The 41,647-nt window shown below is 46.6% G+C and carries 37 protein-coding genes; 18 read left to right on the top strand and 19 right to left on the bottom strand.

Translation table 11 applies throughout. From position 1 onward, the window contains the following. The 7 genes from PF479_RS05640 to PF479_RS05610 all read left to right on the top strand — a co-directional run. The coding region (locus PF479_RS05640) for an RsmD family RNA methyltransferase (RefSeq protein WP_298003332.1) at positions 1 to 202 on the top strand (202 nt) is incomplete at its 5' end. Positions 203 to 260: 58 nt separating this feature from the next. Next, entirely contained in the window at positions 261 to 1,886 is a 1,626-nt protein-coding gene (locus PF479_RS05635; protein WP_298003329.1) for a LysM peptidoglycan-binding domain-containing protein, read from the top strand. Between the two features lie 88 nt (positions 1,887 to 1,974). Next, the gene (locus PF479_RS05630) at positions 1,975 to 3,048 is read left to right on the top strand and encodes an ATP phosphoribosyltransferase regulatory subunit (RefSeq protein ID WP_298003326.1); all 1,074 of its coding nucleotides are present in this window, start codon (positions 1,975 to 1,977) and stop codon (positions 3,046 to 3,048) included. Positions 3,049 to 3,086: 38 nt separating this feature from the next. Beyond that, entirely contained in the window at positions 3,087 to 3,704 is a 618-nt protein-coding gene (gene hisG, locus PF479_RS05625) for an ATP phosphoribosyltransferase (protein ID WP_298003324.1), read from the top strand. 2 nt (positions 3,705 to 3,706) lie between these two features. After that, the gene (locus PF479_RS05620) at positions 3,707 to 4,285 is read left to right on the top strand and encodes an imidazoleglycerol-phosphate dehydratase (protein ID WP_298003320.1); all 579 of its coding nucleotides are present in this window, start codon (positions 3,707 to 3,709) and stop codon (positions 4,283 to 4,285) included. A 68-nt stretch (positions 4,286 to 4,353) separates the two neighbouring features. Then, positions 4,354 to 4,686: a hypothetical protein gene (locus tag PF479_RS05615; RefSeq protein ID WP_298003318.1), complete on the top strand. Its 333-nt coding sequence runs from the start codon at positions 4,354 to 4,356 to the stop codon at positions 4,684 to 4,686. 23 nt (positions 4,687 to 4,709) lie between these two features. Beyond that, on the top strand, positions 4,710 to 5,861 hold the full coding sequence (locus PF479_RS05610) for a tetratricopeptide repeat protein (protein ID WP_298003315.1): 1,152 nt from the start codon (positions 4,710 to 4,712) through the stop codon (positions 5,859 to 5,861). On the opposite strand, the gene PF479_RS05605 is transcribed toward PF479_RS05610, so the two are convergent. The 4 genes from PF479_RS05605 to PF479_RS05590 form a co-directional block, all read right to left on the bottom strand. Beyond that, positions 5,830 to 6,651 carry a mechanosensitive ion channel family protein gene (locus PF479_RS05605; RefSeq protein ID WP_298003313.1) on the bottom strand — a complete coding sequence of 274 codons (822 nt, stop codon included), beginning with the start codon at positions 6,649 to 6,651 and terminating at the stop codon, positions 5,830 to 5,832. The genes PF479_RS05610 and PF479_RS05605 overlap by 32 nt on opposite strands. A gap of 3 nt (positions 6,652 to 6,654) precedes the next feature. Continuing rightward, the gene (locus tag PF479_RS05600; RefSeq protein ID WP_298003310.1) at positions 6,655 to 7,395 is read right to left on the bottom strand and encodes a DUF432 domain-containing protein; all 741 of its coding nucleotides are present in this window, start codon (positions 7,393 to 7,395) and stop codon (positions 6,655 to 6,657) included. Positions 7,396 to 7,493: 98 nt separating this feature from the next. After that, entirely contained in the window at positions 7,494 to 9,281 is a 1,788-nt protein-coding gene (locus PF479_RS05595) for an alanine--tRNA ligase (protein WP_298003307.1), read from the bottom strand. A 63-nt stretch (positions 9,282 to 9,344) separates the two neighbouring features. After that, positions 9,345 to 10,493 (bottom strand): FliG C-terminal domain-containing protein, encoded by a 1,149-nt coding sequence (locus PF479_RS05590; protein WP_298003305.1) that lies wholly within the window; start codon positions 10,491 to 10,493, stop codon positions 9,345 to 9,347. Positions 10,494 to 10,591: 98 nt separating this feature from the next. Here PF479_RS05590 and PF479_RS05585 point away from each other — a divergent pair, with 98 nt between their 5' ends. After that, a complete protein-coding gene (locus PF479_RS05585) occupies positions 10,592 to 11,851 on the top strand; it encodes a hypothetical protein (RefSeq protein WP_298003302.1) in 1,260 nt (419 codons plus the stop codon). Positions 11,852 to 11,901: 50 nt separating this feature from the next. On the opposite strand, the gene PF479_RS05580 is transcribed toward PF479_RS05585, so the two are convergent. Genes PF479_RS05580 through PF479_RS05545 form a run of 8 tightly spaced genes read right to left on the bottom strand, consistent with a single transcriptional unit; the run spans position 11,902 to position 20,387 of the window. Then, a complete protein-coding gene (locus PF479_RS05580; RefSeq protein WP_298003299.1) occupies positions 11,902 to 13,896 on the bottom strand; it encodes an alpha-amylase/4-alpha-glucanotransferase domain-containing protein in 1,995 nt (664 codons plus the stop codon). Positions 13,897 to 13,927: 31 nt separating this feature from the next. Continuing rightward, the gene (locus PF479_RS05575) at positions 13,928 to 14,773 is read right to left on the bottom strand and encodes an RnfABCDGE type electron transport complex subunit B (protein WP_298003297.1); all 846 of its coding nucleotides are present in this window, start codon (positions 14,771 to 14,773) and stop codon (positions 13,928 to 13,930) included. A gap of 4 nt (positions 14,774 to 14,777) precedes the next feature. Continuing rightward, positions 14,778 to 15,368, bottom strand: coding sequence for an RnfABCDGE type electron transport complex subunit A (locus PF479_RS05570; protein WP_298003294.1), 591 nt, complete (start codon positions 15,366 to 15,368; stop codon positions 14,778 to 14,780). Between the two features lie 3 nt (positions 15,369 to 15,371). Beyond that, positions 15,372 to 15,995: an electron transport complex subunit RsxE gene (gene rsxE, locus PF479_RS05565; RefSeq protein ID WP_298003290.1), complete on the bottom strand. Its 624-nt coding sequence runs from the start codon at positions 15,993 to 15,995 to the stop codon at positions 15,372 to 15,374. Further along, positions 15,996 to 16,535: an FMN-binding protein gene (locus tag PF479_RS05560; RefSeq protein WP_298003287.1), complete on the bottom strand. Its 540-nt coding sequence runs from the start codon at positions 16,533 to 16,535 to the stop codon at positions 15,996 to 15,998. Further along, on the bottom strand, positions 16,532 to 17,554 hold the full coding sequence (locus PF479_RS05555; RefSeq protein WP_298003284.1) for an RnfABCDGE type electron transport complex subunit D: 1,023 nt from the start codon (positions 17,552 to 17,554) through the stop codon (positions 16,532 to 16,534). The genes PF479_RS05560 and PF479_RS05555 overlap by 4 nt, the downstream gene beginning before the upstream one ends. Further along, on the bottom strand, positions 17,551 to 18,891 hold the full coding sequence (gene rsxC / locus PF479_RS05550) for an electron transport complex subunit RsxC (RefSeq protein ID WP_298003281.1): 1,341 nt from the start codon (positions 18,889 to 18,891) through the stop codon (positions 17,551 to 17,553). The genes PF479_RS05555 and rsxC overlap by 4 nt, the downstream gene beginning before the upstream one ends. Beyond that, the gene (locus tag PF479_RS05545) at positions 18,888 to 20,387 is read right to left on the bottom strand and encodes a hypothetical protein (protein ID WP_298003278.1); all 1,500 of its coding nucleotides are present in this window, start codon (positions 20,385 to 20,387) and stop codon (positions 18,888 to 18,890) included. Before PF479_RS05545 ends, rsxC begins: the two co-directional genes overlap by 4 nt. A gap of 157 nt (positions 20,388 to 20,544) precedes the next feature. Here PF479_RS05545 and PF479_RS05540 point away from each other — a divergent pair, with 157 nt between their 5' ends. After that, positions 20,545 to 21,465, top strand: a complete 921-nt coding sequence (locus PF479_RS05540) for a hypothetical protein (protein WP_298003335.1) — start codon at positions 20,545 to 20,547, stop codon at positions 21,463 to 21,465. Here PF479_RS05540 and pcnB read toward each other — a convergent pair. Next, the gene (pcnB, locus tag PF479_RS05535) at positions 21,446 to 22,606 is read right to left on the bottom strand and encodes a polynucleotide adenylyltransferase PcnB (RefSeq protein WP_298003274.1); all 1,161 of its coding nucleotides are present in this window, start codon (positions 22,604 to 22,606) and stop codon (positions 21,446 to 21,448) included. The two genes, PF479_RS05540 and pcnB, sit on opposite strands and share 20 nt — an antisense overlap. Positions 22,607 to 23,091: 485 nt before the next feature. Here pcnB and PF479_RS05530 point away from each other — a divergent pair, with 485 nt between their 5' ends. From PF479_RS05530 to PF479_RS05510, 5 genes are read left to right on the top strand one after another with little or no spacing between them, the layout of a single operon-like run. After that, complete coding sequence (locus tag PF479_RS05530; RefSeq protein WP_298003271.1) at positions 23,092 to 24,279, top strand: pyridoxal-phosphate dependent enzyme; 1,188 nt, start codon at positions 23,092 to 23,094, stop codon at positions 24,277 to 24,279. A gap of 2 nt (positions 24,280 to 24,281) precedes the next feature. Beyond that, on the top strand, positions 24,282 to 25,742 hold the full coding sequence (locus PF479_RS05525; RefSeq protein ID WP_298003269.1) for a pyridoxal-phosphate dependent enzyme: 1,461 nt from the start codon (positions 24,282 to 24,284) through the stop codon (positions 25,740 to 25,742). Between the two features lie 19 nt (positions 25,743 to 25,761). Beyond that, the gene (ygfK, locus tag PF479_RS05520; RefSeq protein WP_298003266.1) at positions 25,762 to 28,866 is read left to right on the top strand and encodes a putative selenate reductase subunit YgfK; all 3,105 of its coding nucleotides are present in this window, start codon (positions 25,762 to 25,764) and stop codon (positions 28,864 to 28,866) included. 13 nt (positions 28,867 to 28,879) lie between these two features. Then, entirely contained in the window at positions 28,880 to 30,214 is a 1,335-nt protein-coding gene (ssnA, locus tag PF479_RS05515) for a putative aminohydrolase SsnA (protein ID WP_298003263.1), read from the top strand. A gap of 58 nt (positions 30,215 to 30,272) precedes the next feature. After that, entirely contained in the window at positions 30,273 to 31,478 is a 1,206-nt protein-coding gene (locus PF479_RS05510; RefSeq protein WP_298003260.1) for a YgeY family selenium metabolism-linked hydrolase, read from the top strand. 40 nt (positions 31,479 to 31,518) lie between these two features. On the opposite strand, the gene PF479_RS05505 is transcribed toward PF479_RS05510, so the two are convergent. Next, a complete protein-coding gene (locus tag PF479_RS05505; RefSeq protein WP_298003257.1) occupies positions 31,519 to 33,396 on the bottom strand; it encodes a diguanylate cyclase in 1,878 nt (625 codons plus the stop codon). A gap of 50 nt (positions 33,397 to 33,446) precedes the next feature. Then, on the bottom strand, positions 33,447 to 34,085 hold the full coding sequence (locus PF479_RS05500) for a PAS domain-containing protein (protein ID WP_298003254.1): 639 nt from the start codon (positions 34,083 to 34,085) through the stop codon (positions 33,447 to 33,449). A 174-nt stretch (positions 34,086 to 34,259) separates the two neighbouring features. On the opposite strand from PF479_RS05500, the gene arcC reads away from it, so the two are divergent. Together arcC and ygeW are read left to right on the top strand one after the other, a co-directional pair. Then, positions 34,260 to 35,216 carry a carbamate kinase gene (gene arcC, locus PF479_RS05495; RefSeq protein ID WP_298003252.1) on the top strand — a complete coding sequence of 319 codons (957 nt, stop codon included), beginning with the start codon at positions 34,260 to 34,262 and terminating at the stop codon, positions 35,214 to 35,216. A 24-nt stretch (positions 35,217 to 35,240) separates the two neighbouring features. Next, the gene (ygeW, locus tag PF479_RS05490; protein WP_298003249.1) at positions 35,241 to 36,437 is read left to right on the top strand and encodes a knotted carbamoyltransferase YgeW; all 1,197 of its coding nucleotides are present in this window, start codon (positions 35,241 to 35,243) and stop codon (positions 36,435 to 36,437) included. An 89-nt stretch (positions 36,438 to 36,526) separates the two neighbouring features. Here the strand turns inward: ygeW and PF479_RS05485 are convergent, their stop codons facing one another. Beyond that, positions 36,527 to 36,982, bottom strand: coding sequence for a DUF1456 family protein (locus tag PF479_RS05485; RefSeq protein ID WP_298003247.1), 456 nt, complete (start codon positions 36,980 to 36,982; stop codon positions 36,527 to 36,529). Positions 36,983 to 37,073: 91 nt separating this feature from the next. On the opposite strand from PF479_RS05485, the gene PF479_RS05480 reads away from it, so the two are divergent. Then, on the top strand, positions 37,074 to 37,736 hold the full coding sequence (locus PF479_RS05480; RefSeq protein ID WP_298003244.1) for a class I SAM-dependent methyltransferase: 663 nt from the start codon (positions 37,074 to 37,076) through the stop codon (positions 37,734 to 37,736). Positions 37,737 to 37,797: 61 nt separating this feature from the next. Then, complete coding sequence (locus tag PF479_RS05475; protein WP_298003241.1) at positions 37,798 to 38,250, top strand: hypothetical protein; 453 nt, start codon at positions 37,798 to 37,800, stop codon at positions 38,248 to 38,250. 45 nt (positions 38,251 to 38,295) lie between these two features. Here PF479_RS05475 and rnmV read toward each other — a convergent pair whose 3' ends face one another. The 3 genes from rnmV to PF479_RS05460 are packed head-to-tail and all read right to left on the bottom strand — an operon-like array spanning position 38,296 to position 41,335. Next, positions 38,296 to 38,841, bottom strand: a complete 546-nt coding sequence (gene rnmV, locus PF479_RS05470) for a ribonuclease M5 (RefSeq protein WP_298003238.1) — start codon at positions 38,839 to 38,841, stop codon at positions 38,296 to 38,298. Further along, positions 38,838 to 39,656, bottom strand: a complete 819-nt coding sequence (locus PF479_RS05465; protein ID WP_298003235.1) for a hypothetical protein — start codon at positions 39,654 to 39,656, stop codon at positions 38,838 to 38,840. The genes rnmV and PF479_RS05465 overlap by 4 nt, the downstream gene beginning before the upstream one ends. Next, positions 39,656 to 41,335 carry a long-chain fatty acid--CoA ligase gene (locus tag PF479_RS05460; RefSeq protein WP_298003232.1) on the bottom strand — a complete coding sequence of 560 codons (1,680 nt, stop codon included), beginning with the start codon at positions 41,333 to 41,335 and terminating at the stop codon, positions 39,656 to 39,658. The genes PF479_RS05465 and PF479_RS05460 overlap by 1 nt, the downstream gene beginning before the upstream one ends. Positions 41,336 to 41,647: the final 312 nt, after the last annotated feature.

Genomic DNA, 41,647 nt, shown 5'->3' with positions numbered 1-41,647 from the left:
TCACCTGGACCCGCCCTTCCCGTTTAAACAAAAACTGGAAGTACTGGAACTGGCTGAATCTTCAGGGGTGGTAAAAAAAGGGGGAACCCTGACAATGCATTACCCCGGAGAGGAGAGCTTTCCCGAAAAGTTGGGCAGTTTACGCCAGTATGACCTGCGGGAATACGGCCGGTCCAAGCTTATTTTCTACACCAGGGACTGAATCTCCCTTAAGACTACATTTCCCTAAGATCCTTCTGTCTTTTTTACGATAAAAGAATATGAGCTTTAATTTTCGGACCCCTCCCAGCCCGGCCCATTTGATCCTCCCGTTGATCCTCATGGGAATCGGGCTACTATCAGCATCGGAACATTTAAATCATCAGGTACAGCCTGGTGAGAGCCTCTTCGCCCTGGCCCTGAGGTACGAATGTTCCGTCGAAGAGCTGAAAACCCTGAACAGTCTAAACCGGGATGTCCTCTATAGCGGTGAAGAACTCAAAATTCCCCTCAAATACCCGGACAGTCACAAGGTGCAATCCGGAGAGACTCTGTCCGGAATAGCCTTGAAATATGGGATTCCCCAGGAAAAACTGATATCCCTGAATAGACTGAACGGCACTAACCTGAATTCCCTGAAGGAACTGGAATTGATAAGACCGCCCCTGGAAGGAGAGGTATGGACCGTCAGAAAAGGAGACAGCCTCAGCTGGCTCTCTCTGAAATTTAATATCTCCCTGGAGAGGCTGATGCAGATCAACCTCCTCGACTCCTCGGGATTGAAGGAAGGACAGCTGCTGGAACTGACCCCTCCCCGTCCCCAGGTCATCACTCTTGAAAAAGGCGATTCCCTGTGGAAGATTTCCACCCTTTACAATGTCGAATTAAGTGAACTTATGCGCTGGAACCAACTGGAGAGTGACAGAGTCTTTGAGGGGATGCAGCTTCAGATGTACTCGGTGGTCCTGAACCTGGAAGAAGAAGATAAAAAAGAACGGAGTGAAGAAAAGAAGGGATTTCCCGCCGATCCGGAAATTCTGATGGCTCAGGTGGAGCTCACCCCGTCTCTCTACTATTCTACACCGACAGAAAGAAAGACACAGCCTGACCGTAACTACTCAGAAACCGATCTGGATGACCCCATGAACAACTACCTGCAGGCATCCAGGCTGCTGGAAGACTTTGAACAGGCCTCCAGAGCCCTCCCTCCTCTGAGCCGGAAACTCAGGGACTTCACAGTCATCATCGATCCCGGGCACGGTGGACTGGACCCGGGGGCCATAGTGGCCAGCAGCGACGGTAACGGCAACACCGTCTATGTGGTGGAAGATGAATACTGTTACGATATCAGTCTCCGGGTTTACCGGGATCTGATACGTCATGGAGCGGATGTAGTCCTCACGGTGATCAGCCCGAATCAGGTCATCAGAACAACCGAAGATGCCTCCCTGACCTTCGTAAACGAAAAGAATGAAGTCTACAACGACAGCAAAGTCAACAGATTCGTCGATGCCTGGCCGGTGGGAAACGCCTGGGGTCTGGATCAGAGGAAAGAGGTTGCCCGGCTGGCTCTGAGGGAGAGCCCCGGAAACAAGTCAGTCTTTATAAGCATCCATGCCGATAATAATACGGGAGATGGTAAGGGAACCCGCGTTCTCTTTCATCCCGATGAAAAAGACACATCATCGGAAGATCTGGCCCGTCAGATTCAAGGATTCATGGGTGCCGACTCCCTGAGTAGAGCTCAGGAACTCCGAGTCCTGGAAGCCAATCCGGCGGATGCCGCCGTTCTGGTGGAAGTGAGAAACCTGGCCTTTAAAAGCAATGCCTGGGCCATTCGCAACGAGGAACTGCGCCAGGACGATGCCGACAGGATTGTCAAAGGAATTGTGAGCTACTTTAAATAAACAGACAGGGGAAGGAAATCAGTTTCCGGGGTTTTTTCATACCAGTCTTTTGTACTATACTTGTCCAATATCAATCAGGAGTGTTTAAATGAAAAATAATTTGCTGCGCCTTCCCCAGGGAACCGAATCACTCTACCTGGAAGAGACTTTCCGACACAGGAAGATTCTGCGGCATATGGAAGACCTGACTGAACGTTGGGGGTATATGCCGGTTCAAACCCCGGTATTTGATTTCTATGACAACTATCGGACACTCCTGGACAGCAAGCTGGACGATCAAACCTATAAACTCATCGACCGCGAAGGTGACCTGCTCATGCTCCGATCGGATATCACCCTCTTTCTTGCCCGTCAGATGGGCATGATTCTCCAGGAGGAAGAACTTCCGGTGAGAGTCTATTACTCCGATTCGATCCTCCGTTATCAGGATCATGAAGACATAAGCAGCCATGAGTTTTTCCAGACCGGCTGCGAACTCATTGGGAAACCAGGCCTGGAAGGAGATCTGGAAATACTCTTTCTTCTGGCAGAGCTTCTTGAGAATTTCAAGCTGCCCATGAGCCGTATCCATGTAGGTTCCACCCTGGTTTTCCATACCATTGCCGGTGTGTTAAATGAAGAAGACAGTCGACTCCTGGCCCAATATCTGCAGACCAGAGAAGAAAGAGAAATCAGAAAGACCCTGGGTAGGAACTTTAAGAAAGAGGATGCATCGGCTCTGACAAGGCTGCTTCTTTTTATCGGATCAGGGGAAGAGTTTACAAAAGAGAAGGTCAACTGGGATTCCCTTCTGGAAGGAACCCTGAAAGACTCCCTGGATCATCTGCAGGCTATCAGCGACAGCTGGTCCCGGGTGAATGGTTTTAAGGATCTCTTCAACATTGATTTCTCTGAAACAGGAAATCAGGCCTACTATTCGGGTATCGTATTCAATGCCTATACAGAAGGATGCGGAACATCCGTAGCCTCAGGGGGGCGTTATGACGGCCTCCTGGATCACTTTGGCTACACGGGGGACAAGCCTGCTTCCTCCATCGGATTTTCGATGTTTCTGAGAAAACTTGAAAAAATAAGCGCCATGGATCTTCCTGAATCCACAGTCTCTAAAAAAATGGAAGAAACCATGACGGCTGCCGAGAAACTGGCAGAAACAAGAAAATAACCCCTGACAGGGATTTCATAAATGAGAGGAGAAACAACATGAGTACCCCCCTGACCATAGCCCTGCCAAAGGGCAGACTCTATGACAGAGTGCAGAAGCACTTCGAAACAAAAGGTATTTTTTTCGAATTTGAAAAAAGAAAACTCGTCGCCTTTGACAAAGAGGAAAATCTTAAGATATATCTTGTGAAGAACAGTGACCTTCCCACCTATGTGGCTCATGGAATTGCGGGTCTTGGGATTTGCGGTGAGGATGTCATCATTGAATCGGGACAGCAATTTCACAAACTGCTGCCCTTCTCTTTTGGAGGCACCTCACTGAGTCTGGCGGGTCTTAAGGGTTTTTCTCTGGAAAACCAGGCTGGTCCCCTCACCATTGCCACAAGCTATACAGAGATGACCAGAAAATATTTCCATAATCAGGGTATTCCTGTCAAGATCATCCGCCTCAACGGCAGTGTAGAACTGGCACCAGTTCTGGGTCTGGCTCCCTGTATTGTCGACCTGGTTGAAACCGGCAGTACATTAAAGGCCAATAATCTGGAAATTATTCAAAGACTTCAGGATATTCAGGTCTACCTTATTGCCAATCCCGCCTACTATAAAATTCACTATAAAGGGATTAATAAATTCATTCAGCAGATCAGGGAGGACTGATCATGGTTATTATAAACAGAGAAACAAAAGAGACAAAGATTCACCTTGAACTGGACATGCATTCGGGACCCTCAGTCTCAACCAATACGGGACTTCCCTTTTTTGATCATATGCTGAACGCCATGGCTTTTCATGGAGGATTTACACTGAATGTGGAAGCCCGCGGAGATATTGAAGTTGATCCCCACCATCTGATAGAAGATACAGGTTTGGTTCTGGGGGACGCACTGTTGAAAACCTTTGAACAAACGGGAGCCCTGGTTCGCTATGGTCACGCCGTAATCCCCATGGATGATGCCCTGTCTGAAGTGACCATCGATGTCTGCCGGCGTCCCTTCCTGGTTCTTAACGCAGACTGGCCTCAGATGAGTGCCGGAAATTTTGATTTTTTCCTCATAAAGGAATTTCTCCAGGCCCTTGCCAACAGAGGGGGCTTAAACATTCACGCCAGCTGCCGCTATGGTGAAAATAGTCACCATATGTCTGAAGCCCTTTTCAAGGCCCTGGGCCGTGGCCTCTACACAGCGTTTCGCCCGTTATCAGGAGACTCCAGAGAAATGTCTACTAAGGGATTAATCTAATTAAAAAACTTTATTGTTCACTTTTTATTGAAAACAATATTTTTTGATCTTATAATGGTGGTATCGAAATGAAACGAGAAGAGATTCTTAAACTTATTCCGGAAGAAGGCTTTATTAAGGTCCCGGAGTCGGGTGGAGTTCCTCTCTCTCCTGAGAGAAAAGTGATTCTGATGCGTAAGGGCAATCAGCTTTTCAATGATGGAGACATTGAGACAGCCGGAAGAATTTTTATTACCATCGGCTACACAGACGGTTTGATCAGAGTGGGAGATTATTATTATAGCCATAACAAAACACTGGAAGCACTCCGGATGTATAAGGCGGCTCCCTCTCAGCATAAAGCAGATATGATTGTGGAAAAGATGGCAACGATTGTACGAGGCTGGTTGGGTACTAATTAATAAAAATATTTAAGGATTATAAAATGTTAAAAGACAAGCTGAGTTTTGATGAACTCGCAGAGGGTTTGTCAGAAGAAACCGGAGAAGAGGCTCTGAACGAGATTTCAGAACTATCTAAACAGGGCTATCAGCTTCTCAAAGAAAATCTGACAGAACGAGGCAGAGAATTATTTGACAAGATCCTGTCTCTGGATAAATTCAATAATTATGCCCTGGTTGGTATGGGAGACTGCTTTAGAAAAGAGCGGAATTTCAGAGAAGCCGTGACCTATTATCAGCGATGTCTTTCGTCTCACCCTGGAAATAACTATGCCCTCTTTGGCCTGGCAGACTGCTACAAAGCCATGAATCAATTCAACCGTGCCATAGATATCTGGGAAGAATACCTTCTTCATGATGACAAGAACATCACGGTACTCACCAGGATTGCCGATGCCTACAGAAAAGTTCGGAACTTCAAACGCTCCTTCGAGTTATATCAGAAAGTACTCTCTATGGAAGAAAACAACTCCTATGCCATCATCGGTCTGGGCCACCTCTACTATGATTTTAAAGAGTATAAAGACGCCCTTCATTACTGGCAGAGAATGCTGGAGGTCAACAGGGGTCATGTGGATATCAGGGTTCTCACATCTTTGGGAAACTGCCACAGAAAACTGAAGACCTTTGACGATGGTGTGCCTTTTTTCCAGAAAGCCCTCAAATTACAACCCAATAACTTTTATGCCCTCTTCGGCCTGGCTGACTGTTATAGAGGCCTCAATCAGCAGGAAAAGTCTCTGATCTACTGGAATAGAATTCTGGATCTGGATCGGAAAAACAAGGTCATCCTTACAAGAGCCGGTGATGCCTACCGCTGTATGGGAGACCTGGAAAATGCTGAGGAATATTACAAAAAAGCACTGAATATCGAATTTGACACCTATGCGATCCTCGGTCTGGCCATGATCAACAAGAAAAAGGGTCACTATCAGGATGCTTTAACCTCTCTGAAAGATCTCATCAGTAACGATCCCCGAAACTACCGCCTCTATCTGGAAGCAGCTGATTGCTACGAAGGAATGAAAGATCCGGAAGAGGCGATTGAAATCCTCGCCCATTTCCTTGAAACAGGAATTCGGAACAACAAGGTCATTGACAGGATCATGACGTTGAAGGAAAAGATTCAGTCTTGACGGTGATGTGGGGATAGGGAATGACAATCCCGGATTTCCTGAACTCTCCCAAGAGATCCTGCATGATGGAATTACGGGTTTCGACATAATCAGTTTTTTCAAACCAGATGCCGTATTGTATGCTGATTCCCGAATCTTCAAAAGATTTTATGAGAATAAAGGGGTTGGGTTCATCCAGACAGTGAGAATTATTCCTTGCCGTTTTCTGCAGGACATCCATAACCAGTCCCAGATCAGAGTCATATGAGACAGAAAGGAACAGGTCCATTCTTCTGATGGGAAATCTTGTGATATTGACCACATCTGTTGAAATCAGTGTCTCATTAGGAATCCTGATCAGCAGGTTGTCAAATGTCTTCAACATGATAGACAGAAGCTCTACTGAGTAAACGACGCCTGTTTTATCACCTACTGTGATCACATCTCCGATTTCAAAACTTTTTTCCGTCACCATGAAAAAACCGCTGATGATATTCCCCAGGCTTTTTTGAGAGGCCACACCGACGGCAATACCGATCACACCGGCTGCTCCCAGTAAGGCACTCAATTTAAGTCCCAATTCAGACAGGATAATAATGAGGAGGATCAGGAAACCTATGTAATTTACCAGTTTGTTGATGAGCATCTTGTTCTGAAGATTGGATTTTTTAAAGAAAGTGCGGTTCAAAACAAAACGTACAATACGGATCAATACAATGCCGGCGATCAGCAGGAGAGCAATACTGAAAACCTGACTATAGGAAATACTTTTAAAAAAATCTTTTATGCTTTCTAGAGGGAGTATATTCATAAATCATCCTGTATAAAGTGTTTTAAAGTAATAAAAGCTCTTTTTGATAATGCTGTTGTCTTCAATGAGCCGGGGGGGAGAGGCAGGTTTGATGTGTTCTCCCTCAGGGAGAGATTTTCGATACACAACCTGACTCAATTGGTCCATACCCTTGAATGTGATATTCACAGGACTGGCGAGGATCGTATCATCACTATAATACAAGGATAGATAAGGGACCCTCAGAATCATTCTTTCAAAGACCAGATTTTGGGAAGATTTATTGCGGATTGACAGGAGACAGTAGACACTGGAATCCCTCTTTTTGTATTCCCGAATACCCCGAAACAGGGAACTCTCCAGAAAATAAGCGATTTCACCATTGTCCATATTCCCTAAAAAACTCTTGGATAAGGGACACAGAGCCGATTCACAGAGCAGAGATTTATTATTTTGAGAACCGAAAAGCAGTCTTACAACCAGAGGAACTTCAACATAAACATCAATTTTTTTACCCGGCAGTATTGATAAACTTTCAACAGGTTTGAGAATCATCGGTAAATCCGGCAGACCAGGTTCTAAATACAGGGAGAGATCATCCCCGGTAATAAACCTGTTTGAACTAGAGACCCCTGAAATCATTCGTTTAACATAGATTTCATTTCCGTTCCGCTCAATATCAAAGGATTGATTGTAGGGAAGCTTAATGTGCTTCCTGGAATTCTGTAATGTCAGTTTTCCCCAGGGAATTAATTCATCCTCCATACTCTCCCCCTCTGGTTCAATATACAAAATGTTGCAAGAACCTGCTTTCCAGACTAATCATTCAATTGAGAAAGCAGGTTGACTCCCGGAAGTGAAACTTATTTCAGTACCGCTTTTATCCGGCGGACACCGCGGGAAGAAGACTGTTCTTTTTGAATCACAAAAGTACCCAGCTCTGATGTATTCTCAATATGAGGCCCCCCGCAGACTTCGACAGAGTAGTCTCCGATAAAGTAAACCTTGACCTGCTCTCCGTACTTGGATGAAAACAGAGCCCTGGCCCCTTGTTCTTTTGCTTCTTCCACAGTCATGGTCTTCATTGTCACAGGAAGATTTCTGGAAATTTCGGTATTGACCAGGTCTTCAACCTGTTTCAACTCCTCGGGAGTCATCTTTTCATGATGAGCAAAGTCAAAACGCAACCGCTCTTCGGTGATATTGCTCCCCTTCTGTTCTACATGATCTCCCAGAACTCGCTTGAGTGCTTCATGAAGCATATGAGTGACCGTATGGTAGCGTGTCGTCATTTCGGAATGATCCGCCAGGCCGCCCTTAAAGATCTTGTCAGCCCCTTTTTTAGAGGCTTCCTGATGCTTTTCAAAGGCTGCATCGAATCCGGCCCGGTCTACGGTCATGCCGTGTTCTCCCGCCAGTTCTTCCGTGAGTTCCAGAGGGAACCCGAAGGTATCGTACAGTTTAAAAGCCAGGCGTCCTGGAATTTCCATTTTGGGATTTTTCAATAGGTTCGGCAGAATTTTCTCGAACTCATGCTCCCCTTTTTTCAGGGTCACACTAAACTGTTTTTCTTCCAGTTCCAGTTCATTCAGAATCATTTCAGCCTTGTCTGAAAGCTCGGTATACACATGCTTATACATATCGAGAACCACCTGACTGACCTGACCCAGAAAGTTCTCGGTAATGCCCAGCTTCCGTCCATGACGAACGGCTCTTCTGATGAGTCGGCGCAGGATATAACCCTGACCCAGATTTGAAGGCTTGACTCCCCGGGGATCACCGATGATCATGGTAGCCGACTTGCAGTGATCGCTGATAATTCTAATGGAAACATCGTCCTCTTCATTGTCGCCGTATGTCTTAGATGTCAGCTCTTCCAGCTTGGCTATAATGGGCTGAAAAAGTTCTGTCTGATAAACAGATTTTTTGCCCTGCAGCATGGTGACAGTCCGCTCGATCCCCATTCCGGTATCAACGCAAGGTGAATCCAGTTTTACATAATGACCGTCTTCAGTCTTATTGTACTGCATGAACACATCATTCCAGATTTCAAAGTATTTTCCACAGTGACAACCCGGTTTGCAGTCTTCCCCGCAGCCTTCTTTACCAGTGTCGTAGAACATTTCACTATCGGGACCGCAGGGTCCTGTCTTTCCGGCGGGTCCCCACCAGTTATCTTCACGGGGGAGAAAATAGATTTTGTTTTCCGGTACACCCAGACTTCTCCAGATATTTGCTGCTTCATCATCCCGGGGGACCTCTTCATCACCGCCGAAAACGGTCACTGATAATCGGTCTTTATCCAGGCCCAGGTAGTCCCTGGAAGTCAGGAATTCCCAGCTCATTGAGAGGGATTCTTCCTTGAAATAGTCACCAAGAGACCAGTTTCCCAGCATTTCAAAAAAAGTCAGGTGCGAAGGATCTCCGACGACCTCGATATCTCCGGTTCGGATACACTTCTGATAGTTGGTCAGTCTTTTCCCTGCGGGATGAGGTTGTCCCTGAAGATAAGGTACCAGAGGATGCATCCCCGCCGTTGTGAAGAGAACCGTAGGATCGTTCTCGGGAATCAGGGACTGCCCTGATATTTCTTTATGATTTTTTAATACAAAAAAATCGATGTATTTTTTTCTTAGTTCGTTGCCTGTCATAGAGATGATAATAGTATAAGGAGGCAGACAAAGACAAGAGTCTCCGGACATTTTACCAAAGGGCTATATCAGATCTTCTTCATCCTCAGAGAGAAGTATATAACTCCCTTCTTCTTCCCTTTTTTTGATGATATTCAGAAATTCACGGGTCTCTTTATCCACATCTTTCCTGGATACCCGGGGTGAGATGATCATGGTTTCCTCAACAATTAATTTCCGCTGGGAAGAGAGATGACTGAGGATGTGCTCTTTGATCTTATCCTCTTTTCCTCTCAGGATAAAAGCAAGTTTATCATTATTCATTTCCAGAAGAAGATTCTGAAGATCTTTGGGGCGCAACTGAAAAATACAATTGATAGTATGGATCTGTTCTTTAATCTTCCGGCTCAATTCAGGATTTCCCTCTTCCAGGTCTCCCAGAATCCTTTTTTCTGAGCCGCTGTCCATATGTTTCAGAATTTCCGCCAGCCTGTCCTCTCCATCGATGACGATCTCTTCGAGCCGGCCGATACGGTGAGCCTTCTCCTGGAGAACTATATTCATTCTGCTGAGTATTTCAGGATTTAGTTCCCGCTTCAAAGCCATATTCCTGATCAGTTGGACCTGAATATCTTTCTCACAGGTTTTTAAATAGGAGGAAACTTTATTAGGATTCATAAAAGAAAGGATGATAGAGCAGGTTTCTACGGGTTCTTCTTTTAGAACCTGAAGCATCTGAGGGAGAGAGAGGACATTCATAAAGGAAAAGTGATGAGGATTTGATTCGGGAACCGCTTTGGAGAGAATTTGTCTGGCTTTATCCTCTCCGAAGGCCCCGATGAGAAAATCACGAGCCGTATCAAGTCCACCGACACCTTCACCCTTCAAATTAATTTTATGTCCGAACTTCTGAAGTATCTCGAGGGCTTCATCCCGACGAATCTCTTTGATCCGGGCAATCTCGGCAGTTACCTGCTCGATTTCTGCTTCAGACATGTTCCGGAGGACATGTCCTCCTTCTTCTTTTCCCAGAAGCAGCAGGAATCGGGCCGCTTGAGCAGCGCCACCTTTGCTGATGTTCCCGGTTTTTATCAAACCGGGAGCCTGGGGAAGACTCTTGTTTTCTTCTCCCTGGAGAGCTTTCAGTGCCGCATTTTCCGAACTGTCCAGTTTGCTGTCGGATTTATTGCTTTCTGCCTTATAGGCATCAATACCTTTTTGTATGAACTTCATGGAATCATATTAAAGGCAGCTCCCCGGTGGGTCAACGGCGGAGTTCTTTTTTTGTTCTGATTATGAGGGAACCTGCCGATTATGAAGATGAGAATACTATGAAAAAAATAAAACAGCTTCCCATCATCCTTCTGTTGTGCCTTATGACACTCCAAGCGGCAGCTCAGACAGGCAATCCCGAAGAAAACAGGGTATTCGCGCCCTTTATATCCCGCTTGAATGCGGAGACGAAAGGAAGCGGAATACTGCTGACCTGGAAAGACGCCAGTAATCTTCGGTCACCCTTTTATAATATCTATGAATCTGAACAACCCTTTGATCCCGAACGTTTTATCTATACCCGAAAAATTGCAAGCCTGGGCAGCAGAATAGAAAGCTTTCTCTATGAGCCGGGTGATTCAAAGCCCCGCTATTTTCTGATACTGGCAGAGGAAGAGGGAGTGTTGTTTGATGTCTTCATTCCCTACCGGAATATGACCATGGAGAAGGTCAGTGCCGAAAGAGTGGTGATTCAGGAAGAAAAAGCAGCCCGGATCTCTTCTCTTAAAGTCCTTCCGGAGTCTCAGGCACTCCTGATAAGGGCTGATAGCAGTAATCCCGGGCGATCCTTGATCCTTTTCAGGAGCACGAACCCGCTTGAAAACAGAGAAGATCTGGCAGATGCCACCCAGGTGAGGGTTTTTGTCAATGAAACCATAGAATTAAGGGACCAGGTTGTACCGGGAATTTCATTTTATTATGCTCTGGTTGATCAATCTCTTTATGAGTCTGGAAGCCGAATTCTCCTCTATGATGGAAGTGTCACAGCCCGGCCTGTCATGATTCCTCTAGAAGAATGGAGCTCTGAGACAGCCCATTCCTTTCAGTTTGCCTCAAGACACAACCCCCTCCCCCTGCTCAATATAGAACTGGATATCGAAAGGGGAAAAAGACTGCCTGAGATGGGAATCCCCGATGTCCCAGTGGAGTTATCCCGTGAAACAAAACAGGCTCTGGCAGAACTCAATCTCGGAAAATCAGTTCATCCGTCGGTCTGGAGACAGCCCCGGCTGCTGAGCATTGAACGCACTGGCTCAGCTCCACCCGAAACATCCTGGGTCATAGAACTGATTGAAACGGGAGATTGGGAAAGCCTTCTCAGGCGCTCTGAAGAGCAGATTAAAACAAGCTTTGACCCTGAAGTACAAAGCCGCCTTCACTTTTACAAAGGACAGGCTCATTATTTCCTGGGAAATCTGGAGTTTGCTTTTATGGATTTTCTAATAGCCCGGTCGGTTTACTACGGTGAGTCAAATGCCTGGATGCTCAGCATTTTTGAACAGAGAAGGATATTGAGCAAGACACTGGATCTGGAATAATGAATGGTATCATAGCCCAGGGCAAGCGGTCCTCTCATTTCATTTGCAAATCAGGCGAAGGCCTTACCCCGGCTTTTACCAACTTTCAGGCTGATATCGACGGTCCAGCTTTCTCCGGGAAACAAGGTGATTTCCCAGTGGGGAACAAAGGTTGTTCCCTGGTATAAAAGCTCATTTTCACCATGACCGTTATAGGGAACTTCCAGAGGAAGACACCAGAAACGCCCGGGCAGAATTGAGAATTCAACCTGGATGGATGTGTTATTCATGATATCCTGTACCTGTAGTATCTTTAAATTCTTTAATTCGGCAACCTGATCTTCAATTTCAAGAAAATCATCCTGTCCGTTGATATAAAAGAATTTTGATTCACAGCTGGATGGTGCCGGCAGGGAGAGGTTCAGTTCACTGGCAAAATTATAGCTGACCTTTTCATACCCTGTATTCGTAAGCTCATACTGAAGCTCAACGCTGTTCCTTTTAAAATCGTACTGTTTTCTGATTCTAATCGGATGCTTTATGCCATTTTTGTCTACACTGCCATTTCTCATCAATACCAGAAGATGTTTTTCCCTGTTATGATTCTGGACATTATAATAACCACCTAGAAAATCCCCTTCTTCCTTATAGATGCCTTTCTTGAATGCCCTCAAATCGGGGGATTCAAAGAAATGATCATGAAAGGCTTTCCTGAGGTAGGTGTCTCTTTTACTGCCATTGGCGATTCCGTCCCGATGCCTGCTGAGTGTATTCAGGTAGTTCCAGCTTGAAGGCAGGTAGTCAAGCTCAATCAGAGCGCCTCCCTTCAGATGACAATAGGCATTCAGGATATGCCCCTGATAGAGGTACTCATTCAGTCCATCAAGATCAAAATCCATCGGCATGAGGGCAGGGATAAAAATTCCTTTTTCACGGGTGGTCTTCTCGGCTTCAATCAAAAACCGGTAGGCGTTATGGCGGAGCTGAATGTTATATATTCCCTTTCCCGGACCATGCCAGAATGGGCTATGATTCTGCCCCTTCCAGAGTTCTTCCTTGGAAGATTTTTTACGGTATCGATCACCCCGCACCTGATTGGATAGGATCTGGGCGTACATCATTTTTGAATAAAGAAGATTACTCTCGGGGTAAACTGAGAGGAAGTGACGGTAATTGCAGGAACCAGCCTGTTCATTCTCAGTAGCTGTATGGACGTCTTTCTTCCACTCCATAAGTTCCTCGAAACTGGATGTGGAAAAATACCTTTTATCCAGAGGAACCGTATCCCTGACAAATCGGCCGGGGAGGATGGATTCGACCCTGTCTTTATTTTCTGCCAGACATGTAAAGAACTCTTCCAGCCAGACTGTATCGCAGGGCATGAAATCATGACCTTTTTGTTGATTCAGCGACTCTCCCGGCAGGATCAGTGAAACAACTGCATCCCTACTGCTTTCCAATGGAAGTTTACAGATCTCTTCCACCAGGTCTGCGGGATTCTGTTGAAACATTTGATCCTGAATCCGCTTACAGATTGGAAAGATCTGAAGGGATTTACCCTGTTCTTCCGTCAGCACAGGATGAAACATCCTCGAATCGGGTATACCGGCTCCTTTAAAACGGGTTTCATCGAGAAAAGTGTACTCCATTCCGCAGCTTTTCAGAGTATGGGCCAACTGATTATCCCAGATCTGACGTGACAGCCAGAATCCCCGGGATCGGCGACCGAAATTTTTTCGAAGGTAGGTGGTCATCATCTCAATCTGCCCGACTCGGTCTGAGGCGGGGATAAGAGGAAGAATTGGTTCATAATATCCCCCGCCCAGGATTTCAACCTGTTTCCGCTCAACCATTTCACGCAGGACGGTAATAAACTCGGGATGCCTTCTCTCCAGCCAGGAGAGCAGAGGGCCCGAGTAGTGTAAAGTCAAAGCCAGATCCGGATAATTATACACAGCTGTCAGAAAGGGTTTATAGGCTTTCTGATACACATCTTCGTACAGATGATCAGGTAGATCGAGAGCTTGTGTACTTTGGGTTCCGAATACCAGCTTTATTCTTTTCATTTATGGAGTCAGCACACAGGAGCAGGTTGAATCAACCTGCATTGGATGCTTTTCTGACCTTCACTTCTTTATATGGAATGATACATTTAACCGGGCATTTTTCAACAGCGTCTGCTCTGCCCGGACCTCTATTATCATAACCCAGAATTGACAAATTATCTTGTATTTTATAACCGGCTTCTGGAAATTTTTTCTCACAGATTTTACAGGCTATGCACCCTACCTTACAATTACCTTTGGTTACTTTCCCTTTATCCCGGGAATTACAGGCAACAACAAAATCAGCATCTTCGGGGATCATACGCATGACGCCTGTAGGACAGATGTCAACACATTTCCCGCAGGAGATACAAAGATCGGCATGAACAACCACAAGTCCATCCCCGGTTTTACTGATGGCATTCGTCGGGCAGACATTGATACAGCTGCCCAGTCCCAAACACCCATACTTGCAATCCTTATCTCCGTTAAAGAGAACCGTGGCGGCATTACAGTCTTGCAATCCACTATAATTATAGCTGCGGGAAGCAATTCCTTCTTTTCCTATGCAGTGGACATAAGCAACCATTCTCACAGCATCAGTATCCACTTCAACACCCAGGATTTTACCGATCCCAGCCAGAGTATCGGCTCCGCCGGGTTTACATTTGGTCAGATCATCATCTTTACCGGCAGCCAGAGCTTCGGCATATCCGCCGCAGCCGGCATAACCGCAGGCACCGCAATTCAAGCCTGGGAGAGCCCCGTCCAGGGCCTCCACAGTCTCATCTTTTTCTACTTTCAGTTTCCGTGAGGCCACGGCCAGTCCCAGTCCGAGGAGTCCCCCGAAGAGTACAGTGGACAGAAAGCCCCAGAATATTCTTAAAATTACATCCATTTATTTATCCTACAAGATTGTTCAGAAGGGCATTGTCAAAGGCCATAAAGGCCATTGCCATGAGTCCACCACTGATAAAAGCAATGGGAGCCCCCTTTAGAAAGCGTGGAACCCGTTCGGTTTCCATCTGCACACGGATGGCCGACATCAACAAAATCGCCAGCAGGAATCCCAGTCCCGCAGCAAAACCAGCTGTGAAACTTTCCAGGACATTATAGCCGCTTTTTACATTGATCAGGGCGATCCCCATGACAGCACAGTTTGTTGTGATCAGGGGAAGATAAATTCCCAAAGCTTTATACAGTACAGGCGAATATTTCTGTACGACCATTTCCACCAACTGTACCAGAGAGGCAATTGTCAAAATAAAGACAATGGTCTGCAGGTAGTCCAGGCCCAGAGGCATAAGAATCAGATGATACAGTGCCCAGGTGACAAGGGAGGCGATGGACATGACAAAAGTAACGGCAAGCCCCATCCCCATGGCAGATTCAACATTTTTAGAAACACCGATGAAGGGACAGAGTCCCAGAAACTGGGTCAGAATCATGTTACTGATGAAGATATAGGTTACGACTATTCCAAAATAACTCATATTTTAATTTTCCTCCTTACCGGGGCGGGAGCTTATCCAGTTGAATACTGCTTTTAGATACCCGACAACAAATAGAGCGCCCGCTGACAGAGATATAATTCTGACAGGAGAACTGACCAGTCCGGGGACTTCAATGACTCCATCAAAGCTCCCCATAGGGAAAAGGGTAATCGTTCCGGCTCCCAGGACCTCTCTGATAAGAGCGATAAGGGTCAGCCCGAAAAAGAAGCCGAAGCCCATACTCAAAGCGTCCACAACAGAGTCTTTTACACTGTTTTTACTGGCAAAGGCCTCGGCTCGTCCCAGTATAATGCAGTTAACAACAATGAGCTGAACAAAAACACCCAGGCTCTTTGAAAGCCCCGGTGCATAAGCCTGCATCAACAGGTCAACAAGGGTAACAAAAGTTGCGATGATGACGATATAGGCAGGAATATGGATTTCTTCAGGAATGAAATCCTTCAATAAGGCAACCATAATGTTGGAACCCAGAAGAACAAAGACGGTACCGGCACTCATCCCCAGGGCATTTATCACCTGGGTAGAGACGGCCAATGCAGGACAGAGGCCCAGCATCAGTATAAAAATGGGGTTTTCTCTGATAAACCCTTTGCTAATATTACTCATTTATTTGTCTCCCAGAGATTGAACATAGACGGACCCCTCATGGAGAGGTGTGGCGATCCCGACAAAAGTAATGGTAGCCCCCGTCACAGCATCGGGGGACTCCAGGTCTTCTTTTGACGTTGGAACAGAAGAGCTTCCCCCTGTACCGCGGAATTTATCCATATATTCTGGTTTTTCCGCTTTCTTTCCCAGCCCCGGGGTTTCAGTATTATCCATCAGGACAACATCGATGATAGAGCCGTCGTCCCTGTAGGAAGCCAGAATCTTCATATCACCGCCGTAACCTTTGCCATTCATCTCCAGAATCCATCCTCCCATTCCCTCTATCGGATAGCGGGAAAGGATCGTGGAAGAGTCGTTAAGATCTTCCCGGGCTCCCGGAGATCCTTCTTCCAGAAGAGATGAAAGAGCGACCTTTAATTCCGCTGCTTTTCTTCTGGCTATGGCCGGTTCGGTTATTGTATTCACAAATCCCAGAATGAGGGCTGACAAAGCACAGATCAGGGCCAGTTTTCCGGCTTTTTCCATTGTTGCTGTCATCTGGCTGCCTCCTCTTTTACCAGGCCGAATTTTTCAGGCTGAAAGGCCCGATTGATAAGAGGTACGAAGATATTCATAAATATGATGGCCAGTGAGACTCCCTCTGGAACAGAGCCGAAAAAGCGCAGAAGGAAGGTCATAAAACCGCATCCTACTCCGTAAATCAGCATGCCCTTGGATGTAAGGGGTGAGGTAACCATATCGGTTGCCATGAAGAAGACACCCAGCATCAGACCTCCTGAGAGCAGATGAAACAGGACATCTCCTGAAAAGGCTCCCTGACCATATCTAAAGCCGCCGAAGACCCAGACAAGGAGGAGGAAACTTCCAAGATAGGAAGCAACGATCTCCCAATTGGCGATCTTTCGGATGAGGAGGAAGAGCCCCCCCAGAATCAGCAGCAGGGCGGAGACTTCTCCAATAGAACCCGGGATTTTACCCAGAAAGAGATCCATGTAAGAGACGGGAACTCCTTCGGCAGCCAGGAGATCAAGGGGACCGTGGATTGTATCGGCCATGGACATCAGTCCGGATTTCAACGATCCCAGGGGTGTTGGCCCGGTGATAACATCAGGCCCGCCGGGATGAGGGAGAGTCCATCTTGTCATCCCCCCGGTCCAGGAAAAGAATACAAAGACTCTTCCAGCAAGGGCAGGGTTCATCCAGTTGGCCCCCAGACCGCCGAATGTCCATTTGACAACGGCTATGGCAATGACGGAAGCAACAATCACAATATACAGAGGAACCGCAGGAGGCATATTATACCCGATGAGTAAACCTGTCAAAAAGGCACTGCCGTCAAAGACTGTGTTTTCCTTTTTGATCAGTCCTAAAAGAGCCTCCGTACCCACTGCTGCAATAATGGCAGACAGGGTGACCAGGAGGGCTCTCATTCCAAAAATATAGATACCCCAGATTCCGGCGGGGAGCAGACAGAGCGATACGGTCCACATGATGGATGCGGTGCTCTGAGAATGGTGAAACTGGGGTGAACTGGTAATTAAGAGTTTATCTTTCATTGACCCGCCTTTTTCATTGAATTTTTCCGGACGATTTTTTTGCCACCCCGGAATCCCTGTACCAGAGGAATATGGGCAGGACACATAAAGGAACAGGACCCGCATTCTACGCAGTCCATCAATCCGGCTTCAAGTGCCTGATCAGACATATTGAAATCAATAAACTTAAAGATCTTAGTCGGGTTGAGTCCCATGGGACAGGAGGAGACACAACGACCGCAGGAAAGACAGGACGTCGGTCTGGAGGCTTTTATCTCCCTTGCCGTGAGAGCCAGAATACCACTGGTCCCCTTGGTCACAGGAGTATCCAGGTCATAGACGGCAAAACCCATCATGGGCCCTCCGGCAATAACCTTCACTGGTTCTTCTGAAAAACCACCACAGTCTTCAATGAGACTCCGGAAGGATGTCCCCACTCGTGCCTTCAGGTTGGAAGGATTCTTGATTGCTCCACCGGAAACAGTAACAATCCGTTCAATGACGGGTTTATTCAGCACCAGGGCTTCATAAACGGAGAGACAGGTACCCACATTGGCATTGATAACCCCGACTTCCAGAGGAAGTTTCCCCGAAGGAACCTCATTCCCCGTGAGGGCTTTAATCAAGTTTTTTTCCGCACCCTGGGGGTATTTCACTTCCAGGGGAATGACTTCAATATCCAGCCCTTTTTCCGCTATTAATGATTGAAGGAGGGTCACTGCATCCATCTTGTTGGATTCAATACCAATAATAGTATTCAAGGGAGACAGAAGGCGCTGCATAATCTGGATACCTTCCAGAACTTCAGATCCCTTTTCAAGCATAACCCTGTGATCTGAAGTCAGATAGGGTTCACATTCTACGGCGTTGATTATAAAGGTCTCACAGCTTTTTCCCTTGGGAAGGGTAAGCTTGACATGGGTGGGGAATGTAGCCCCACCCTGACCGACGATACCCATTTCAGCTATTTTTGAACTGATTTCTTCATTAGTCATGACTCGCCAGTCATGAAGAAGACTTTCCTTACCCAGGCGTTTGAACTCACCCTTCACTTCAATAACGACAGCCTCTACGGCCATTCCGTTGGGAAGGAATATCTGCTTGATTTCAATCACTTCACCCGGTACGGGGGAATGAATATTGGCGGATACGAAACCACCTGATTTGCCAATTATCTGCTCTTCTTCGACCAGATCACCTTTTTTCACAAGACACTCACAAGGAGCTCCAATATGTTGAGAGAGGGGGACAATCGCTGTACTGGTCAAACTTGCATTCTGCACTTCTTTGTTGCAGGTTGCTTCCTTATAATCAGTAGGATGGATTCCCCCTTTTGGGAAAGTTTTTATCCGACTCATGCTGCCTGTTGCTTCCTCCTTAAAATAAATAACGATTTTCCATATCCCAGAACGGCCCAATTCCTGCGGACCGAATGATCTCCCGGGGATCGAATCAAAACATTTAAAAATATAAGAACCGCAAATGCTAAAAGCAGGAGCGGATGGATTCCTGAGATAACCGAGCTGCGAAGACTCACAACGGGTGGAACAAGCTCGGTTCTTAAGAGCCTTGACGGTCCGGATTCTGTCATTTCTGCCAAACCGGCTTCAAACCAGGAAGGGCTGAACTCAAGGACGGTTTTCCTCGATTCCCGTACTTGGCCATCTTTCATGACGAACTCGTCCAAAGTAATTCCTGATCCCGGCTGAGGTAGAGTGTAGCTGCCCCCGTACATAAAGGATTCCTGAAACGCCTTATGCCTCAGGAAATCCTCTGAATCCGGCAAAAGACTCATCATCTTCCGGGGATTCAATTCTGATGCAGCCCAGATTCCACCAGAGGACTGAGCTTCGGGAACATCCACAGGGAGCAGATTTTCCCCGGGCCAGTTGAATACGGCCAGAATCATGGTCACCAGGGCAGCCGTTAAGAGCAGGGGAGAGCGTATTAACCGCTCCTTCACCACCCTCTTCTCATACAGAGGAACCGGCTTAAAAAGGAAATGATCATGCTGCATTTTCCCTAGACCCTTTTGGACGTTCCTCATTGTATGGTTTTCCCAAAAGAGGTTTGAACCAAGGGTCAGGGAGAATAGAAAAAAAACAGATTTAGACTGCTGGAAATCCATGATATTCCCAAACACAGCCAATCCCACAGGGATGATTGAAAAAATCCAGAAGAAAAGGGATCTTGAATCTCTCGCCATCATAAGCCTTAAATAGAGGGCTGTCACTGCCAGAACCAGAAGAATCTGATTCTGACCGGCCAGAACGCAGTGAATTCCCAGGAAGAGTACCGCAAATCCCGGAATAATAAAACGGGGGGAACTCCAGCACAGCAGAAAAAGAGCCATACAAAAAAGAAAGAGTTCAAAAAAAGAAAAGTCTGCATCCGGAAGAATCAAGGATGTTCCTGTCCACAATTCTGACTGTGAAAAAAACCAGATATATTTTAGTGGAGATTGGATATTTGGTAAATAGAATATTTTATATATTCCTTGATTGAAATACTTTGGAATGTCCTTCATATAGGGATCATATCGTGGATCAGAATAATACAAACTATCGCCCTGCTGTAAATCTCTGACAGTGATTTCTTTAAAGGTCCTGTAACTGTTATATTTAAGGATACTATTGGATTCACTGATCAATTGACCACCGCTTATCTCCAGTAAAGAATCTTCCCTCAGATCATTCATCTCGGACTCTGGTATAAGAAGTGGAAACCAGCTGTGCCAAAATGTACCCTCATAAGACCAGACCGAAAGAAACAGCAATAAACCAGCAAAGCTCAGGATTATAATCAATATTCCTAAAGCAGAGAAAAAGCGGTTTTGTGAACGTAGATTACTCATTAAATCCACTTCTATATGAGAGGTTCCATTGGAATAGGGCCATTTGCATAATTTTCCGTTTATGTCCCTCCTTTGTCAAGAATGATTGGGATAAAACAATACTCTCCAGGATGCTTTTCCATTTACCAGATACAGGGGATTGATTATATTTGATAACATGAGCTTCAGTACAGAAAAATTTAAAAAAACCTTCCTGGCAATTTCGGCAGCCTTCAGTGGAATTTATGTGTATGCCCTTATTGGAAAAAGTGGAACCGGCAAGAGTTTCAGAGCCAGGCTTCTGGCCGAAAAATACAGCATCCCCTACATAATAGACGATGGTCTTCTTATTAATGGTAATAGAATAATTGCTGGAAAATCTGCTAAAAAAGAGAAGCTCTACATGGGAGCCATCAAGACAGCCCTTTTTGATGATCCCCAGCATAGGCTGGAAGTCAGGGAAATAATCAAAAAAGAAAAAGTCAGAAAGATACTGCTCATTGGAACTTCCGAAAGAATGGTAGCAAAAATGACTCTGCGACTGGGCCTGCCTTCTGTCCATAAGATCATCAAGATTGAAGATATTGCCAGCAGGGCAGAAATCGAAAAGGCCATTCAGTCCCGGTATTCAGAAGGAAAACATATCATTCCCGTTCCTTCTATTGAAGTTAAAACCGATTATTCCCATATCCTCCAGGATTCCATAAAGATACTCTTTAGAAAGAGTTTCGGTTTTAGAAATGAAACTCAGATTTTTGAAAAAGCTGTTGTAACCCCGGAATTCTCCACTGAAATGACGAGAGGGACCGTCAGAATCTCGGAAGCAGCATTGAGTCAGATGATCCTTCACTGTATCGATGAATACGACTGTGAAATCAATGTAATCAAGATTTCCGTAAAGAAGGAACGCCGGGGGTACCGCATTAAGGTGTATATTGAAGCAGGGTACGGCAATCAGCTGGGCGGCAGCCTGCATGAGCTTCAGGCCTATGTCCTGGACAAGGTTGAGCGCTTTACAGGCATACTCATCGAAGAGGTAGATATCGAAATATCCAAGGTTTCCAAATGGAAAAAGAGATCTAACGATTCGCTGGAGTAGAGCGCCTGGCGCCAACCGGCTTATTTCCTGCTTTTGGAGACTTATTCCTAGGCTGTGCGGCTGACTTAAAAGGGGGCCTTTTTCGGGGAATCTTCCAATTATTCTGCTTAAAAAAAAGTTTTACCGCATCCATGACATCCCTGTTGGGGGCAATCATGGGACGTAGGTATTCTTTGATGGCATTCACTGTATCACTATACTGTGATTCAGTTTCTTCATGGAGTGATTTTGTTTCCATCAGAAATGTCCTGGTAAGAAAAAAGAGCATTTTGCCTCTCTTCTTCTCTTCTCCCTCTTTTTTTATGTATTGATCCAGTTTCTGAATCTCCCGGTAAAATCTCTTCCGGTAGCTCCGACCGGGTCCACCATTGTTGAGAGAGTCGTAGATATGAGGAATAAGATGCTCCAGGGCCTTTAATTCTTCAGCCCTTTTCAGTATGGCCTCTGAATACCCGGATTGGAGAATTTTGAAGATCTCTTCAGACATCCTGGAAACTGAACAATCTGCCAGGAGATGGGCTTCCTTTTTGATAGCCGACCCCAGACGCCAGGGAATACTGGCTTCCGTCATGACCGAGTATTTGATGGCTCGTAGCATCCTGACGGGGTCTTCCTTGAATGTAATATTCAGGGGGATCACCGAACGCAATTTCCGTGTTCTGATATCCCTGACACCATCATGATAATCAATGATCTGCTCTTCCCGTGGAGAGTAATACAGGGCATTCAGGGTAAAATCGCGTCTTCTGGCATCCTCATCGATGGACCCATAGACATTATCTCCATCCCCACCCTCGAGAGAACGGAACGTCGCCACTTCCAGGATCTTGTCTTGAGGAAAATATACATGGACCAGTCGAAATCGTTTCCCGATGATCCGGGAATTCCTGAATATTTTCCTGACCCGGGATGGATACGCGTCTGTGGCAATATCATAATCCTTTGGTACTTTGCCTATCAGAAGGTCTCTGACGGCTCCTCCGACAATATAGGCCTGGAAGCCGGCAGATCTCAGACGGTCTGTGACCTTCAGGGCATCATGATCCAGTTTTTGGCGGCTGATACCGTGTTCATCCAGTGTGTATACTTTAGCCTGCTTTATAAGGCGGCCTTTGCTATTTTTTCCATATCTTATCAGCATTGCAGTTGTTTGTTACCAGTAAACCATCTCCCGGTAGGGAAGATAGAATATTTCCTTTTGACTTAAAGGCTCGCAGAATGTCCACAGCCCATACATCAGTGATCATTTTATATCATTCAGAGTGCAAAATTCAAGAGCCGTATTACAGGAACGAAGATACCCCCATCCCTGCATGTCCAACGGACGCTGCAGAGACAGAACACAAAACAGGAGGGTATCTGACTCATTATTATGAACAGGGGTCATATTGTAAAGGAAAAGATTAAACGGATTTCTTTCCTATATACAAGATTTGATAAGATCAGGATGGATTTGAATTATTTTAGAGGGTACTTACAATAAAATTGTAGTTTTTACAAAAAAATCAGTAATTTCTCTTTTCCTTCCGTCAGAACCTGTTACAATAGTGTAGAATTTATAGATAAAAAGAATTATTATCATCTGGTTAATTGACTGATTAGTTAATTAACAATGAAGGAAAACCCATGAAATTTAAATATAAATGCAGTGAGTGCGGCAGCAAGTACGATCTTGATCCAGGACTGACCACCTGCCCCTCCTGTCGTAAAAGTCAGAAAAAAAACGAACCTTTGCGGGGAGTCCTGGAAGTTCTGCTAGAGGGAAGTCTGCCGGCCTCTCCTGCCGACAGAACCATGGCTCTTCTCCCCGTTCCTCCGGAATATTTCCCCCCTGTACCCAGGGTCACAGGAAAACTGTGGCAACCTGAGCGTCTAAGACAGGAAATGAACCTTCCCGGCCTTTTTATCATGGATGACAGTTCCAACCCCACGGGCTCCTTCAAAGACAGAGCCTCAGTCCTGGTCTCTGCCTATGCAAAACAATGCGGCATTGACCGCATCGTTCTGGCATCTACAGGGAATGCAGGCTCCTCCATGTCGGGCATCGGTGCCGCGGCCGGACAGAAAATCGTCCTGTTCCTGCCCGAAACGGCTCCTCCTGCCAAGATGATTCAGGCCCTCCAGTACGGGGCCACCCTGTACAAGGTGGCCGGAAATTATGATATGGCCTATGACCTGTCTCTGGAATATTCCGAATCAAGGGGCGGCATGAACAGAAATACCGCATGGAATCCCATGACCATGGAAGGGAAAAAAACCGTTTCCTTCGAAATATTTAATCAGCTGGGGGACCGGGCACCGGACCGGGTCATCGTTCCGACAGGGGACGGATGCATCCTGGGGGGAGTGTACAAGGGATTCAGGGATCTGATGCAGTTTGGTCTTATAAAAAAAATGCCCCGGATCACCGCGGTTCAGGCCGAAGGAAGCAAGGCTCTCTATAGAGCCTGGAAGACGGGGAGTTTTGACAATCAGCCCAGCAGCACCATAGCGGATTCCATATCCGTAGATATACCACGAAACGGTTACACCGCACTCCGCTATCTCAATGACTACGGTGGTGATGTCATCACCGTCAGGGATGATCAGATTCTAGAGGCCCAGGCTCATCTTTCCAGCCGCAGCGGCCTGTTTACAGAACCTGCAGGAGCTGCCGCCTGGGCGGGACTGCTAAAATGCAAAGAAGAGTTCTCACCGGAAGAAACAGTCGTTGTCCTGGCAACAGGCAGCGGTTTAAAAGATACATCTACGGCATTGAAAGGAATTCATATGCCGGAAGAGACGATACGTTCAATACAAGACATAAGGGGATAATGATGATTGATTTTACAGTAAACAAAGAAATTCAGAAAAACAATGCGGAGTATTGCAAATCCAAAGGGATCATACTGCCAACCATCGCCATGATGAAGAACCCGGAACTGGTGCCCGAAGAGGCCAAGGCTAAACTTAAAAAGACCGGTCTCTGGGACATTGATCCTGTGAATCTCTACCGCATCAGCTGGAAAAATGAAGCAGTGGAATCTGGAGGTCTTTTCGGCAAGGTCAATCATCTTGTTCTTCCCCCAGCACTGACGGGGTGCAAGGCCAATATTATCGTTCTCACGGGCAAGTGGTTTCCCACGGGAGCCCATAAAGTAGGCGCCACCTTCGGCTGCCTGGCTCCCAGACTGATCACTGGACAATTCAACCCCAGAACGACCAAAGCCGTATGGCCTTCAACGGGAAACTACTGCCGCGGAGGCGCCTATATTTCTGCTCTGCTGGCCTGTGAAGCCATTGCCATCCTGCCCGAGGAGATGAGTGAAGAGCGGTTTAACTGGCTCAAAAAAGTCGCCGGTGAAGTAATCGCCACTCCCGGGTCTGAATCGAATGTAAAAGAAATCTTTGACAAATGCTGGGAGCTGAAAGAGTCTGGTCAGGATCTGAGGATCTTCAACCAGTTTGATGAGATGGGAAATCCTCTCTGGCATTATAATGTAACAGGAAGCGCCATCGAAGAAGCACTGGGCTATTATATGAAAAAGGGTGACAAGATGGCCGGATTTGTTTCCTCATCGGGTTCAGGTGGAACCCTGGCGGCCGGGTCCTACCTGAAAAAAGTCTTCCCTGCCACCAAGATCATCGCGGCCGAAGCCCTCCAGTGCCCCACCCTCCTGAACAACGGATATGGCGCTCACAGAATCGAAGGTATCGGCGACAAACATGTTCCCTGGGTGCACAACTGCAAGGACAGTGATTTCATTGCTGCCATTGATGATGAAGACCCCATGCGTCTCATCCGCCTTTTCAACGAAAAAATTGGCCGGGACAGCCTCAAGTCAGCAGGAGTGGCATCAGAACTGGTCGATCAGCTCGGTCTACTGGGGATTTCCGGGATTGCCAATGTTCTGGCGGCCATAAAGTTTGCCAAGTACAGCGAACTGACCGAAAATGACTATGTTGTAACCATCGCCACCGATTCAATGGAACTTTATAATTCCAGGGTTCAGGAACTCTCTGAAGCCAGAGGAGCCTATACCAGCGCTCAGGCAGAAAGGGACATGGAGCTGCTGATGGGCCAGAGCATCGATCACCTGAAGGAGATGAACTACTACGACAAGAAAGCCATTCATAACCTCAAATACTTCACATGGATCGAACAGCAGGGACGGGAACTGAGTGAACTGAACGCCCAGTGGTATGATCATGATAATTACTGGTACGGCACTCTCGAACAGGCTGATGAAATCGACAGAAAGATAGAAGAATTCAATTCCATCATCGACAAAAGCTGATTCTGAGAGGAAAGGAAATATGACAGATACGATGCACCCGGTGTCCTTTCAGGAACTGGTCAAAAGAATATTTGATGAATATGCGCTGGAAAGAAAAATTTTAAGTTTCAATAAAGATCTTTCCGGTACAGACGGCGGCGGTCATGCACCCATGATCCTCTTTGGGGAAACTGCGGCCACTCCGGTGGGACCTGCGGCCGGACCGCACACCCAGCTGGCACAGAACATTGTGACATCCTGGTTGGCGGGTGCCCGTTTCTTCGAGTTGAAAACCGTTCAGATCATGGATACCCTTGAAATTGAAAAGCCCTGTATCGATGCCGAGGATGAGGGATTCAACACAGAGTGGTCCACCGAGTTCACTCTGGACAAGGCCTATGATGAATACCTCAAAGGATGGTTCCTTCTGCATATGCTGGAGGCCCTCTTTGAAGATCATACTGATCGGCAGTTTATATTCAACATGTCTGTGGGTTATGACCTGAAGGGCATTCAGAACCCCCGTATGGATCAGTTTATCAATCGCCTGATGAACAGTGGATCGGAAGAAAGGTTCCTTCAATACAAAAAAGAACTGAATGCCTTCGCATTGGACCCCTCCTTCCTCAGAGGCTCAGGGCTGGAATCCAAGGCAGACAAACTCAAGGGACTGGCCGACCGGATTTCGCCGGTACTTTGCCGTTCCATGACCTTAAGCACCATGCATGGCTGCCCTCCAGAAGAGATCGAAAAGATAGCTGTCTATCTTCTGGCAGAGAAAAAAATTCATACATTTGTCAAACTGAATCCGACCCTCCTTGGATTTGAAAGGGTCAGAGCGATTCTGGACGAACTGGATTATGGATATGTGAAGCTGAACCCCGAGGGTTTTGACCATGACCTGCAGTATCCCGAAGCAGTTTCCATGCTGAAAAGACTGGTGGATCTGGGGAAGAAACAGAACCTCAGCTTTGGTGTCAAACTGACAAATACACTGGGATCGATTAACAACAAGGGTATCCTGCCGGGTGACGAAATGTATATGTCCGGACGGACCCTGTTCCCGATATCCATACAGGTGGCTCTTAAAATCAGCCGCGAATTTGATGGAAAATTGCCCATCTCTTTTTCCGGAGGGGCCAGTGTTCTCAACATGAAAGAGATCATCCAGACGGGCATCAGACCTGTCACCATGGCAACGGATATGCTCAAACCCGGTGGATACGGCCGCATGGCCAGAGCTGTAGAGAAGGCGAAGGAAGTAGAAGACTGGAACAGAAACGAAATTGACCTAACCGCACTGGAAGCCCTGGCGGCAAAAGCCATGACTGCCAAAGAGTATAAGAAGGATTGGAGAGGGACGGATGTCATCTCCACGGAGGAGGAACTTCCTCTATATGACTGTGCCGTTGCACCCTGTAAAACAGCCTGTGCCATTCATCAGGATGTTCCTGAGTATCTCCGCCTGGTAGGACAGGGCCGTTATGCTGATGCACTGGAAGTTATTTACGATAAAAACCCCCTCCCCTTCATTACCGGATGGATCTGTGACCATAAGTGTCATTACAACTGCACCAGGATGGACTATGAGGGAACCGTAAAAATAAGGGAAATGAAGAAGATCGCGGCACAGGAAGGCTTTGAAGAGTACCTGAAACGATTTGTTAAACCTGGAACCGGCAGCGGTCAGAAGGCGGCTGTCATCGGGGCGGGTCCTGCCGGCCTGGCAGCAGCGTATTTCCTGAAGAGAGGAGGGATGGACGTCTCTGTTTTTGAAAGAGAAGACGGCCCCGGCGGGATCATCAGCTATGTACTGCCCTCCTTCAGAATGCCTCTGGATCAGATTGAAAATGATATGGATTTTATCCGGCTTCACGGGGTAGATTTCCATTTTGGACAGAAGGATATGACCATAGCGGGGCTGAAAGAGAAGGGGTATGACAAGATCCTCATCGCCATAGGTGCGGAAAAAGATAACATCCTGAACCTTCCCGGAGGCCGTGTGATGACCTCACTGAATTTTCTGGAAAGATTCCGCCACAATCCGGAATCCTGTCAACTCGGAGAAAATGTCGCCATTGTGGGCGGTGGAAATACAGCCATGGATTCGGCCCGTTCTGCTGTAAGAGCACCAGGGGTGAAACAGGTGAGGGTCATATACAGAAGAACCCTCCAGGAAATGCCCGCCGACAGAGAAGAGTATTATGATGCCATGGAAGAGGGCATCAGCTTCCACTTTCTCAGAAATCCGAAAGAGTTCCTCCCCGGGGGCAGACTCAAATGCTCGGTCATGAAACTGGGTGACCCGGATGAGTCGGGAAGACGAAGACCTGTAGTCACGGAAGAGGCGGAGGAGTACAGCGTTGATACTCTGATCACAGCCATCGGAGAAAAAGTGGATAACAAGATTCTCCAATCCATGGGTCTCTCCATATCGGACAGAGCTGTGGAGGTTAACCAAAAAACCCTTGAAACTAAAATTCCCGGTGTATTTCTGGTAGGGGACGCCCAGACAGGTCCAGACTCCATTGTGGGAGCCATGGGCAGCGCCCGAAAGGCGGTCAATTCCATCCTGGCAAAGGTCGGGGTATCCCTGGCACCTGTCAAGGCGGAAGCTCTTGAGGAGATAGAATTAAAAGACATCCTTCACAGGAAATCGATCCTGACCGAAAGTGCTCCTGATCCCGGAAAAACAGCTCAATGGGCTCAGGTGGAAGCCAGCCGCTGCCTGCAATGCGATGTTGTATGTGACAAATGTGTGGATGTTTGCCCCAACAGAGCCAATGTCGTCATTCATACGGGAAAGGAAGGCTTTAGCCAGGAGACCCAGATTCTCCATGTTGACACCTACTGTAATGAATGCGGAAATTGTGCCCGCTTCTGTCCCTGGGACGGCCGACCCTACAAGGATAAAATAACAGTATTCAGTACAAAAGAAGATTTTGACGGCAGCGACAACAACGGATTTCTTGTCAGAGGATCTGAGATCATCCTCCGGCAGAGCGGCTCCGTGATGACCCTGAAATGGGATGGATCAGAACTGATCGGAACTGTTCCTGCTGGAATTGAGGGAGAAAAGAGCGCGAGGATACTCAAAACGATCCTCACTGGCTACAACTGGTACAACGGTCCGGTTGAGTCATGAGAAGGAGGAAGAGATGCTGATAATTAAAAATGCAACAGTGGTCAATTTTTCACCCCCCGAATTCCATAAGGGTTGGGATCTGGTCATTGAAGACGGCATGATCGCCGCAGCAGGACCCGGAGCGTCGGAAGGCCTGACGGCAAAGGAAGTATGGGATATGGAGGGAGCCATTGTCCATCCCGGGCTGGTATGCAGTCACAACCATTTCTACTCCGGCCTTTCCAGAGGGATTCTGGCTGAGATCAAACCCACTCCTGACTTCGTCTCTGTGCTGAAAAATCTCTGGTGGCGTCTGGACAAAGCCATAGACCGGGACATCCTGAAGTCGAGTGCCCTCGTCTGTTCTCTCGATGCCATCCGGAATGGTACAACCGCGGTGATCGATCATCATGCCTCCCCCTCCTTTGTAGAGGGATCTCTCTCAGTATTGAAAGACAGCTTCGAGAAAACAGGACTCCGGGGAATGAGCTGCTACGAAACCACCGACCGGAACGGCCTGGCTGAGATGGAGGCGGGTGTAGCTGAAAACATACGAATGGCCCGGGAAATCGACAGGGAAAAGGAACAGGGAACCTGGTCGGGACTTTATGAGGCCCACATTGGAGCCCATGCCCCCTTCACGGTTCCTGAGAGCGGCTTAAAACTGCTGAGAGAAGCCGTCGAGAAGACTGGTCGGGGAATCCATATTCACGCAGCAGAGGACCGCTATGATGCGTCCTACTCACACCATCACTATGGAGAAGATCTCCTTGTGAGGCTTGACAGAAACGGACTGCTCAACAGCAAGGCCCTCATTGTCCACGGACTATATCTGTCAAAGGAAGACAGAAAGATACTGGATGAACGAAACAGCTTTCTGGTTGTGAACTTCCGCTCCAACATGAACAACAATGTGGGAACTCAGAATCATGTGGGAACTGTCAAAAATGCCGCTCTGGGAACCGATGGAATCGGCAGCGATATGTGGGAAGAGTTCAAATTTGCCTATTTCAAACACAAAGATACGGGAGGACCTCTCTGGCCGGGAGACTTCCTGAACTTTCTCCATAACGGGAACATCCTATTGGAACGGAATTTCGACAGCCGTTTCGGCCGGATCGAAAAAGGTTACAAGGCAGACCTTGTTGTCTCAGACTACCTGCCTCCTACTCCCCTCAAGGCGGAGAATATTGCCGGACACATTGCCTTTGGTCTGTCTGCGACCTCGGTTCGCTCGGTAATCATCAATGGAAAGGTGGTTATGAAGGACAGAATTTTTCCCACTGAATTAAACGTAAAAGAGATATACTCCGAAGCCCGGGAAGATGCATCAAGGCTTTGGGAAAATATGAACCAATTGAAGGATTGACTCCCCTTTGGCTCTGACCATCAATTGATATCGATAGAAATAACAGGAGATAATTACCATGGAAATTGAAAAAGAAATTCGTGACAAAGCGGAAGAATACAGAGATTACACAGCCGGGCTGCTCTCTGAAATGGTCAAGATAAAATCTTACAGCTCTGAGGAAGAGCAGGTATGCCGTAAAATCAAAGAGATGTGCGAAGAGGCCGGATTTGATGAGGTCTATTTTGACGGACTGGGATCTGTCATCGGCCGTGTGGGAAAGGGACCCAAGATCCTGGCTTTTGATGCCCATATCGATACGGTCACCACCGGAGATCTGAGTGCCTGGGAAAAGGATCCTTTTTCCGGTGAGATAGACAAGACCTATGTCTGGGGACGGGGTACTTCCGACCAGAAAGGTGGTGCCGCCTCTATGATTACGGCCGGACGGATTCTCAAGGATCTGGGATACGACAAAGACTACTCGGTGTATTTTACCTTCACCGTCATGGAAGAAGACTGCGACGGCATGTGCTGGAAATACCTGATCGAAGAGGAAAAGCTTGTCCCCGACTTTGCCGTGTCTACAGAGCCTACCAGCTGTCGTCTTTATAGAGGTCATAGAGGTAGAATGGAAATGGTTGTGACCCTCAAGGGTGTCTCCAGTCATGGTTCCGCCCCGGAAAGAGGTGTCAATGCCGCCTACAAGGCCAGCCGTGCGGCCCTGGCCATGGAAAAACTGAACTCAGACTTAAAACCGGACGCAGAAAATTTCCTGGGAAAAGGGACGATTGTCGTTTCTGAAATGAAGGTGAACGGTCCTTCTCAGTGTGCTGTACCCGATCAGGCAATGCTCTACCTGGACCGCCGATTAACCTGGGGGGAAGATGCGGCTCTGGCCATCAGCCAGGTCAGGGAATATATTACAGAAGCCCTGGGAGAGGCACCCGAATCTGTCACCATGCCCGACTATGCCAAGAAAGGCTGGAAAAACACCGACTACAGTCAGGAACTCTACTTCCCCACATGGAAAATTGATGAAGATCATAAGATTGTAAAAGCCGGAGTAGCCGCCCACAGCGCCCTGTTCGGCAAAGATCCTGTGGTGGATAAGTGGACCTTCTCGACAAACGGTGTAGCCATCTGCGGGCGCCATAAAATTCCCATGATCGGTTTTGGTCCCGGCGATGAAAATGAAGCTCATGCTCCTAATGAAAAGAACAGAATTGAAGACCTGGTCATCTGCAGTGCCTTCTATGCCATGCTGCCCTATAAGCTAAGCTGATATCCTTTGATGTAAAAAGGCTGAGATCCAAAAAAGGGGTTCAGCCTTTTTTTTCATTCAGAAGAAATTCCATAGTCACGACTCCCCTCTGCTGTTTGCCTGCCTCTTTCATCCGATACATATTCATGTCCGCAATTTTAATCAATTCATCCAGGGAACTGCTGTCATCGGGGTAGAGGGCGGTACCAAAACTGAAACGACAGGATACACTCCCGCCGGTCACTGGAAAAGAAGGGGGGGTCTCCCGGAATGAATTGAATCGGACTTCCAAATCGTCCCTGTTGGTGTCATGAAAGACTCCGGTAAACTCATCTCCTCCCAATCGTCCCAGGATATCTGAATCCCGGAAAGATTCCTTTAAGAGTCTGCTGAATGTCATAATCATGGCATCACCGGCATCATGACCCCAGAAGTCATTCACAGATTTGAGACTGTCCAGATCGGCCAGGACGATGATGAGCTTCTGACCTGTTCTGCCTGCCCGGTTCAGTGCCGCATGAGCCTGCTCCTGAAAGAAATGCCTGTTGCTTAAGCCGGTAAGACTGTCAAAGCGGGAGAGGCCCAGAACCTCCTGATACAGTTCCTGTTTATCCAGAATCACAGCCAGCTGTTCATTCAGGTAATTCATGACTTCAATATCATCTTCTGTAAAAATATTATTGCTGAAGCTATCCAGAGAAAACAACCCCAGGGTATGACCATTCCTGATAATGGGAGAACCCATAAATGAATGAACAGTCTTCCCTGATTTGGTCGGCAGCAAAGGGGTATGGTTTCCACTGCTTATGACCTGCTGAATATTATTAATGATCACAGCTTTTTCGGGTAATCCCTGATTCTCTTTTATCATAAAAGAAGTATTAAGAGGAAAGGAAAATGTTTCAGTTTTATCCATAATATAGCCGAAGGAGGCTGTCACAGTGAGCATACCATTATGGTTAAGAAGGATGGTCCCGCAATCGGCTCCTTCTATAACACGGGGTATTTTCTTCAGTATAAATTCCAAAAGGCTTTCCAGATCGGGAATGGAAAGGATGGCATGATTAATCTCAAGGACAAGCTCTTTAATATCCATCAGACGGGTAATACGGCGGGATGCTGATTTCTGATCCGTAACATCCAGCATAAATCCAGCCAGTCCCTTGACTCTGCCGTCTTTCCTGCTGTAATCCGGTGTCTTATGAATTATAAAATCCCTGATTCTTCCGTCTCGGAAACGCACCTTCCTCTCAAATATTTGAACGTCCTGCTTCTGCATTAATTTATTGTCATCCCGGGATAAGATTTCTGCCTGATCCCGGTCATAAATGTCATAAACCGTCTTTCCATGAATCTCATCGACTGATAGTCTCAATATCTTTGAATAGGCATTATTATAGAACTGAAATTGTCCTGATTGATTCTTATAGTATATAGGGAGGGGAACAAGATTGATTAATGTATTTAGAAACTCCCGGTTTTCTTCAAGAGAGTCTTCCTGGTTGACTAATTCATTGATATTTCTTACATGCCCTACTGCCCCATAGATCTGCCCCTTTTTTTTGAGGAATGTACCGGAAATCCTCAACCAGGGTGAGACTTTGCCGGTCCGTTTCTTCAATCTGAAATTTTTCTCTTCAATTTTTTTCATCCGGATGATTGACTTAAGAATTCTGAAAAAATGCTGAGCATCTTTTCTTTCAAGCTGGGAAAAAATAAAACTATAGAGATTAGAGTCTTTGAGATCTGTGAGCTCCAGCAGATCCAGGAGGTTCGTTGTCAGATGGATCTGGTTTTTATTAAAATCCCAGAACCAGGGGTATAATCCGGCAGATTGGAGAACTGTATCGTATTCCGGGGTGAGATGCCCATCTGACCCCAGGGGCATTTTGTCTGTTAGTATGATATTCGGGTCAACCAGGGAGCAACTGATATTCATAAAACATATAATAGCAGAAAATATTCACTGGGGATAGAATTCTGCATTAATCAGTCTCTGTTCTTAACTTCCTCAATATAATTATAAATCGTATAGCGGCTGACATTGAGTTCTCCCGCCAGGTTATCTGTGGATCCCTTGATTGAAAAAATATGATTCTCATTCAGAAACCTGACAACTTCGAGATTATCTTTTTTGTCGAAATAACAGACTGGTTTCCCTATGGAGTCTATCCCCTTACGGATCATGATATTCAGGAATTCCTGGGTGTTCTGAGGCATTTCATCATGACCGTCGGGCCGTTCTTTCCCGCTGAACTGATCAATAAAATGCTGCAGCATATTCATGGCGCTCATATCAATATTCATGCTGAGGGCTCCTAAAAGAATCTCTTTATCATGGATAAGCACGGTAGTAGATTTTAAAGGCTTCCCCGATTTTGTCGCCGATTCATAGTTGGTCCGCATAGTTTCTCCCTCATCCTGCATCTCCTGAACCATTTCACAAAGAAGCTGCGTTGCCGGGGTTCCAGGAAGGCGGCTGGTGATTCCCCCTTCTCTTGCGATCAGCTCGGGGGGATCTTTCTGGAAATCATAGAGGATAACTTCGCCCCCACCTATTGTTTTCCCAATGGCATGAACGAGGGGAATACAGGATTTCAAGGTATCTGATGAATTGGAATGAGGCATAATAACTCCCGGATTCCCGTTCCTTGACGGGAAATAATCAGCTTATTATATCAGATATTTTTCACCTTGCCAAAAAAGGAACCACTTTTCTTACAATATTTTAATAAACCTTGCCAATTATTTGTAAATGGATCTATAATCGATTTTAGATTCAATAATTTTTCGGGAGATTTTATGGCTGATTCATTGGCACTAATTGCCATCGGGGGAAATTCCCTTATTGCTGATAATGAACATATGACCGTTGAAGATCAGTATGCTGCCGTATGCACAACGGCTCGGCACATCGCAGATCTGGTAGAAGCGGGAATGACACTGGTAGTCACCCATGGAAACGGACCACAGGTAGGATTTATCCTTAGAAGATCCGAAATTGCCAGAGAAGTAGCCCACATGCACCCGGTTCCCCTGGTCAGCTGCGATGCGGATACCCAGGGAGCCATCGGTTATCAGATTCAGCAAGCCCTGGATAACGAATTCAGACAGAGAAAAATCAAACGGATAGCGGCAACGATTGTCACCCAGGTTCTGGTGGACAAGGATGATCCCGCCTTTAAAAAACCAGCCAAACCGATTGGCCAGTTCTATTCTTCCGATGAGGCGATGTTGCTGAGGGCAGCCTACCCCGATTGGACTCTTGTAGAAGACGCCGGACGAGGATTCCGAAGGGTTGTCGCCTCCCCTCTTCCTCAGGATATAATAGAACTGGGAGCCATAAAAGCACTCATAGCAGAAAACTACTGCGTGATCGCAGCAGGTGGAGGCGGAATTCCAGTCATCGAGTCAGACAAGGGATTGCTGGAGGGAATTGATGCGGTCATCGACAAGGATTTTGCCTCAGCCTTCCTCTCCCATGCCCTCCAGGCAGATGTTTTTATCATCTCAACGGGAGTAAAGGAAGTATGCCTCAATTTCGGGAAAGCCGATCAGAAAAGGTTAAACAATATAAAGGCTTCTGAGGCTCGCCGATATATGGAAGATGGTCACTTTGCTCCGGGCAGCATGGCTCCCAAGATTAAGGCAGCCCTTGATTTTCTGGACAGAGGCGGAAAAGAAGTAATCATCACCAGTCCGGAGAATTTAAAAGAAGCAGTACTCAACGGGGCGGGAACCCATATAACCCGGGACTAATAACAAAACCCAAAGGAGAAAACAATGGATAGAATTGGAATTGAAGAGAGAATCAAAGACCTTTCCTGCCTGAGAGCAGAGAATATGTACCTGAAAGATTTTTTACTGACCTGGGACAAAACAGATGACGAGATTGCGGCTGTATTTGAAGTTGCAGAGATACTCCGAGGCATGAGAGAGAGTAATATTTCTTCCAGGGCCTTTGACAGTGGATTGGGAATATCCCTATTCAGGGATAATTCAACAAGAACGCGTTTCAGCTATGCCAGTGCACTGAACCTTCTGGGCCTGAAGGATCAGGATCTGGACGAAGGAAAATCACAGATAGCTCATGGTGAAACCGTCCGGGAGACGGCCAATATGATCAGCTTTATGGCGGATGTCATCGGTATCAGAGACGATATGTACATCGGCAAGGGTCATACTTATATGAAAGACGTGGCCAGAGCTGTAGAAGAGGGATACAGAGACGGTGTCCTGGAACAGCGCCCCACGCTGGTCAACCTCCAATGCGACATTGACCATCCCACACAGAGCATGGCTGACACCCTCCATCTGATCAATCATTTTGGCGGAGTTGAAAACCTGAAAGGTAAAAAAATAGCCATGACCTGGGCCTACTCTCCCTCCTACGGCAAACCCCTCTCTGTTCCTCAGGGAATCATTGGACTCTTGACCCGTTTTGGAATGGATGTGACTCTGGCCCATCCCGAAGGATACGAAGTGATGCCGGAAGTGGAAGGCATTGCGGCTAAAAATTCAGGAAATTCCGGAGGCAGTTTTGTAAGAACCAATTCCATGGCAGAAGCCTTTAAAGACGCCGATATTGTCTATCCCAAAAGCTGGGCTCCTTTCAATGCCATGGAAAAAAGAACTGATCTCTATGGTGCCGGTGACTTTGACGGCATAAAAACCCTGGAAAAAGAGCTATTGACCCAGAACGGGAAACACAAAGATTGGGAATGCACCGAAGATTTGATGAAAACAACTAAAAACGGGGAAGCCCTGTATATGCATTGCCTCCCTGCCGATATTTCCGGAGTTAGCTGCGAACAGGGTGAAGTAGCAGCCTCTGTCTTTGACCGCTACAGAGTGCCCCTATACAAGGAAGCCAGTTTCAAACCCTACATCATTGCTGCCATGATTTTTACAAGCAAGTTCAAAAGCCCCTCTGAGAAGCTGATGGAAATGCTGAAACGGGATCAGAAGAGGATTCTGTAGAGTAGAAAAAGGATAATAGAGCAGCTCATCTGAGCTGCTCTATTTTTGCCCCGCCGGTCTATGTTCTGTATGCGGGCTGAGGAGGAAAATCAGTCAGGAATGGAAAGACCCTTTAAAAAATTACGAAGAAGCTGGTCTCCGCATTCCCGGTAGTGCTTGTGCCCTTTTTTTCTGAACAGAGCTGATAATTCCGACTTGGAAATGACAAAACCTCCCTTACCGATGGTTTTAATCATATCCTCTTCCCGAAGCTCCAGGGCTATGCGGAGTTTCTTAATGACCATATTGTTATCCAGTGCCTGAACCTCCGGCACCTTACGGGCAGGATCGGCAGGTCCCCTCTTCTGTGTGATGAAACCATCCAGAAAATGTCCCAGAACGATTTCATCCACCGGGAGAAATCCATCCTGCTCTTCATGTTTCAGCATGTTCACAATGGTAGAGGGATCAACCTTGTACCCGTCCAGGGCGAAAACTTCAGCCATTTGCTGATCTGTATAGTCCAGCGCGTAGCGCAGACTTCTTAAAACTGTATTAAATTCCATACCAATCCTTTACTGCCCCCTGTCATATAAACAGAGGAATGGGTTCTATCTCAGACTATAATACAAAGGCAATAAAGTATAGGATCGATTCATGTCTGAGAATAAATCCAGGGACTGTCTCCTCTGCGGCTCCGCCGATGTCCGGGAGTATTTCAGGGACAGAAACCGGAACTACCTGATCTGCCAGGTCTGTTCCCTGGTATTCGTTCCTGTAGAATACCATCTGTCTGAGAGTGAAGAAAAGAGCATTTATGATCTCCATCAGAACGATCCCTATGACCCCGGATACAGACGCTTTTTATCCCGCCTCAGCATTCCGCTAATAAAAAGGATTAAACCTGGGAGTCAGGGACTGGATTTTGGATGCGGGCCCGGGCCTGCTCTTTGCGTCATGCTGGAAGAAAAAGGCATGACCATGACAAAATTTGATAAATTTTACTTTCCAGATGCATCCGTGCTGAAGCAGCAATATGATTTTATCTGCTCCACAGAAGTCATTGAGCATCTCAGAGATCCCTCTGCCGTTTTCACGACTCTATTTTACCTTTTAAAAAAACAGGGAACCCTGGCTGTGATGACGAAGATGGTCCTGAACAGGGATGCTTTCTCAAAATGGCATTATATTCAGGATCAGAGTCATATCTGCTTCTATTCCCGTGAAACTATGCATTTTCTGGCTGCTGCTCAGGATGCGACCCTTCAGTTTATGGATAAGGACGTGATTTTCTTTCACAAAGACAGATTCCTCCAATAAACGGCTGTACAAAGATATAATTTTTTATTATATATATTTATACATATATAAGGAAAAAATCATGAGTAATAATATTCCCCGTTATTTTGAAGTGAACGAAACATACGCCACTGGGGCTCAACCCAGCATCGAAGGACTTGAATTACTGAAAGAAAAGGGGTTTACCGCCGTATTAAACCTGTCACCAGGGAGTACTCCCAATTATCTGCCCTCTGAAGCTGAAGCCGTGGAATCACTGGATATGACCTATGTTCACTATCCAGTAGACTGCAGCAATCTCAGAAGTATTCACTACAACATGTTCTCGGGAATCCTGAAGGGCTTCGGAAAAGAGAAAGTATTTATCCACTGCGGAGGGAATATCAAATCATCAAACCTGATGCATATGTATAATGTTCTCGAAGAGAAATTAGATGAAAAAGAGTCATACAACCAGCTCCTGCAGATCCAGCAGCCCGAGGAGAAATGGCATGTGTACTTCAGACAGTTCGGCCTGACGGGTATTTCCGCTTAACCCCCCCCCTTTTAGACTCAGCATCTTTGCAGATAGGACTTGCTCTTAAGAGTGGAGATCGGAGAGTGCCTTTTCCAGTTCATCCCGGCTGATTCCAAAATGATTAAGCCGGGCCAGAAACTGCTTTGTATTGCCGTATCCGATCCGCAGAGCCTGTCCCAGGTTCTGACGGCGCTCTTTTGAACCAGGGCCGCCGCTCAAGCCATAGTGGTCCATGTCGGCCAGAGAGAACTCCAGAGAGGCTTCCACCAGCTTGAAACGAGCTTTTTCCAGGGCGGCGATGATGGCCTCGCTGGATGCATTTTCCACACCGATATTATCTTTTTTTGTTCCTTCTTTCCGTGAAATGTAGGCATGTTTCACATTGGGAACAGCCTTTTCAATGGTTTCGCGGATAGTCCTGCCCGCATGATCGGGATCGGTCAAGACAATAACCCCTACCCGTTCGCTGGCAAAGCGGATTTTATCCAGTGTCTTCAGTGACTTGACGGCAAAACCGTGAACCGGTAAGACCTCGGCCTCTACAGCTTTTTTGACGGCAGCCACATCATCCACACCTTCCACAACGATGAGTTCCTGAATTTTCATCATTTTGCAGCCTGCCTGGTATGAACAATCGGATCATCCCGTTCAGAAGGAAGCCACTCATACCAGTCACGGAGAGACAGAAAGTCAGCCCAGAGATCTGTTCGCGCCCTGTCTGCCGCCGGAGTATCTTCAGAGATTTCTTTTGTGGCCGTCAGGAGCCTTGCGATCTTCCTGCTTTGAGGCAGAACTCCCACTCGGCTCAGAAAATCCATACCCGCCACTTCATCAAGCAGACTCAGATAGACAGAGTTCATGATCAATGAGGCATCGTATACCGTCTTGGGACTGTAGTGTCTCACCTCTTCTTTTTGTGCCGACATGAAATCCTGAAACTGCCGCTCCAGAACCATCAGCCGGGTTTGATTCAGCTCAGGCTGCTCTTCATATAGGGCTTTCTGGATATAAATATCGGCGGGTTGGCTGATGAGCTGGTTTACAACACCATATATCCAGGCCCTGACGATTTCTTCTTCATTCAGAGCCCTGGCCAGATCAGGCCGGCCCTGCACATCCAGGGCAAGGCGCATCCGGGCGTTGTTAAAATGACTCTTTCCCGAAGAAGGGATAAGCCTTTCTTCTTCTTTTTCCCGGAAGATCCGCAGTATCTGATAGCATTTACAGGCTATCAGATACTGTCCTTCCGGGTCCTTGAATGCTTTTGAAATATATATGATATGTTCAGTGTCACTGGCACCGGCGGGTCTGGTTTCCACCATCCCGGGCATTTCCTCAGCCTGCACCAAAAGTACAGGCTTCCCTGTTTCCTGTTTTACCCTCTTTATCAAGGCGTCCACAGAATCTAGTATAGTCAGATTCATCAATCCTCTTTCAAAACGACCTTGTGTCTTTTAATTTTCTTTGTGGTCGTCATTTCCATCGCTTCGTCAAGTATATGAAATTGACCGATTTTCTGATAGACCTTGAGTCCGGAATTCACTTCATCGATGACCTTCTGAAAGTGATCCCTTGTCTTCTCTCCCGCGTCCTGATTGGGAAAAATCAGGGCTTCGATTCCCTCGGTCTTCATCTTGGCATCCAGGACATAGCCGCGGACGAGAATCTGTTCTATCTCATCATAGAGCTGGAACTTATCTTCAATTTCCTCAGGGAAGACATTTTTCCCGCCTTCCGTGACGATCATCGACTTGGCTCGGCCTGTTAAATAAAGATAGTTATCCTCATCAAGATACCCGACATCCCCGGTTTTAAACCAACCGTCTTCAGTGAAGACCTCTTTGGTAGCCTCATCATTTTTATAGTATCCCTGCATGATCATAGAACCTTTCAAAGCGATTTCACCGCAGCCATTTTCATCCGGGTCAAGAATCATTGTCTGTGTTCCGGGGATCATTTTTCCCACAGACTCTTCCTTGTAAGCTTCTTTGGGATTCAGAGCCACAATGGGGGAGGTTTCTGTCAGACCGTATCCCTGAACAAAGTCAATTCCCAGCTGATTAAACATCTTGAAGGTTGATGCGGGAAGGGGTCCTCCTCCACAGATACAGACCCTGTTTGTATCTAGAGATAACTTAGACAGGATTCCCTTGAACATCTTCTTTCCGGGATTGATATGAAAATACTTCTTGATGACACCACTGATCCACATGAGAAATCTGATCAGGCCATAGACCACAATCCCTTTTTCTCTGATTCCTCTCATTAATCCCTTGATCAGTTTATTAAAGAGCATGGGAACACCCAGAAACATGGTCACCTGCCCCTGTTTCAGATCTTTAAGAATCTGTCCTATAGCCAGCTGCTTGGCAAAGACCACTTCCGATCCTATACAGAGGGACTCAATGAAAACGGCCAGCATAGAATAGGAGTGATGAAGGGGTAATAGGGCATAAAAGACATCTGTATGAAATATATTCATACATGCCTGAGCCTGATAGGCATCACTGACAAAATTAGCATGCGTCAGCATGACTCCTTTGGAGATACCCGTCGTACCGGAGGTAAATAAAATCGCCGCCAGATCGCCCTCTTCAGGCAATTCAATAACTTCAGTTCTTTCATAACTGATATTTAAGATGTAGTTGTCTTTTTTGGGAGACAGGCTGATAAGGGCCTTAAGTTTTTTATCCTTAAAGTGATCGTATTTTTCCTCATCACAAAAGAGAATATCCACATCGGCCATTTTCATCAGGCCTTCCACTTCTTTGTTTTTCAGGCCGTAATCCATGGGTGCAACAACAGCACCCGCAAAAAGGATTCCCAGGTATGCCAATCCCCATTCGGGGGAATTTTTGCCTGTTACTCCGACACGATCTCCTTTTTTAACCCCTAGAGAGTGAAGATACTGCCCCAGCATTTTGGATTTTTCCAGGACTTCCCTGTAATTCAACTCCACCAGTTCGGGAGAATAGGACGTAAAAGCCCGTCTCTCTCCAAATCGTTCTACCGTAATTTCAAGAACTTCAGGAAGAGTCGGCCATTGGCCATTGTAAAATTTTCCTTTGTAATCTGAAAGAAAATCCCAGGGTGTTAGATTCATAAGAATGCCTCCAGTAAAAATCGCTATATAATCCGGCTCATTAGTAATAGGTCAAAGGATAATTCTAGACCATGAGATTAGAAATTGATAGCCAATTTTTACTGACTCGGGGGAAGGGATTAGCATGATTTGAGAGCCTTCCTTCATCTTGATGAGAATTATCTGTCAATTCAATCTGATACCAACCATTCTTGTCATTCCCAGGAATTAATTCCTTTTTCTAGTAAAATTTCCAGCATTCACCCATCATTATCCATTATGATGGAGATATGATAGACAGAGCACACTTTGGAAATACAGGCCACAATAGCA

Origin of the sequence: Oceanispirochaeta sp., from assembly GCF_027859075.1 — a bacterium.
In the GTDB taxonomy this organism is placed as follows: domain Bacteria; phylum Spirochaetota; class Spirochaetia; order DSM-2461; family DSM-2461; genus Oceanispirochaeta.
The sequence above is the reverse complement of the archived record's forward strand: the minus strand, read 5'-3'. Positions and strand labels throughout refer to the sequence as shown.

What these genes read in the sequence shown, in the direction of transcription:
- PF479_RS05580 (WP_298003299.1), bottom strand. Translation starts at nt 13,896, where the DNA reads ATGAAAAGAATAAAGCTGGTATTCGGAACCCAAAGTACACAAGCTCTC.
- PF479_RS05460 (WP_298003232.1), bottom strand. Translation starts at nt 41,335, where the DNA reads ATGAATCTAACACCCTGGGATTTTCTTTCAGATTACAAAGGAAAATTT.
- PF479_RS05605 (WP_298003313.1), bottom strand. Translation starts at nt 6,651, where the DNA reads ATGAATATACTCCCTCTAGAAAGCATAAAAGATTTTTTTAAAAGTATT.
- PF479_RS05595 (WP_298003307.1), bottom strand. Translation starts at nt 9,281, where the DNA reads ATGACAGGCAACGAACTAAGAAAAAAATACATCGATTTTTTTGTATTA.
- ygfK (WP_298003266.1), top strand. Translation starts at nt 25,762, where the DNA reads ATGACAGATACGATGCACCCGGTGTCCTTTCAGGAACTGGTCAAAAGA.
- PF479_RS05510 (WP_298003260.1), top strand. Translation starts at nt 30,273, where the DNA reads ATGGAAATTGAAAAAGAAATTCGTGACAAAGCGGAAGAATACAGAGAT.
- PF479_RS05620 (WP_298003320.1), top strand. Translation starts at nt 3,707, where the DNA reads ATGGTTATTATAAACAGAGAAACAAAAGAGACAAAGATTCACCTTGAA.
- PF479_RS05630 (WP_298003326.1), top strand. Translation starts at nt 1,975, where the DNA reads ATGAAAAATAATTTGCTGCGCCTTCCCCAGGGAACCGAATCACTCTAC.
- PF479_RS05475 (WP_298003241.1), top strand. Translation starts at nt 37,798, where the DNA reads ATGAGTAATAATATTCCCCGTTATTTTGAAGTGAACGAAACATACGCC.
- PF479_RS05570 (WP_298003294.1), bottom strand. Translation starts at nt 15,368, where the DNA reads ATGAGTTATTTTGGAATAGTCGTAACCTATATCTTCATCAGTAACATG.
- rnmV (WP_298003238.1), bottom strand. Translation starts at nt 38,841, where the DNA reads ATGATGAAAATTCAGGAACTCATCGTTGTGGAAGGTGTGGATGATGTG.
- PF479_RS05615 (WP_298003318.1), top strand. Translation starts at nt 4,354, where the DNA reads ATGAAACGAGAAGAGATTCTTAAACTTATTCCGGAAGAAGGCTTTATT.
- PF479_RS05555 (WP_298003284.1), bottom strand. Translation starts at nt 17,554, where the DNA reads ATGAAAGATAAACTCTTAATTACCAGTTCACCCCAGTTTCACCATTCT.
- ygeW (WP_298003249.1), top strand. Translation starts at nt 35,241, where the DNA reads ATGGATAGAATTGGAATTGAAGAGAGAATCAAAGACCTTTCCTGCCTG.
- PF479_RS05500 (WP_298003254.1), bottom strand. Translation starts at nt 34,085, where the DNA reads ATGCCTCATTCCAATTCATCAGATACCTTGAAATCCTGTATTCCCCTC.
- PF479_RS05610 (WP_298003315.1), top strand. Translation starts at nt 4,710, where the DNA reads ATGTTAAAAGACAAGCTGAGTTTTGATGAACTCGCAGAGGGTTTGTCA.
- PF479_RS05635 (WP_298003329.1), top strand. Translation starts at nt 261, where the DNA reads ATGAGCTTTAATTTTCGGACCCCTCCCAGCCCGGCCCATTTGATCCTC.
- PF479_RS05465 (WP_298003235.1), bottom strand. Translation starts at nt 39,656, where the DNA reads ATGAATCTGACTATACTAGATTCTGTGGACGCCTTGATAAAGAGGGTA.
- PF479_RS05600 (WP_298003310.1), bottom strand. Translation starts at nt 7,395, where the DNA reads ATGGAGGATGAATTAATTCCCTGGGGAAAACTGACATTACAGAATTCC.
- PF479_RS05560 (WP_298003287.1), bottom strand. Translation starts at nt 16,535, where the DNA reads ATGACAGCAACAATGGAAAAAGCCGGAAAACTGGCCCTGATCTGTGCT.
- arcC (WP_298003252.1), top strand. Translation starts at nt 34,260, where the DNA reads ATGGCTGATTCATTGGCACTAATTGCCATCGGGGGAAATTCCCTTATT.
- PF479_RS05545 (WP_298003278.1), bottom strand. Translation starts at nt 20,387, where the DNA reads ATGAGTAATCTACGTTCACAAAACCGCTTTTTCTCTGCTTTAGGAATA.
- hisG (WP_298003324.1), top strand. Translation starts at nt 3,087, where the DNA reads ATGAGTACCCCCCTGACCATAGCCCTGCCAAAGGGCAGACTCTATGAC.
- PF479_RS05575 (WP_298003297.1), bottom strand. Translation starts at nt 14,773, where the DNA reads ATGGATGTAATTTTAAGAATATTCTGGGGCTTTCTGTCCACTGTACTC.
- PF479_RS05585 (WP_298003302.1), top strand. Translation starts at nt 10,592, where the DNA reads ATGAAAAAAATAAAACAGCTTCCCATCATCCTTCTGTTGTGCCTTATG.
- rsxE (WP_298003290.1), bottom strand. Translation starts at nt 15,995, where the DNA reads ATGAGTAATATTAGCAAAGGGTTTATCAGAGAAAACCCCATTTTTATA.
- ssnA (WP_298003263.1), top strand. Translation starts at nt 28,880, where the DNA reads ATGCTGATAATTAAAAATGCAACAGTGGTCAATTTTTCACCCCCCGAA.
- PF479_RS05480 (WP_298003244.1), top strand. Translation starts at nt 37,074, where the DNA reads ATGTCTGAGAATAAATCCAGGGACTGTCTCCTCTGCGGCTCCGCCGAT.
- PF479_RS05530 (WP_298003271.1), top strand. Translation starts at nt 23,092, where the DNA reads ATGAAATTTAAATATAAATGCAGTGAGTGCGGCAGCAAGTACGATCTT.
- pcnB (WP_298003274.1), bottom strand. Translation starts at nt 22,606, where the DNA reads ATGCTGATAAGATATGGAAAAAATAGCAAAGGCCGCCTTATAAAGCAG.
- rsxC (WP_298003281.1), bottom strand. Translation starts at nt 18,891, where the DNA reads ATGAGTCGGATAAAAACTTTCCCAAAAGGGGGAATCCATCCTACTGAT.
- PF479_RS05590 (WP_298003305.1), bottom strand. Translation starts at nt 10,493, where the DNA reads ATGAAGTTCATACAAAAAGGTATTGATGCCTATAAGGCAGAAAGCAAT.
- PF479_RS05525 (WP_298003269.1), top strand. Translation starts at nt 24,282, where the DNA reads ATGATTGATTTTACAGTAAACAAAGAAATTCAGAAAAACAATGCGGAG.
- PF479_RS05540 (WP_298003335.1), top strand. Translation starts at nt 20,545, where the DNA reads ATGAGCTTCAGTACAGAAAAATTTAAAAAAACCTTCCTGGCAATTTCG.
- PF479_RS05485 (WP_298003247.1), bottom strand. Translation starts at nt 36,982, where the DNA reads ATGGAATTTAATACAGTTTTAAGAAGTCTGCGCTACGCGCTGGACTAT.
- PF479_RS05505 (WP_298003257.1), bottom strand. Translation starts at nt 33,396, where the DNA reads ATGAATATCAGTTGCTCCCTGGTTGACCCGAATATCATACTAACAGAC.